52 protein-coding genes (1 of these 52 running past the window's edge) are annotated in these 57,671 nt (G+C 39.6%); 35 read left to right on the forward strand and 17 right to left on the reverse strand.

What is annotated here, in order from left to right; translation table 11 throughout:
• Window positions 1-156 precede the first annotated feature (156 nt).
• On the reverse strand, window positions 157-762 hold the full coding sequence (locus I6F44_RS15280; protein ID WP_007584830.1) for a TIGR04211 family SH3 domain-containing protein: 606 nt from the start codon (window positions 760-762) through the stop codon (window positions 157-159).
• Between the two features lie 294 nt (window positions 763-1,056).
• Here I6F44_RS15280 and I6F44_RS15285 point away from each other — a divergent pair, with 294 nt between their 5' ends.
• From I6F44_RS15285 to I6F44_RS15300, 4 genes are all read left to right on the forward strand, one after another.
• Window positions 1,057-2,580 carry a CYTH and CHAD domain-containing protein gene (locus tag I6F44_RS15285; RefSeq protein WP_007584831.1) on the forward strand — a complete coding sequence of 508 codons (1,524 nt, stop codon included), beginning with the start codon at window positions 1,057-1,059 and terminating at the stop codon, window positions 2,578-2,580.
• Complete coding sequence (locus tag I6F44_RS15290) at window positions 2,581-2,811, forward strand: hypothetical protein (RefSeq protein ID WP_024593463.1); 231 nt, start codon at window positions 2,581-2,583, stop codon at window positions 2,809-2,811.
• Between the two features lie 192 nt (window positions 2,812-3,003).
• On the forward strand, window positions 3,004-3,813 hold the full coding sequence (locus I6F44_RS15295) for a phosphate/phosphite/phosphonate ABC transporter substrate-binding protein (RefSeq protein ID WP_197101429.1): 810 nt from the start codon (window positions 3,004-3,006) through the stop codon (window positions 3,811-3,813).
• Window positions 3,800-6,031, forward strand: coding sequence for an ATP-binding protein (locus I6F44_RS15300; protein ID WP_197174113.1), 2,232 nt, complete (start codon window positions 3,800-3,802; stop codon window positions 6,029-6,031). The genes I6F44_RS15295 and I6F44_RS15300 overlap by 14 nt, the downstream gene beginning before the upstream one ends.
• 39 nt (window positions 6,032-6,070) lie before the next feature.
• On the opposite strand, the gene I6F44_RS15305 is transcribed toward I6F44_RS15300, so the two are convergent.
• On the reverse strand, window positions 6,071-7,588 hold the full coding sequence (locus I6F44_RS15305; RefSeq protein ID WP_197174114.1) for a S10 family peptidase: 1,518 nt from the start codon (window positions 7,586-7,588) through the stop codon (window positions 6,071-6,073).
• A gap of 365 nt (window positions 7,589-7,953) precedes the next feature.
• Between I6F44_RS15305 and I6F44_RS15310 the strand changes: the two genes are divergently transcribed.
• The 4 genes from I6F44_RS15310 to mrcB all read left to right on the forward strand — a co-directional run bounded on the left by I6F44_RS15310 (window position 7,954) and on the right by mrcB (window position 13,468).
• Window positions 7,954-9,177: a diguanylate cyclase domain-containing protein gene (locus I6F44_RS15310; RefSeq protein WP_007584842.1), complete on the forward strand. Its 1,224-nt coding sequence runs from the start codon at window positions 7,954-7,956 to the stop codon at window positions 9,175-9,177.
• Between the two features lie 220 nt (window positions 9,178-9,397).
• On the forward strand, window positions 9,398-9,736 hold the full coding sequence (locus I6F44_RS15315; RefSeq protein WP_004587162.1) for a P-II family nitrogen regulator: 339 nt from the start codon (window positions 9,398-9,400) through the stop codon (window positions 9,734-9,736).
• Between the two features lie 9 nt (window positions 9,737-9,745).
• On the forward strand, window positions 9,746-10,975 hold the full coding sequence (locus tag I6F44_RS15320; RefSeq protein WP_010555509.1) for an ammonium transporter: 1,230 nt from the start codon (window positions 9,746-9,748) through the stop codon (window positions 10,973-10,975).
• Between the two features lie 150 nt (window positions 10,976-11,125).
• Window positions 11,126-13,468 (forward strand): penicillin-binding protein 1B, encoded by a 2,343-nt coding sequence (mrcB, locus tag I6F44_RS15325; RefSeq protein ID WP_197174115.1) that lies wholly within the window; start codon window positions 11,126-11,128, stop codon window positions 13,466-13,468.
• 65 nt (window positions 13,469-13,533) lie between these two features.
• Here mrcB and I6F44_RS15330 read toward each other — a convergent pair whose 3' ends face one another.
• The 5 genes from I6F44_RS15330 to I6F44_RS15350 all read right to left on the reverse strand — a co-directional run bounded on the left by I6F44_RS15330 (window position 13,534) and on the right by I6F44_RS15350 (window position 20,131).
• Window positions 13,534-15,375 carry a methyl-accepting chemotaxis protein gene (locus tag I6F44_RS15330; RefSeq protein ID WP_197174116.1) on the reverse strand — a complete coding sequence of 614 codons (1,842 nt, stop codon included), beginning with the start codon at window positions 15,373-15,375 and terminating at the stop codon, window positions 13,534-13,536.
• Window positions 15,376-15,553: 178 nt separating this feature from the next.
• On the reverse strand, window positions 15,554-16,834 hold the full coding sequence (gene hemL, locus I6F44_RS15335) for a glutamate-1-semialdehyde 2,1-aminomutase (protein ID WP_165744316.1): 1,281 nt from the start codon (window positions 16,832-16,834) through the stop codon (window positions 15,554-15,556).
• Window positions 16,835-16,867: 33 nt separating this feature from the next.
• Window positions 16,868-17,884, reverse strand: coding sequence for an aspartate carbamoyltransferase (locus tag I6F44_RS15340; RefSeq protein WP_007584862.1), 1,017 nt, complete (start codon window positions 17,882-17,884; stop codon window positions 16,868-16,870).
• 114 nt (window positions 17,885-17,998) lie between these two features.
• The gene (locus I6F44_RS15345) at window positions 17,999-18,433 is read right to left on the reverse strand and encodes a CopD family protein (protein ID WP_197174117.1); all 435 of its coding nucleotides are present in this window, start codon (window positions 18,431-18,433) and stop codon (window positions 17,999-18,001) included.
• A gap of 15 nt (window positions 18,434-18,448) precedes the next feature.
• On the reverse strand, window positions 18,449-20,131 hold the full coding sequence (locus tag I6F44_RS15350) for a chloride channel protein (protein ID WP_007584866.1): 1,683 nt from the start codon (window positions 20,129-20,131) through the stop codon (window positions 18,449-18,451).
• A gap of 322 nt (window positions 20,132-20,453) precedes the next feature.
• Between I6F44_RS15350 and erpA the strand changes: the two genes are divergently transcribed.
• Window positions 20,454-20,792, forward strand: a complete 339-nt coding sequence (gene erpA / locus I6F44_RS15355; protein WP_002958911.1) for an iron-sulfur cluster insertion protein ErpA — start codon at window positions 20,454-20,456, stop codon at window positions 20,790-20,792.
• Between the two features lie 49 nt (window positions 20,793-20,841).
• Here erpA and I6F44_RS15360 read toward each other — a convergent pair whose 3' ends face one another.
• Window positions 20,842-21,030, reverse strand: coding sequence for a hypothetical protein (locus I6F44_RS15360; RefSeq protein ID WP_010555198.1), 189 nt, complete (start codon window positions 21,028-21,030; stop codon window positions 20,842-20,844).
• 452 nt (window positions 21,031-21,482) lie between these two features.
• Between I6F44_RS15360 and I6F44_RS15365 the strand changes: the two genes are divergently transcribed.
• Window positions 21,483-21,722 (forward strand): helix-turn-helix domain-containing protein, encoded by a 240-nt coding sequence (locus I6F44_RS15365; RefSeq protein ID WP_007584874.1) that lies wholly within the window; start codon window positions 21,483-21,485, stop codon window positions 21,720-21,722.
• A gap of 70 nt (window positions 21,723-21,792) precedes the next feature.
• On the opposite strand, the gene I6F44_RS15370 is transcribed toward I6F44_RS15365, so the two are convergent.
• The 4 genes from I6F44_RS15370 to I6F44_RS15385 are packed head-to-tail and all read right to left on the reverse strand — an operon-like array spanning window position 21,793 to window position 25,549.
• The gene (locus I6F44_RS15370; protein WP_197101435.1) at window positions 21,793-23,172 is read right to left on the reverse strand and encodes an AmpG family muropeptide MFS transporter; all 1,380 of its coding nucleotides are present in this window, start codon (window positions 23,170-23,172) and stop codon (window positions 21,793-21,795) included.
• A gap of 50 nt (window positions 23,173-23,222) precedes the next feature.
• Entirely contained in the window at window positions 23,223-23,843 is a 621-nt protein-coding gene (locus I6F44_RS15375) for a peptidylprolyl isomerase (RefSeq protein ID WP_010555196.1), read from the reverse strand.
• Between the two features lie 2 nt (window positions 23,844-23,845).
• Complete coding sequence (locus tag I6F44_RS15380; RefSeq protein ID WP_197101437.1) at window positions 23,846-24,406, reverse strand: YajG family lipoprotein; 561 nt, start codon at window positions 24,404-24,406, stop codon at window positions 23,846-23,848.
• Window positions 24,407-25,549, reverse strand: a complete 1,143-nt coding sequence (locus tag I6F44_RS15385; RefSeq protein WP_007584883.1) for a methyltransferase — start codon at window positions 25,547-25,549, stop codon at window positions 24,407-24,409.
• Between the two features lie 42 nt (window positions 25,550-25,591).
• On the opposite strand from I6F44_RS15385, the gene I6F44_RS15390 reads away from it, so the two are divergent.
• The 17 genes from I6F44_RS15390 (at window position 25,592) to cyoE (ending at window position 42,498) form a co-directional block, all read left to right on the forward strand.
• Entirely contained in the window at window positions 25,592-26,203 is a 612-nt protein-coding gene (locus I6F44_RS15390; protein WP_197174118.1) for an alpha-ketoglutarate-dependent dioxygenase AlkB family protein, read from the forward strand.
• Window positions 26,204-26,265: 62 nt separating this feature from the next.
• On the forward strand, window positions 26,266-26,577 hold the full coding sequence (locus tag I6F44_RS15395; protein WP_165721276.1) for a BolA family protein: 312 nt from the start codon (window positions 26,266-26,268) through the stop codon (window positions 26,575-26,577).
• Window positions 26,578-26,684: 107 nt separating this feature from the next.
• Window positions 26,685-27,878 (forward strand): enoyl-ACP reductase FabV, encoded by a 1,194-nt coding sequence (fabV, locus tag I6F44_RS15400; RefSeq protein ID WP_197174119.1) that lies wholly within the window; start codon window positions 26,685-26,687, stop codon window positions 27,876-27,878.
• 629 nt (window positions 27,879-28,507) lie between these two features.
• Entirely contained in the window at window positions 28,508-29,851 is a 1,344-nt protein-coding gene (locus tag I6F44_RS15405) for a Na(+)-translocating NADH-quinone reductase subunit A (protein ID WP_197174120.1), read from the forward strand.
• Window positions 29,852-29,855: 4 nt separating this feature from the next.
• Window positions 29,856-31,058, forward strand: coding sequence for an NADH:ubiquinone reductase (Na(+)-transporting) subunit B (locus I6F44_RS15410; RefSeq protein WP_007584889.1), 1,203 nt, complete (start codon window positions 29,856-29,858; stop codon window positions 31,056-31,058).
• Window positions 31,051-31,803 carry a Na(+)-translocating NADH-quinone reductase subunit C gene (locus I6F44_RS15415; protein ID WP_007584890.1) on the forward strand — a complete coding sequence of 251 codons (753 nt, stop codon included), beginning with the start codon at window positions 31,051-31,053 and terminating at the stop codon, window positions 31,801-31,803. The genes I6F44_RS15410 and I6F44_RS15415 overlap by 8 nt, the downstream gene beginning before the upstream one ends.
• Window positions 31,803-32,435: an NADH:ubiquinone reductase (Na(+)-transporting) subunit D gene (locus tag I6F44_RS15420; RefSeq protein ID WP_007584891.1), complete on the forward strand. Its 633-nt coding sequence runs from the start codon at window positions 31,803-31,805 to the stop codon at window positions 32,433-32,435. Before I6F44_RS15415 ends, I6F44_RS15420 begins: the two co-directional genes overlap by 1 nt.
• A 10-nt stretch (window positions 32,436-32,445) precedes the next feature.
• A complete protein-coding gene (gene nqrE / locus I6F44_RS15425; RefSeq protein WP_007584892.1) occupies window positions 32,446-33,054 on the forward strand; it encodes an NADH:ubiquinone reductase (Na(+)-transporting) subunit E in 609 nt (202 codons plus the stop codon).
• Between the two features lie 19 nt (window positions 33,055-33,073).
• Complete coding sequence (nqrF, locus tag I6F44_RS15430; RefSeq protein ID WP_007584893.1) at window positions 33,074-34,303, forward strand: NADH:ubiquinone reductase (Na(+)-transporting) subunit F; 1,230 nt, start codon at window positions 33,074-33,076, stop codon at window positions 34,301-34,303.
• Window positions 34,304-34,412: 109 nt separating this feature from the next.
• Complete coding sequence (locus I6F44_RS15435; RefSeq protein WP_121955179.1) at window positions 34,413-35,444, forward strand: FAD:protein FMN transferase; 1,032 nt, start codon at window positions 34,413-34,415, stop codon at window positions 35,442-35,444.
• Window positions 35,445-35,545: 101 nt separating this feature from the next.
• Entirely contained in the window at window positions 35,546-35,758 is a 213-nt protein-coding gene (nqrM, locus tag I6F44_RS15440) for a (Na+)-NQR maturation NqrM (protein WP_007376137.1), read from the forward strand.
• Between the two features lie 1,177 nt (window positions 35,759-36,935).
• Window positions 36,936-37,355: a hypothetical protein gene (locus tag I6F44_RS15445; protein WP_007581161.1), complete on the forward strand. Its 420-nt coding sequence runs from the start codon at window positions 36,936-36,938 to the stop codon at window positions 37,353-37,355.
• 319 nt (window positions 37,356-37,674) lie between these two features.
• The gene (gene cyoA / locus I6F44_RS15450) at window positions 37,675-38,634 is read left to right on the forward strand and encodes a ubiquinol oxidase subunit II (RefSeq protein ID WP_121954119.1); all 960 of its coding nucleotides are present in this window, start codon (window positions 37,675-37,677) and stop codon (window positions 38,632-38,634) included.
• 2 nt (window positions 38,635-38,636) lie between these two features.
• A complete protein-coding gene (gene cyoB / locus I6F44_RS15455) occupies window positions 38,637-40,625 on the forward strand; it encodes a cytochrome o ubiquinol oxidase subunit I (protein ID WP_007581166.1) in 1,989 nt (662 codons plus the stop codon).
• On the forward strand, window positions 40,622-41,248 hold the full coding sequence (gene cyoC, locus I6F44_RS15460; RefSeq protein ID WP_197174121.1) for a cytochrome o ubiquinol oxidase subunit III: 627 nt from the start codon (window positions 40,622-40,624) through the stop codon (window positions 41,246-41,248). Before cyoB ends, cyoC begins: the two co-directional genes overlap by 4 nt.
• Entirely contained in the window at window positions 41,248-41,604 is a 357-nt protein-coding gene (cyoD, locus tag I6F44_RS15465; RefSeq protein ID WP_010555185.1) for a cytochrome o ubiquinol oxidase subunit IV, read from the forward strand. Before cyoC ends, cyoD begins: the two co-directional genes overlap by 1 nt.
• A 9-nt stretch (window positions 41,605-41,613) precedes the next feature.
• Window positions 41,614-42,498, forward strand: coding sequence for a heme o synthase (gene cyoE, locus I6F44_RS15470; RefSeq protein ID WP_197111107.1), 885 nt, complete (start codon window positions 41,614-41,616; stop codon window positions 42,496-42,498).
• Window positions 42,499-42,598: 100 nt separating this feature from the next.
• Here cyoE and I6F44_RS15475 read toward each other — a convergent pair whose 3' ends face one another.
• From I6F44_RS15475 to ettA, 5 genes are all read right to left on the reverse strand, one after another.
• Entirely contained in the window at window positions 42,599-43,264 is a 666-nt protein-coding gene (locus I6F44_RS15475; protein WP_165721280.1) for a hypothetical protein, read from the reverse strand.
• An 82-nt stretch (window positions 43,265-43,346) separates the two neighbouring features.
• The gene (locus tag I6F44_RS15480; protein ID WP_165721281.1) at window positions 43,347-43,844 is read right to left on the reverse strand and encodes a TlpA family protein disulfide reductase; all 498 of its coding nucleotides are present in this window, start codon (window positions 43,842-43,844) and stop codon (window positions 43,347-43,349) included.
• A gap of 62 nt (window positions 43,845-43,906) precedes the next feature.
• Entirely contained in the window at window positions 43,907-44,815 is a 909-nt protein-coding gene (locus I6F44_RS15485) for a histone deacetylase family protein (RefSeq protein WP_197101442.1), read from the reverse strand.
• A 53-nt stretch (window positions 44,816-44,868) separates the two neighbouring features.
• Window positions 44,869-45,237 (reverse strand): PilZ domain-containing protein, encoded by a 369-nt coding sequence (locus tag I6F44_RS15490; protein ID WP_007581201.1) that lies wholly within the window; start codon window positions 45,235-45,237, stop codon window positions 44,869-44,871.
• Window positions 45,238-45,393: 156 nt separating this feature from the next.
• Window positions 45,394-47,067 carry an energy-dependent translational throttle protein EttA gene (ettA, locus tag I6F44_RS15495; protein ID WP_007581203.1) on the reverse strand — a complete coding sequence of 558 codons (1,674 nt, stop codon included), beginning with the start codon at window positions 47,065-47,067 and terminating at the stop codon, window positions 45,394-45,396.
• Between the two features lie 175 nt (window positions 47,068-47,242).
• Between ettA and I6F44_RS15500 the strand changes: the two genes are divergently transcribed.
• From I6F44_RS15500 to I6F44_RS15535, 8 genes are all read left to right on the forward strand, one after another.
• Complete coding sequence (locus tag I6F44_RS15500; protein WP_197174122.1) at window positions 47,243-48,544, forward strand: M24 family metallopeptidase; 1,302 nt, start codon at window positions 47,243-47,245, stop codon at window positions 48,542-48,544.
• A gap of 189 nt (window positions 48,545-48,733) precedes the next feature.
• The gene (locus I6F44_RS15505; RefSeq protein ID WP_007376156.1) at window positions 48,734-49,681 is read left to right on the forward strand and encodes a homoserine O-succinyltransferase; all 948 of its coding nucleotides are present in this window, start codon (window positions 48,734-48,736) and stop codon (window positions 49,679-49,681) included.
• On the forward strand, window positions 49,671-50,744 hold the full coding sequence (locus tag I6F44_RS15510; RefSeq protein WP_197174123.1) for a homocysteine S-methyltransferase family protein: 1,074 nt from the start codon (window positions 49,671-49,673) through the stop codon (window positions 50,742-50,744). Before I6F44_RS15505 ends, I6F44_RS15510 begins: the two co-directional genes overlap by 11 nt.
• Before the next feature lie 9 nt (window positions 50,745-50,753).
• The gene (metH, locus tag I6F44_RS15515; RefSeq protein ID WP_165726566.1) at window positions 50,754-53,384 is read left to right on the forward strand and encodes a methionine synthase; all 2,631 of its coding nucleotides are present in this window, start codon (window positions 50,754-50,756) and stop codon (window positions 53,382-53,384) included.
• Between the two features lie 136 nt (window positions 53,385-53,520).
• Entirely contained in the window at window positions 53,521-54,279 is a 759-nt protein-coding gene (locus I6F44_RS15520) for a HEPN domain-containing protein (protein ID WP_101163018.1), read from the forward strand.
• A 2-nt stretch (window positions 54,280-54,281) separates the two neighbouring features.
• Complete coding sequence (locus I6F44_RS15525) at window positions 54,282-55,037, forward strand: hypothetical protein (protein ID WP_197174124.1); 756 nt, start codon at window positions 54,282-54,284, stop codon at window positions 55,035-55,037.
• A 187-nt stretch (window positions 55,038-55,224) separates the two neighbouring features.
• Window positions 55,225-55,722 carry a (2Fe-2S)-binding protein gene (locus I6F44_RS15530; protein WP_166113205.1) on the forward strand — a complete coding sequence of 166 codons (498 nt, stop codon included), beginning with the start codon at window positions 55,225-55,227 and terminating at the stop codon, window positions 55,720-55,722.
• On the forward strand, window positions 55,719-57,671 hold the 5' portion of the coding sequence (locus tag I6F44_RS15535) for a xanthine dehydrogenase family protein molybdopterin-binding subunit (RefSeq protein ID WP_197174125.1). It continues 309 nt past the right edge of the window; the window shows 1,953 of its 2,262 coding nt (coding positions 1-1,953); its start codon is at window positions 55,719-55,721; its stop codon lies beyond the right edge, outside the window. The genes I6F44_RS15530 and I6F44_RS15535 overlap by 4 nt, the downstream gene beginning before the upstream one ends.

A 57,671-nucleotide genomic window follows, 5' to 3' on the forward strand; every position in this document is an offset into this window, starting at 1 on the left:
TATGTTCGTTAATCATAATGTGCCCTCAAACAAGATTTGAAGATCTGATCATGACATTGAGATTTAGTTCAAAAAAATCCCCGCTAATTTCTTAGCAGGGATTTGTGTATAAGAGACAGCTATAAAGCGGCTTTTTGTATTCTATAGAAAGGAAGGTTATGCCCAACCTTCATAGCGCTTACGACGCGACAACACTATCGTTAATATAATACCTAAAAACAGGCCTAAAAACGCAATAGCACCACCGTAAGTAAGTAGCTGACGTTTCTCTTTTGAGCTAGCAGCTTCTTTTTGGGTGCGCTCTTGTTCTAGCGTCGTTTTAAGCTTAGTAATTTGGGCCGATAACTGCAGGTTTTGATCAGTTAAAGTTTGGTTTTGCTCTTGTAGCTGCGGAAGTTCTATTTGAGCTTGGCGCAGGTTTTCTTGCATAGTGCTCATTTCGCTACTTAGTGTTTTGTACTGTTGGTGTAAACCTGCCGTTTTGGTAACAAACTTAGTTTCTATCCAACCTTCGCGGTCTTTATCATCTTTAATTTTTATAAAGCCGTTTTCTTCAGCAGATAACAAGGTTAACTTTGTTCCAGCATCTACAGAGCCGAGTAGTCGATAATTCTTACTCGCACCAGAGCGCATAAAAGTATATAAATTATCGATAATATAAGCGGTGTTTGCATTAGTTGAATTTGCAGGTTTTGCTTCTTCTGCATAACTCATAAATGTGGTGGCTGTTAAAAGTAGCCCTAATAAACAATGTTTTAGCATTTATCTACCTTGTTGATCTAACTGCGTCCGTTATGAACGTGATTTTTATTTCACATAAGTAGTTAGATAGTATGGATTAAATAGCTCAATAGCAAGACTGATATTGTAACCCAGTAGCAGTTACCTAGCCCACTAGGTTACAAACCTCGCCCCGCGATTAAATTGCCTCTAGATAGAACGAATTTTAATCCACAAAGGTCAACAGGCACTAAAATAAGGCTAAAAAATTTGCATTGTTAGTGTGCTTTGTTTATTTTGAGCACTTATTTATTTTAAAGGTAATCCGCAAACCGAATGGATACTGAGATAGAACTGAAATTTTTGGTATCAGATGCCGTTATTCCACTGATCCCCTCGTTAATTACTCAATTTGCAAAAACGGTGAAGAATAAACCGTCACGCAGCTTACAAAATGCATACTACGACACGCCAAGCCGAGAGCTTAGAGCGCTTGACATAGGCTTTAGAACTCGCTGTTCTGACAGCGAATGCGAGCAAACTATAAAGCTTGCAGGTGAAGTTGTAGGTGGTTTACACCAACGTCCAGAGTACAATTTACCAATTGAATCAAGTCGCCCTAATTTAATGGCGTTTGATGCTGATATTTGGCCTCATGGCATGCAAATAAGCGCAATCTCAAAAAACTTGTATCCAATATTTAGTACTAACTTTATTCGTCGTACTTGGTTAATTGAAACCGAAAGTGGCGCTAAAATTGAAGTTGTACTCGATAAAGGTGAAATTGCGGCTTCGGGTAAAATTGAAATTATTAGCGAGCTTGAAATTGAGCTTGTTGAGGGCAGTCGTAATGAGTTGTTTGCGTTTGCAGATGTACTGGTTAGCCAGAACTGTATCCGTTTAGGATTATACTCTAAGGCCGCGCGTGGTTATCGCCTTGCAGATGAAAAACCTTTAACACCAAGCAAATCTATTGGTTTTGTTCAATTACCAAAGTCGACTACCCAAGAGCGTGCTTTAGTTGAAGCCATGAACTTTGGCATTCGCTTTGTGCAAAAGCATGAGCAATGCTATTTCGATAAGCCAAGTTTAAAAACGCTTAAACGCGTAACTGACGGCATTAGCCTAATACGCCATACTTTTTGGCTGTACGACGATATAGTATCCAAAGAAAGTACAGAACATTTACGTACAGAGCTTAAATGGTTATTAAGCGAATTAGCGTGGGTAGAAAACGCGATTCAATTAAAAACGTACACGTCTAAACGCCATGCTTTTTATAAAAAAATTAATGCTGCTCCAGCACTTACTCAAGTCATTGGTGATTTAAAAGAGTTACAGCCAAGCATTGACGATATAAATGCACTGTTTCATAGCGCGCGTTATAATCGTTTATTACTGTCGTTAACTACGTGGTTAATTGATAAACAGTGGCGTAAAGATTGGGGGCAAATAGAGCTTCAAGCGGCTGAGCAAAACGTGTCGTCCATTGCGAGTAGGCTTTTTAATAAAGACTGGAAAAATCTGCACGAATTACTCCCTAAAGAACAAACACTCGATGTCGCTTCGTATTTAAACCTGCGCACTCAACTTGAAAATAGTTTACTGAGCGGTAACTGCTTAGGATCGTTATTTGATAAAGAAGAACGCCTAGAGTTTAGATTGCCTTGGCTTGATATTTCTCATGGTATTTATGAGTTAAGTACGCTTGAGTATTTAAAGCAGTTATGTGCTGGGCAAGAAGACGAACAGCTTGCTAAAATCCAGTCATGGCTTGAACAAAAGTCTGAATATTTGGTTAGTGCGATGGAGCAAAGTCGCCTTGCTTCATTTGACATAGAACCTTACTGGCAAAAATAAATGATGCGCTTTTGTAATGAAATTCAGTTACAAAAGTGCTTATTCGTTATTCTTTTATTAGTTAGTTTTAACACTTACGCTGAGCCAACATGGCATTTGTATAAAAACAAAAATGGCGTAAGTGTGTATTATCAAAGCCACAGTGATAATATTTTTGAAGTAAAAGCGCAGATGAGCGAAATACCAACCAGCTTTGCCTCATGGATCAATCCCTACTTGGCTAATCAATAAAGCCGGCCTAAAAAGTACTTACGACATCTTTATTAATTTACATCATATGCTCACACATAAAAATACACTCCAAAACTACCTGTAATCAAAGTAGGTCAGTGCTAAATATCGAATATATAATAATTTTATGGTGTGTTGAGTAGTCTTTAACTACGCTTAAACAATAATGACACGCTATTATTTGGAGAATTGATGAAGTATTTAGTGGCTATATTATGTTTGATGCACAGCTCACTCTTATTGGCTCAAGAATATACCTTTGGTGTAGTGCCGCAATATGAGCCGCAAAAGCTAAATGCTATTTGGCAACCTTTGTTAAAGCAAGTAAGTAAGCAAACAGGGGTATCAATAAAGCTAATTACAGTTGAGTCTATTCCGGTATTTGAAAAAGCCTTTGCTAATGGCGAGTACGACTTTGCATACATGAATCCATGGCACAGTGTTGTAGCATATGAAAAGCAGGGATATTTGCCACTAATAAAAGATGCAGGGCGAAAGCTGCAAGGTATTTTGCTCGTAAACAAAGACAGTGGTATTGATAATTTAAGCCAACTAGAGGGCGCCGAAATAGCATTCCCTGCACCTAATGCATTAGGTGCGTCATTATTAATGAGAGCCGACTTAGCGTTGTTGTATGGGCTAACAATAAAGCCTGTATATGTTCAAACCCACCCTTCGGTATATTTAAATGTAGCACTGCATTCAACAATGGCGGGCGGTGGTGTAATGGGCACATTTAAACAACAACCAGAAAGCTTGCAAAATAAGCTTAAAATTATTTATAAAACGCGTGAAATTAGTCGCCATCCAATTGTAGTCCACCCAAGGGTTGACCCTGCAATACAGTTAAAAGTGCAACAAGCTATTTTAGATATTGGGCAAAGCCCAGAGCATAAACATTTACTTGCAGGTATCCCAATTATTAAACCTAGTATTGCAACTTTAGCAGAGTATCAGCAGTTAACTCAGTGGGGCTTGCGCTCATTTTATGTTGAAAATTAGAGGGTTTCGTAGTCTGAGGGCACAAAGCTTTATTGTTGTATTGCTTTGTGGCTTGCTTATGGCCTGTCTTTTTATGTTTTACGCCTTACCTGAGCAAGCGCGTTGGGTAAACGATGGGCTTTCAAAGGCTGCTCAGCGTTCTTTAGCGCAGTTATCGACTTCTATAACGACTCCGTTGTTAACTAGGCAGTATGCAGAGCTGTATGAAGAAATAGACAGCCAACTCCAAACTCGCCCTAATTGGAAAAGTATTAAAATTGTTGATGTGGATTCAAATAACCAATTATACCCGCTTGAAAACTGGATTGGAGCAAATGAAAACGGTGACATGTTGTTATCTCAGCAGGTGGTGTTTTTAGATAAACCGCTGGCTAATATTAGCTTGGTTGTTAATTTTACGAATGAAATAAACGAATCTTCAAAACTTCATTACACCTTAATATATATACAATTTATTATTTTAGTTATCGTTTTTATAGGTTTAGCTTGGCTGGTGGATTACAGGGTTACGTCGCCTTTAAGGACTTTAAAACAGGGGTTTTCACGTTTAGCCAAAGGTGACTTTGACTGCCACATAGATAAACAACAACAAAACGAAGTGGGCAGTGTAATAAGTGCATTTAATAACATGGTTGATGAGGTTGCTAATAACCATCAAAAATTAAATGTATTACGAATTCAAGCTGAGTCAGCAAGTAAAGCAAAGTCAGATTTTATGGCCAGTATGAGCCACGAATTAAGAACCCCATTAAATGCAATTTTAGGCTTAGCCCAACTGTATGGATATGATGAAAGTGCTAATAAAATACAAAAAGAAAACGCGAAGAGCATTTATCAAGCTGGAGAACATTTACTATTACTTATAGACGATGTACTTGATTTGACCGCTATTGAGTCGGGTAATATGCAGTTTAGTTTTTCTTATGTGCCTATTAAAAGCATATTAGAGGAGTCAGTAAAGCTTGTCACTGAGCTTGTTAAAGGGCAATCAATAACACTGCATACCCAAGGTTTCGAGTCCTTAGAAGGGTTGAGTATTTATATTGATCAGCGCCGCTTTAAACAAGTGATGCTTAACTTGCTTTCAAATGCGATTAAATACAACAAACCAAATGGCAGCATTAATATAAATTGCCGGGTGTTAAGTAATAAACAATGCGAAATAGATGTAACAGACACCGGATGTGGATTTGCTCCTGATGACATTTCTCGCTTATTTAAACCTTTTGACCGTTTAGGAGCTGAAACCAGTAAAGTAAACGGTACGGGTATTGGTTTAGTGATAACTAAGCAGCTGGTAGAGCGTATGCAGGGTTCTTTAAGCGCGCAAAGTGAGCAGCACAAAGGTTCTTGTTTTACACTAAACTTTAACAGCTTTGAGCAAACTGACTTGCCAGCACAAGTGCAATCTCCTCAAATAACACTTCAAAGTTTAGATACAGTAACTCTTCCTACGCTTGAGGTTTTAGTAGCAGAGGATCAGGTTACAAATCAGCAAGTATTAAGGCAGCAATTAACCATGCTTGGAGTGTGTTCTACTTTTGTAAGTAATGGGGAACAAGCCTGGGAAACTCTGCAAAATAAACACTTCGATATTTTACTAACCGACATTCAAATGCCTTTACTCGATGGGTTAGGGTTAGCCAAAAAAATACGCGAAAACACTCATTTTGATAAACTTATTATAATTGCAATTACGGCCAACATTACCAAAAACAATATAGATAATTGTTATGATTGTGGAATGAACGGCTTTTTAACCAAGCCCATTGAGCTTGTTAAATTAAAGTCGTTATTGATGGAGCACTCTCAAACAGTGGTCAACACGCGATCAGAAAAATCTGATGGTGAAAATATAGCTTCAGATAGTTTTGATCAACTAGATATCACGTTATTAAAAGCAATGCTTGGTGATGATCTTACTGTGCACTGCATGGTGTTTAATGCGTTTTTACAAACGGCAGGGGAGCAAATTAAATTAGCTAATGCGTATGCTAAGAGTAAAAATTATGTTGATTTGGCTTTTCAGGCCCATGCATTAAAATCGTCTTCAAAGTCTGTGGGGGCTATTGAATTGGCAAATATATGCCAGCAGATAGAAACACAGGCAGAAAACGAAACAGTTAAAAATGAATATATACAGCAGCTTGAAGTATGCTTTAACGATGTAGTAACGCAACTTAAAAGCTATTGTTTACGATATGAAAAACGCATATAAAAAATGGCTCATAAAGAGCCATTTTATGTTTTAAATATTTTAGTATTTAGCCGCTTCCCCTTTCTTAGGTAAAGCGTCCTGTATAAAGTCACGTAAATCGTTATTAGAGCTTTCTAAGTCAGCGTGGCGAAGGTACATCATATGCCCACTACTGTAGCCTTTAAAGCTCAAACGGTCTTTCATTTTACCGCTTGGGTCTAATTGCCATAACGTATATTTAGCGTCAAAGTAATTGGTTGCACCATCAAAGTATCCTGATTGAATCATCACGTTTAAGTAAGGGTTTTGCGCCATTGCTAAACGTAGATTTTCGCCCGTATTATTACCGGTTCTATCCCATGGGTGAACATTACCAAATAAATTATATTTTACATCTGTTTTATAGTTTAGCTCTTCACGTAAGTAGTGATTAATTGCAGGAGTAAAAGAGTGTAACCAAGAGGTAAGTTCAGCCCAGTAGTCTGGGGATTCACCCGCGCCTCGTTTATCTATTCCTAAATAACGAGAATCTAAGCGACCCACAGTTTGACCACGTTCACGTAGTAGCTCTTTCCAGAAAAATTGAGTTGGAATATCCAAGTTATTTTGTTCAACAAACTTTTCTGATAAGCCAGCGTAGTGTGCCATTTTTGTAATAATTCGACGTTTTTCTTCAGCATTAATAAAGCCACCCTTAGCAAGCGCTGGGATTAACTCGTTTACAGTAAACTCTTCAACTTCAGGTAATAACTCATCTAGATCTTTAGCTTGTAAATCGGCTTTAAGTGCTTTGTGATACCAAGCAGTCGCTGCAAAGTAAGGTAGGCGGTTAGCGGCTTTAATCGGGCCGTCGCGCTTAATACCAATATCAGTAGGTGATACGAGAACAACACCGTTTATGTACATCCATTGACTATTTTGAAGCTCATGAGCTAGGCCCGATACACGTGTTGTACCGTAGCTTTCACCAATTAAAAATTTAGGCGATCGCCAGCGCTGTGCTCTATTTACAAAAGTATTTAACCACTCAGCAAGGTATTTAATATCGGCATTAACACCAAAAAATAGCTCTTTTTGTTTTGCTTTAGAAGGAAGTTCGCCTTTTTCGTTTTCAAGTACGCGAGAGTAGCCTGTATTTACAGGGTTTACGTAAACAATATCGGCAATATCAAGTACAGAATATGGGTTGTCTTTTACGCCATAAGGTTGAATTGGATAGCCTTCGTCATCAATCTTTAATACGCGAGGACCAGTATAAGCAAGGTGCATCCATACAGAAGCCGAACCTGGCCCGCCATTAAACGAAATAAGTAATGGACGAGTTGTCCTGTCGTCAACTTTGTCGCGTGTATAGTAGGTGTATTGCAATGTCGCAACCGCGTCGCCTTTATCATCCCATACAGGTTGTGTGCCTGTGGCAACGGTGTAATTAAAGCGTTGACCGTTGATTTTAGCTTTATGTTGAGTAACAACTTTGCTGTCTACATCAATACGACGTTGGTTATCGGCAAGCGTGCTTGTACTGATTATTAATGCAATAACGGTTATCGGTAAACTGATAATACGACTAAGCTTCATTAGGTGTCCTTATTATTGTTGATACACCATTAAAGACATTAATGAGTTAAATAACAAAAGTATTGAGACTAGTGGCCGATAATACTAGTTAAGTAAGGTATTAATGCGCTTAGAGACGCGTGCTAACCACTTTTATAGTTATTTGGGATTTGGTTTCTTTATTTAGTTAATCACAGAATTCAGGTATATTGCGGGCCTACTTGTATTGATTTTATATACAAGCTATCACCAAAAAAATCTAATGGATTACGCTTTCAAGCACATAAGTGCACTCTACACCGGATGTTTATGACTAATGCTATTGCAGTAATAGCGTTGTATTTGTCGTTTTGTTACAAAATTAATTAAAGGTAAAGAGAAGCTTTATGCAAAGAGTATTAGTGGTTGAAGACAGTAAAGTAGTGCAGCAGGTGCTTCGCCACTTAACTGCACAATACCTTGATGTAGCAATTGATTTTGCTTGGTCTTTAGCAGAATGCGCTACGTTCGTAGAAAAATACGACTATACGCTTGCGTTAGTTGATTTAACTTTGCCAGATGCTCCGCACGGTGAAGTTGCAAAATATACTTTATCTAAAAAAATTCCTACGGTTGTTTTAACCTCAAAAATAGATGAGTACAAGCGCCAACAAATGCTTGAATTGGGCGTAGTTGATTATGTTATTAAAGATAATCGCGATTCTTACCATTATGCCGTTAAGCTCGTTGCGCAATTACTCAGAAATCAAGGCTGTAAAGCACTAATAGCAGATGACTCATTACTAAGTCGCTCGTTAATGAAGCAAATGCTAGAAAAGCAATTGTTTGATGTAACAGATGCCCACGATGGACAACAAGCACTCGAAATATTAAAAGCTAACCCTGATATAAAGCTACTTATGACCGACTACGCTATGCCCTCTATGGATGGCTTTGAACTTGTCAAAGCGGTACGTAATTTTAGAGGCCGAGACGACTTAGCAATTATTGGCTTGTCGGGCGCGGGGAAGCATGGCCTATCAGCACGATTTATTAAATATGGCGCCAATGACTTTTTAACAAAGCCATTTATGAATGAAGAGTTTCATTGTCGAGTACTTCAAACAATGGAGCAACTGTCGTTAATTTCAGATATTAAAGAAAGCGCACATAGGGATCACTTAACAGGGCTTCATAACCGACGCTACTTTTATCAATATGCAGAAAAGCTCCTTAAAAGTAAAAACCAGAAAAATACTTTGGCATTGCTTGATATCGATTTTTTCAAAAACATTAACGATACATTAGGCCATGAAGGCGGCGATCAGGCTTTAAAGCAGGTTGGTTCATTAATACGATCTACGTTTTCAAAGTTTACGGTTGCACGGGTTGGCGGAGAAGAGTTTGCCATAATATTACCTGAAATAGAGCTAGAACGCGGTCGTGAATACTTTGAAGCATTTAGGAAAAAGATGGCTAGTTACGATTTTTCTATTAGCGATAAATCAATTAAAATTACCACCAGTATAGGCTTGGCTGACTTTCAAGACACTAGCTTAACGCAGGCAATGCGTGTTGCTGACAAAGCATTATACGAAGCTAAAAACCAAGGCAGAAACTGCGTGGTATAACCCTTCTTAAACAAAACTAGGTACGTGATAAATATATAGAGATATAGCACGCACCAATGTAGCTGACTTGTTAAATTAACGCACCTAATTGGTGCGTTTTTTTTGATCTTGAGTTTGTATTTTTTACTAAGTAGCTGTTTTTAATTGATATAAAATAGTGGCACAAAGGTTGGATTGTTTAACCCAATAGGATAACAATAAAGAGTCCGAGGGGGCCGCTATGAAAATGATTAGTGCAATCATAAAACCATTTAAATTAGACGACGTGCGTGAAGCACTCGCTGATTTAGGAATTGAGGGGATGACAGTAGTTGATGTTAAAGGTTTTGGACGTCAACGAGGTCATACTGAGTTATATCGTGGTGCAGAATACCAAGTAGATTTTATTCCTAAGATCAAACTTGAAATTGCAACTCGTACTGAAAATTGTCAACGCGTTGTTGAAGCAATCACTAAAATTGCATCAACAGGTAAAATTGGTGACGGTAAAATTTTCGTGTACGACTTGGATCAAATTGTTCGTATCCGTACTGGCGAACTTGACGAAGAAGCAATTTAAGGGGGTCTCATGGAAAATACAATAATAGAACTAAAGTTTTCACTCGATACCTTTTATTTTTTAATATCAGGTATATTAGTAATGTGGATGGCAGCAGGTTTTGCCATGCTAGAGGCTGGCTTAGTTCGCTCTAAAAACACAGCTGAAATTTTAACTAAAAATGTCGCGCTATATTCAATTGCATGTACGATGTTTTTATTAGTTGGCTACAACATTATGTATGTAGACAATGCCGAAGGTGGTTTTATTCCTTCAATAGGCGCTTTAATTGGTACACAAGCTGCCGATGCTGACCATTCTTTAGAATCTGACTTTTTCTTCCAAGTAGTATTTGTTGCAACCGCTATGTCGATTGTATCGGGTGCTGTTGCTGAGCGTATGAAACTGTGGGCTTTCCTAGGTTTTGCTGTAGTACTAACTGGTTTTATTTACCCTATTGAAGGTTACTGGACATGGGGTGGTGGTTTCTTATCTGAAATGGGCTTTGTTGATTTTGCAGGTTCTGCAATTGTGCATGGCGCAGGTGCAGCAGCTGCACTAGCTGGTGTATTAATCCTAGGTGCTCGTAAAGGTAAATATGGTAAGAACGGTGAAATATACCCAATTCCAGGTTCAAACTTACCACTTGCTACACTAGGTACATTTATTTTATGGATGGGTTGGTTTGGCTTTAACGGTGGTTCTCAATTACTACTTTCTGATAAAGAAAACGCAACTGCAGTAGGCCAAATATTACTTAACACCAATGCAGCAGCTGCAATGGGTGCTATTGCAGCACTGTTTGTATGTAAAGTACTTTGGGGTAAATCAGATTTAACAATGGTCTTAAATGGTGCATTAGCTGGCTTAGTTGTTATAACAGCAGACCCTCTATCTCCATCACCATTAATGGCATGTCTACTTGGTCTACTTGGTGGTGCACTTGTTATATTTAGTATCATAGCACTTGATAAAGTTAAGATTGACGATCCAGTGGGTGCTATCTCTGTTCATGGTACGTGTGGCGCATTAGGTATTATGTTAGTACCGCTAACCAATGGTGACGCAAGCTTTGTTAATCAGTTAACGGGTCTAGTATGTATTCTTGCCTTTGTATTTGTAGCATCATTTATTGTTTGGACTGTGCTTAACAAAACAATGGGTATACGAGTAACCGAAGAAGAAGAACTAAACGGTATGGATCAACACGATTGTGGTATTGAAGCCTACCCAGAGTTTGTTTCTGTTCGAAATAGCTAATAGTTTATTTAAATAATAGTGTGTTTACACAAAGCCCTACTTCGGTAGGGCTTTTTTTGTTTCAGGGGGGGTTAACTTTTCGGATGTTAGGATATATCCAATATGCTAAGCTCACACTCGTGAATAACCCTTGGAATAAATTACACTTAAATGGCCGACAATAAAAAAACACCTACCAGTAAACCTGCAGTTAAACGTGCAAGTAAATCGTCAAGCAAGACAAAAAAAAGCACCTCAAAGGGCAGTAAAAAAACAGTGGAAACCACTGTTAAACGCTCTTTTATGAGAAAAACATGGTCAGTGTTTTGGAAACTAAGCTTGGCTGTTTTTATTGCAATGGCAATGTATTTCATTTATTTAGATTCAAAAACAACGCGTATATTTGAAGGTAATAAATGGCAACTTCCAGCGCAAGTGTATGCTCGTTCTATGGAGTTTTATCCGGGGCAATTTTTATCAAGTCAGGAAGTAGTGTTTGAGCTAGAGCGTTTAAATTATTCATCGGTTAATAGATTAAGCCGCACAGGGCAGTTTGTTAAAACAGCAGATAGCATCAAGATTTATCGTCGTGATTTTGAATTTTATGATGGCCTTGAAGAATCACATATTATTGAACTTCGCTTTGCAGGGCAAAAAGTTGCGACCATTAAAGATAAATTTGGCAGGCGTTTAAATTCTGCTCGTCTAGAGCCTGTGCAAATAGCGCGTATTGGTAATGACTCTAAACAAGATAGAGAATTTGTACCACTAGATAAGTTTCCAGCAATGCTAAAAGATACGCTATTGGTGGTTGAAGACCGTGATTTTTACGAACATCATGGTGTATCAGTGTTTTCTATTTTACGCGCGCTTTATTCTAATATTAAAGCGGGGCGCACCGTTCAAGGTGGTAGTACGCTTACTCAGCAGTTAGCTAAAAATATTTACCTAACACGCGAGCGCTCTTTAGTACGAAAAATAAATGAGGCCTTTATTGCCCTTATTTTAGATTATCGTTATTCAAAAGATCAGATATTAGAAGCTTACTTAAATGAAGTATACCTAGGGCAGTCATACAACCAAGGTGTGCACGGTATGGGGCTTGCTGCTGACTTTTACTTTTCAAAGCCGGTAGATGAGCTTGAGTACGATCAAATTGCTTTGCTGGTGGCAATGGTTAAAGGCCCATCTTATTACAACCCACGTCGCTATAAAGAGCGTACAATGGAGCGCCGAGACTTAGTGCTTCGCCTTATGGTTGAAAACAAGCTACTTAGTACAAAAGAGTACCGTGCATCGCTTAACCGCCCAATTGATATTGCGCCAATGAAAGCGAGTTTACAAAAATCATATCCAGGCTATTTAGAGTTAGTAAACAGAGAACTAAATGAATTATTGCCAGATCAGCAAACACTTGATGCTGGCGTAAGAGTGTTTACTTATTTTGATTTGCAAAAGCAAACAGCAATGGAAGAGTCTATTGAAAAGAGCTTACCGTACCTGGAGAATCGTCCTAGAACCGAAAAACTAGAAGCAGCCATGATCTCTGTTAATGTAGAAAAGGGCGGTGTATCTGCACTTGTTGCAGGGCGCGATGTTCGTTATTCAGGGTTTAACCGTGTTTTAGATACAAAACGTAATATTGGCTCGCTGGTAAAACCTGCTGTGTATTTAACCGCATTGCAATTACCACATTATAATTTAGCTACTTTGCTTGATGACTCGCCAGTACAGGTTACAAATGAGCAGGGAAAAGTGTGGCAACCAGAAAATTTTGATCATCAATACCGTGGTGCAATCCCTCTTTATAAAGCATTTAGTAACAGTATTAATATTCCAGCGGTTAATTTAGGCCTCGATGTAGGTGTTGATAAAGTCGCGAATACACTAAAAGGATTAGGCGCTAAAGGGGCGATAAACGAATACCCATCGTTGCTTTTAGGGGCTGTTGAAATGTCGAGCTTTGAAGTTGCTCAGCTTTATACAACAATTGCTGCAGATGGCGAATATAAAAAGCTCACTGCAATTTCGGCATTAACTGACTCGGTTGGTAAAGTACTTTATAAGCATAAAGTAAATGTAGAGCCTCGTTTTGATAAATCTGCAATGTATATGACTAAATACGCAATGAAACGCGTAACGAAAGACGGCACTGCTAAACGCTTAAATTTACACTTCCCATCAATCCAACTAGCAGGTAAAACAGGAACTAGTAACGATTTACGTGATAGTTGGTTTGCAGGCTTTGATCAAAATACAGTGACTGTTGCGTGGCTTGGTCGAGACGACAACAAAAGCACGGGGTTAACAGGCAGCGTAGGCGCATTAGAAGCGTATATTCGTTACTTAAAGCCACTTAATCCACAAGCAATAGCTGATACGCGTCCACCATCAATACGCTGGGCATTTGTAAATGAGCAAACGGGTAAGCAGGCACCACCAGGATGTGGCAAGGTGATTCAGCTACCGCTTAGAGCGAGTGAGTTCGAGCCAAGACCACAATGTATTCGTTAATTTAAGATTACTTTAAACAACAAAGCCGCTTATTTAGCGGCTTTGTTGTGAGTTGTAGTTAACGCTTAAGATTTAAAAAACTGCATTGATTTGGTTAAATCATTAGATAAGCGACTGAGCTGCTGTGCATCTTGCAGCGTTGATTGAGCTGATGTTAGCGTTTGTTCTGCTAAATTACTCACCTCTTGCGAATCATTCAATGCTTGTGTTGTCGCATTTGACTGCTGTTTAACACGCTCTGCAATAACTTCACCTTGATGTTTAATGTCACCCATACTTTGCTCTGCACTTTGCAATACTTCATTGGTTTGATTGGCTGCTTTTACCGATTGCTCCATTTTTTCAACACTTGAACGCATTTTTTGCTGAGTGTCGTCAGATGCTTGTTGTAAGGAGCTAATAATTTGGTGAATTTCTTGGGTTTGTGTTTGTGTACGCTGAGCAAGTGTTCTTACCTCATCAGCTACAACGGCAAATCCACGGCCATGCTCGCCGGCTCGCGCGGCTTCAATAGCGGCATTAAGTGCAAGCAAGTTTGTCTGATCGGCTATCTCACTAATACCTTTACTTACTTTGCTAATTTCTTGGCTATCTTGTGCTAGCTTATCGAGCGCTTGTTGGCTCTCTGCAAATTCAATTTGTAGATCTTGCATATATTTAGCAAGCTCCATTGTATTGTCTGAACCTTGTTTTACATGCGCAGCAGCATCTTGCGCGGTAAGCGTTGCTTGATGGGCTGACTCTTCAACTGCAAGTGCGTTTTGAGCCATTTCGCTGAGTGCATTATAAATGGCATTTACTCGAATTTGCTGTTTTGAAACATCATTGCTTGTTTGGCTACTCGCATGTGATAGCGATTTAGTTGCGCCGCATAGCTCTTCTGTACTTGCTTTAACATCAAATAATAAATGTGAAAATGCATTAAGTAATGCGTTGTAGCGCGATGCAATAATTCCCATTTCATCATTAGTGCTCGAATCGATAGTTGCATTTAAGTCGCCATTCGCGGCTCTATTCGCTGCATCAGCAAAGCGATTAATGGTATCAACAACTGCAAAATAAAAACCAATCATCAAATAAAATGCAAATAACAAACTAATTAATGAAGCAGCTAAAACAAGATTTCGAGTCCACTGTTGAGTTTGTAGTTTTGCTTCAATAAGGCTCTCAAGAGTTGGAATACTCTTACTAACAAGTTGATTAATACTGCTGTGAACATTTTTTGTTAGTTTAGTAAACTCTGATTGAGTTAATAAAATATCGTCTGGCTCAAGTAGTTTTTCATCTATCGCTTTTTTAAATGCACCAACAGCACTGTGTAAATTATCTAACGAGGGCATGAGCGCTTTATTTACTGATTTATCTGCATTGGTGGCTACATTGAGTATTTTATCGAGTTGTTTTTCATATAAAGGCAGTGACTTACTAAAATTTGAAAGTGCTATAAACGTATCTGGCGTAAAACGATTACTTGCCAAAACAGTGTTTGCGCTTTGCGCTGTCGAGTTTATTTGCATTATAAGTGCAGGAATTGGCGTGACTAAAGAGCGGTTTACGTAAGCACTGGCTAACTGGCTATCTAATGCTAAGTTAGACTGGATAGAAACAAGTTCAAGTACATCATTTGCTTGATCGTCTTTTATATCAAAACCGAGTGAGCGAGCTATTTTTATATTTTGATTTGCTTCCCCCTGCATTTGATTTGAGAGTATTGACCTGTAGCCTTTTAAACCTTGTTGCTGCATTTTTGAAACAGCGATACTTTCACTTAATAATGAGACTAAAAAAAACAAACTAAGTGCAAGAGGAACGAGTAAAATTCCAAACATTAAGCTGATTTTAGTTTTGTATTTTAAATTTGCCATTAGCTGGATAGCGGGAAAAGAAAATTGGCGTAATCCTGACATAAGGCTCTCTTGTATTTTTGTAATTAGGGTAAAGGTGAATAGACCTTGTTATGCTTAATTATCATTCATTTATATTACTTTACAAATAAAAAAAGCCCTTTCGGGCTTTTTTCAATCTTTAGTCTTAATTACATACTGTAAAAACAAGCGTTTATAAAATATAAAAAGTAATTTTAACTTAAAGTTTAGCAAACGAGCGTTCTGCTGCCGCTATTGTGTCTTTTACTTCTTGTTCAGTATGCGCAGCACATACAAAACCAGCCTCAAATGCTGATGGAGCAAGGTACACGCCTTCTTCAAGCATAAGGTGGAAAAAACGTTTGAAGCGCTCTAGGTCGCATTCAGTCGCTTGTTTGTATGTCGTTACTTTTTCAGCATCGGTAAAAAAGAATCCATACATGCCGCCAGCATAATTAGTTGTTAATGCAATGCCTGCTTTTTTAGCGCCAGCTTCAAAGCCTTCACAAATTGCTTTAGACGTTGCTTCTAACTTATCGTGTAGACCTGGCTCACATAATAGCTCAAGTGATTTTAAACCTGCAGCCATCGCAATAGGGTTACCAGAAAGAGTACCCGCTTGGTAAACAGGGCCCACAGGCGCAATGTAATCCATTATTTCGGTTTTACCACCAAACGCGCCAACGGGCATGCCGCCGCCAATGACTTTACCTAAACACGTAAGGTCTGGTTTAATGTTGTAATACGCTTGTGCGCCGCCAAGTGCAACACGAAAACCCGTCATTACTTCATCAAAAATAAGTACTGATTTATATTCGTCACACACATCACGCAAACCTTCTAAAAAGCCTGGCACTGGTGGAATGCAGTTCATGTTACCGGCTACTGGCTCTACAATAATACAGGCAATTTCGTCAGCATATTTTGCAAAAATAGCTTTTACTTCATCTAGGTTATTAAACGATACAGTAAGTGTATGCTTAGCAAAGTCCTCAGGAATACCAGGAGAATTAGGTACGCCCATTGTTAGTGCACCAGAGCCTGCCTTAACTAATAACGAGTCAGCATGGCCGTGGTAACAACCTTCAAATTTTAATATTTTATCGCGGCCGGTAAAGCCACGTGCTAAACGAATTGCACTCATTGTTGCTTCAGTGCCTGAGCTAACCATGCGTACTTTTTCGATTGATGGAACCAGCTCTTTTACTTTTTCAGCCATTAGTATTTCGGCTTCAGTTGGCGCGCCATAGCTAAGGCCATTTTCTACTGCTTCGTGCACGGCTTGTTTAATTGCAGGGTGGTTATGGCCCATGATCATAGGCCCCCAAGAGCCAACATAATCGATGTAACGATTACCGTCGGCATCAAATGTAAACGCGCCTTCTGCTTTTGTAATAAATAGCGGCGTACCGCCTACACCGTTAAAAGCACGAACTGGCGAGTTTACGCCACCTGGAATAGAGGCTTGAGCGCGTTCAAATAAGTCTTGGCTAATTGTCATGAAAAATCCTATAAATTGTCACTTAAAGAGGGTTTAGCTGTCGCGTTTGCGGCTAAACCAAGGTACGTCCACTTCATACTTATCGACTTTATTTTCTACGCCGAGTGTTAAAGCAAACAGTGCCATACGAATTAATACGCCATTTTGTACTTGGCGGAATATTGCTAAATTGTCGTTACTGTTCAAGTCGTTATCAAGCTCATTGGCTTCTAAGCGACTATCGCGTGGTAACGGATGCATTAATACAGAGTTAGGTTTGCAATGAGCGCTGTAAATAGATTGGCTAATTCTAAAACCGCCACGGTATTTATTTGCTTCTTCTTGTGAAGGAAAACGCTCTTCTTGAATACGTGTTTGGTAGACAATATCGGCTGCTAAATTACCTTCCATCTTGTTTACTAGCTCAATTTTGTGTCCTGCATTTTCTACGGCATCTAAAATGCTCGTTGGCATTTGTAGGCCATCAGGCGCGACCATCGAAAACTTTACGTTTTTATAATGGCACAATAGCTTTGATAGAGAATGCACTGTGCGACCATATTTTAAATCACCCACAAGCGCTATATGCATGCCATCAATATTTTGATCAAAACGGTGTAATTCACGCTCAATGGTTAATAAATCAAGTAATGCTTGAGTCGGGTGCTCATTTGGGCCGTCGCCGCCATTAATAACTGGCACAGTACAGCCATCAGCAAATTCACTTACTGAGCCTGCATCAGGGTGGCGCATAGCAACAGCATCGGCGTAAGCTGAAATAACGCGCGCGGTATCGTAAAGTGATTCACCTTTTGCAAGCGCTGAGCTTTGCATACCTGTAGTTTCACGTACACCACCGCCTAGTAAGTTAAAGGCTGTACCAAAGCTAACTCGCGTGCGAGTACTTGGTTCAAAAAACAAATTAGCTAAAATAGCGCCTTTAAGCACCGTTGTTTGCTTTTGTTTTTTAGCATAAGGCTCCATTTTTTTAGCTACTGCAAAAATACGTTCAATGCAGTCTCTGTCTAGCTGATTTACAGACAGTATATGTTCGCCTTGGAAACTTAACATGGGGTAATTCCTAATCAATCAAATGGGCGCGATAATCCATAAATGGAGCACGCAATCGCGCGTGTTATAGCAAGTATTGTAAATTGCAGCGCAGTTTAACATGCACCGAAACGCTTATAAATTAGGTTTTATTACCGCAAGTGCCACTATGATGAGCAGCGCAATAACAGGGAGCTCATTAAAAATACGGTAAAAGCGGTCTGTTTTAGTGTTTCGGTCATGTTTAAAGTCACTTAATAACTTAAAACAGTAGCCGTGGTATAGGTATAAAATAATTACCAGTACAAGTTTGTAATGTAGCCACATACTGTATTTAAACCAATCACGACCATATTCAACAATGGTTAACAGACCAAATACAGCCGTTAAAACAGCAAATGGGGTTACGAAATAAAGTAACCTGCGCTCCATAACTTTAAGCATAGAGTTACATGATCTTTCTTCGCTCATTGCGTGATATACAAATAATCGAGGCAAGTAAAAAATACCGGCAAACCACGCAATCATAAAAAATATGTGGAGTGTTTTATAAATCAATAATGCGCTCATAATAGTCCTTATTGCTTAAAGTAAGCTGTTACGAATGGTTAAAATATGATGAATTTGATCCCAGCGTAATAGCCCCATAATTTGTTGATTATCTAAAAGGTTATAAACGTAAAGCGCGCCACTTCTTTTATCTTTTAGTATATCGAATGCATCGGCTAGGGTGGCTTGGCTGCTGATGCCCTGCAAGCTAATGTAATTTATATTTATTGCTTCATCAGACATTAGCGTTAAATCGTATTCAGCGAGGCGATAGCCATTTTCTTCGTCAAAAACAATCAAGGGTGTTTGGCTATCCATGGCATCAAGCGTATTTTTTATTTGCTCTTTATCGTCTGAGTAAAGCAATTTAAAGTCTTCATCCATATCATCCATTATTCCCACTTTTTGTAATGCTTCGGTAGCGGGAGATACATGGTACGGCAATCCCTGAAAATCTAATTGCTGCAAAAATATGGAGCGATTTCCAAAAAATTGTAATGCAGTTACATATGCAGTGGTTATAACTATCATCGCAGGAACGATTATTTCAGGTGATGATGTAAGCTCCATTACTGTTGTTAATGCAGCAAGTGGTGCATGCAGTGTAGCCGCTAATAATCCAGCCATACCTAAAACCCCATACGTACCCGCAATATCAGTACCCGGGCTAATATATTGAGCAAAAAAGGCCATTAATGTCCCAATTAATACACCAAGCCCAATTACAGGACCAATTAAACCGCCCGGAATACCCAAACCAATAGCAAACAATGTGGCAAGTAGTTTAGCGATTAAAATGGTAGTAAGCAGCTTTACGTTATCAGGAGATTCAACCGCGATAGTAATCGCACTCATACCAGAACCCATAGCATGAGGCACTGCGTAAGCTATTAAACTGGCAATACAGCCTGCGATTAGTAAACGAGGAAACATACTTAAAGGTTTAAATGTTTTAATAATTAGCATTAAGTTTTGATTAAAGCTAAATGCTATAGCGCCCAGCGCCATACCGCATAATATTAAATAAGGGTAATGCCAACCACTTAATGGCGCTATTGTAATGAGTGCAAGTTCAGAGCCTTCACCAAAAACAAACTGCGTAGCGAGTGCACCAGTAACAGCAGCAAGCATGATTGGCACAAATATGTGTACTTTATATTCTCGAAGTACCACTTCCATTACAAAAATAACGGCTGCAAGTGGGGTATTAAACGAAGCGGCTATACCTGCTGCAACGCCGCAACCACTTAAAGTACGCATGGCGTTATGCGGTAAATGTAGTTTATCCGCTAAAATACTCGCACCTGTTGCGCCCATATGTACGGAAGGCCCTTCTCGGCCAACCGAAAAACCGCTAATGAGTGCAAGTGCGCCACCAACAAATTGATTAACCGTATTGTATAAAGGCATTTGCCCGTAATGGCGTTTAATACGATGAATAACAAAAGGAATGCCTAAACGGTAATGTTTAAAGCCAGTAAATGCAGCAAAGCACGCAATTAAAAATGCGGCTATTAATGGCATTAAAACGCGTTCAAGAGTGGGTAGGGTAGTAAAGTCGTCAGGTGTTTCCAAAAATAAGCTTTGAAAAAACAAAATAGTTAAGCGAAATAAAATAATAAAAAATGCAGCAATTAATCCGGCAACTACGCCTAATAAGCATAATTGTACAGATGTTTTAGGTTTTGCCAGTCGACGCCTGAGTTGCTCAAGCCACATGCATTATTTCCTCGCCGCATTTTTCAGCAGCATTTTAGCAAAAGAGTTTAGTTAAGTCCTTGTGATTTTGAATTTTTCGTAACTTATATTAACAATTTGCAGTAAAGATTAAGACCTATTTTTTATAACTAAAATTTTTAATGAATTTATAGTTTACAAGGGTCGCTTTTAGTTTGCTTAAGTATTATTTTAGTGAGCTAATGTTTAACCACTTTTTTACTAATTTATAGGTATAACTTAGAGTAAAGAGTTGTTTTACTATACTTGATTAAAACACTCGGGTATTAGATAATCACGCCATTGCGATATTGAGGGTTTTAAAATGTCTGAAGAATTACCAATTAAGTTCAGCGATGCAGCTGCTGTTCGCGTTAAACAGTTAATCGACGAAGAAGAAAATCCAGATTTAAAACTGCGTGTTTATGTAACAGGTGGTGGTTGTTCTGGTTTTCAATATGGTTTTACTTTTGATGAAAAAGCGAATCCTGGCGATTTAGAAATTGTAAAAAATGGTGTAACACTCGTTATCGATCCAATGAGCATTCAATATTTGGTTGACGGTGAAGTTGATTACACTGAAGGATTAGAAGGCGCACGCTTTTTTGTATCTAATCCTAATGCAACAACAACCTGTGGTTGTGGTGCAAGCTTTAGCGTTTAACAGCCAAACGCTAAATAGAATGAAGCCGCTTTTGCGGCTTTTTTAATGCCTACAAATCGGTTGGGGCATATTCGGTTATTTGCATTATCAATACAAAAAAGCCAAGTACAAAAGCAGAAAACGCTAAAATGTATATGAAGCCTTTTTTGCCTTGCTTAATTGGTACGCCGTTGTGGCGCAAAAAAAAGTACCAACCCAAGCACAACACAATCGGTAATAAAAAAAGAAGTCTGAACATTATTCGGCCTTTTTGGTGCTAATTATTGCTTAATCATAAACATGTGACGATAAATTGGAACAACATTGTTATAAAAATTCATTTAAATATTTTATAACTAGAAATTAATTTATTAATACTTTTTGAGTACTTAGGTCAATATTCAGCGTTTATAAATATTCACTCGTGTTCATATTTGTACCGAGTATGTAATTAGTTATTTAACCAAAGTGTTAATAGTATATAATGTATCCAAGAATGAGACGGGCAAAATTTCATTCTCAATAAAAACAAATCTTTACCACATTATTAGCGTAGTTTTTTAGCTATATTGGTGGAGTGAGTAGCAACACATGCTTTGTTAAGCAATAGCTTGCTATTGAAAATATGGTATGACTGCTTACTTGCCTACAGCTATTGATAGAGACTACTGCTTTAATAGGTACGTCAAATCATCTAGTAGGAGATGTAAAATGATGGGCAAAACAGTTTCTTCTGAAGAAAATGCAAAGCTAACAAAGTGGCTTAAAAGTAAGCGCCACGAAAAGGGTCATACAATGCGAAGCCTAGCACAAGTGCTGGGAACGCCTCATTCGTTTATCGGCAAGATTGAAAATCAAGAACGCCGTTTAGATGTGATTGAGTTTGTTCGTTATTGTACAGCTCTAGAAGTTGATCCACATGAAGCACTTAGCTTGCTAAAAGTAGATTAACTCAAACATTGCTTAGTACACTTTAAGGGGCACTTGATAGTGCTAAGCAATATGTTAATGCAGGGATGCATTAAATATTTTTATGATAATTTTTCTCAAGCTCATATAATTTATGCCTAATCAGGTATAAAAATATCAGCGAAGGTATAACCATCAAGGCTGTTAAAACAAAGAACAGCGACCAATTTCCCATTAACCAATCATCAATTACTACACCACTGTAGCTCGAAAGTAATGTTCGTCCTAAATTCCCTAATGACGCCAGTAATGCATAGTGTGTTGCACTAAATGCTCTATCGCATAACATCGATATAAAGGCCACCATAGCGACCAGCGACCATGCTTGCGTAAACCCATCAATAACAATAGCAAAGGCATACAGTCTTAAATCAGGGCCAACTAAAGCAATCCACGAAAAGGCTAAGTTTGAGGCCGCCATCGCAATGCCACTGACAAATAAACCCTTAACAATGCCATATTTTTGATTAAATAAACTGCCAACAAAGGTAAATATGATTGTAAGTACGGCAGTACCTACCTTTGAAAATGTAGCTATATCGCTATTGCTAAAACCAATTTCTTTATAAAAAACAATCGACATTCGCCCTAAAAACGCTTCGCCTATTTTAAATAAGAAAATAAACGCAAGTAATGCCAGTGCCGTTTTAACGCCATTTTTAGTAAAAAAAGCTCTAAAGGGATCAATAACGGTTACCGCGAGCCACGCAACAGTTTTTGTAAGAGGAGTTTGTTTTGTAGAGGACAGTTTTTCAAGGTACACACGTTCAAGCTCGGCATGTACCGCTTCTCTATTTGATTCCGGCTCTTTTGCAAACAATGCTCCACTCATTAGCAGCAGCATTACAGCAGCTAAAAAGTAATAAATTTGTGGCCAGTCGAGCGAGGGGATATCAGCCATATAAAATGGAATTGCACCTAAAAGCGCATAACCTGTCCACCAACCAGATGTTGCCATAGCGGCTGCCGCTGTTGTTTTGTGAGATTCGTTTGCTTTAAGTGTGTCTATTCTGAATGCATCAATAGCAATGTCTTGCGTTGCAGAAGCAATGGCAATTAACAAACAAATTGCAGCAACAATTGCTAAATTAGCTTTTAAATCAAGCCCAGCTAATAATAAGGTGCCAATAAAAATAAAGCTCTGGCAAAATAGTATCCAACTACGACGTTGGCCTAGCCATTTATATAAAATAGGGAGTTTTGTACGATCGATTAAAGGCGACCATAAAAAATTTATACTGTAAGCGCCAAATACAATGCCGAATAGGCCAATCATGCTGCGGCTTAGCCCTTCATCCTTTAGCCAAGCCGACATAACAGAGCCAATTAATACCCACGGAAAGCCGCTACTCATACCAAATATAAAAATATGGATTAAGCGTTTGTCTTTAAAGTAAGAAAAATATTCGCTAATAGAGAGAGATTTGCTCATAGGGCCTTCATTGGCTTTGATGCAGAGCAGCTAAGCTGCTCTTAAATAAATTACAGTGGAACTTGTTCAAGCATTTTAATATTTAAGATGATCACCGGTTTTTTAGGAACAAAATCGTAACCAATCTTTTCATTAAACCCTGTTTCAACAGCCATGATCTTATCAAGGGTATCGTAGCCATCCATTACATTACCAAATACTGCAAAACCCCAATCTTTCCCTGGATTTAAGTGATCGTTGTTATCCATATTAAAAAAGAATTGGCGTGTTCCCGAGTGAGGTTCACGGTCTTGATACGCCATAGCAATGCTATACATATCATTTTTTAAACCATTGCCACTTTCATTAAAAATAGGATCGTTTTCGTGTAAGCCGTCGTAATCTTTATCGTAACCACCACCTTGAATAACAAAGTCGCGGTCGTTTTCTACATCGCGCTCAATACGATGAAAAACACTGCCTTGATAGCTCTTATCTGACACGTAAGTTAAAAAGTTATTGACCGTAATAGGCGCTTTTGAACGGTCCAGTTCAACAACAATACTGCCCATTGTCGTTACGATTTCGACGCGTGGAAAAATATTATCTTTTTGAACAAAGCGGCCTTCTTGGGCTGCCAAGCTACTTACACTAAAAAATAGGCCTAAGCAGATTAAAAAAAGTCGTTTCATAGTTAACCTTCTAAAAATTCTATTAATTCAGGGTCAGATACAATGCGGGTAATAATTTGCTCAGTCAACTTATTGAGCTGACCTTCTATTTTTGCTCGCTCGTGACTAAACGGGCCTTCTAAATTCGCACTGCCTCTATACACTTTACTAAAATTACTTGAGGCGCGAATAACGCGCACGCCAAGCTCTATATGGGCTTCGCTGGTATGGCTCACAAGTTTTTCGGTCACAACAGCCTGCAGTGCATGAATATCTACTTCAAAGCGAACAGTTGCCAAGTTAGAAATGCTGGCACCATTGCGGCTAAGGGCGCTGTCTAAAACACTTTTAACTGATTCAGTAAGACCTTGGCTTGCAAAGGTTTTAGTTTTGTCTGATTCAATAAGTTTAAGTGTTGATGAGTCGCCACGTAAATCAATTACACTGGTGCTTAAGCTACTATTTATAGTGCTTATTTGACCACTTTTATAAACAGGATTGAGTATTACTTGGCTAGGCTGATTCGCACAGCCACCAAGTATTAGTAATACACAACACCCAATTATAATGTTTGTTAATTTCATTTATAGCATTCCACTATTTTTAGTTGCACTTAGAACGACAAACTTTTTGTTTGAGCCTAACAACTTACAGTTTCCGAACATACGGTTTAATTTATCGTGATAATCTAAATGACGATTACCAATAATACGCAGCTCGCCGCCTTCTTTTAAAGTATCTTTTGCTTGTTTAAACATTTGCCAAGCAATGTGATCGGTAACAGCTTGAGCTTGGTGAAATGGAGGATTACAAAGCACCATATCCACACTGTCTCTTTCAAAGCCTGTTAAACAATCGTTTTCGATGAACTCACAGTTATCAAACTTATCGCCTAGGTTAATTTCTACATTTAACCGGGCTGACTCTACTGCCATGTAAGACTCATCAACAAAGGTAATTGATGCATTAGGGCAACGAGCAAGCGTCATTAATCCAACAACGCCGTTACCACAGCCTAAATCAATAATGCTTTTAGCTTTAGGTGTTTCTGGTAAGTAGTTAAAAAAGAAGCGCGCACCAATATCTAACGAATCACGCGAAAACACATTTGCATGATTTGTTATATTAAACTCAGTACCTTCAAGCTCCCATGTTATAGGGAAGTCTGCTGCTTTATATCCGCCTTTAGCTGTGCTTAATATAAGGCGAGACTTTTTAACTGCTAGGCTTGTTGTTGTTTCACCAATAAATTGCTCAAATGATTTTATTGTTGAATTATGAATTTCTTTTGTTTTACCTGCGGCAATTACTGGTGTACCAGGTGCAAGTACTTCACTAAGTTCACTTAATTGGAACTGTAAAAAACCTACATTACGAGGGATTTTAATAAGTACTAAATCTACATCCTCTGGTAATGCCGACAAACTATCTACTTGCGTAAACTCTGCTGTAGGCAGCTTGTTTTCATGTAAGTTATAAGCCGCAGCTTGGTGGCTAATATAAGAATCATTAACTGAACAAACCGTTAACTTATTAAAATAACAAGCAAGTGCACCAAAGCTATCGTTTAAAATAAGCAATGAGCGACAATCTGGGTGATGTTCGTTAACATAATTGATAAGGTACTCATCTGCCGAATCCCACGCTTGTAAGCTGCGGTTTTTTTGATCCAATGGAAAGCGTTCAAGAGTAAAGGTTTTATCGCCTAGCTGGGCTTGCGTCGTCATAATGGTTCGTTGATCAGTAATCTAATGTAGGTAAATTCTAACATGCAACGGCAAAACGCCAACCCCCAACAGTTACCAAATGGCTTTTCTTATCAAAGTAGGGCACTTAGTGCACAAAAAAGCCTCGATCTATTTTATTATTTGCAAAAAAACCTACGTTGGCAGCAACCCGATGTAACCGTTTATGGCAAAACGGGGCCTATTCCACGACTGCAATGTTTCATGAGTGATTTAAATATTGAATACGGCTATTCAAGTAGTAAGCAAATAGTAGAACCATGGGATGAATTGTTACTTAATATGCGAAAGCGTTTAGAAGCACATTTAAACCAGCCTCTAAACTCATTGCTCGTTAATTATTACCGAGATGGTAATGATACGATGGGATGGCACAGTGATGATGAAATAGAGCTTGGTGATAAACCAACAATTGTGTGTCTCTCTCTAGGAGCTGATCGGGTTTTAAAGTTAAAGCACAAGGCGAGCAATAAAGTAACCGACTTAAAATTACAAAGTGGCAGCTGTTTAATAATGAATGGACATAGCCAACGAGATTATCAACATGCAATACCTAAGCAAACCACGCTTGCGCATCCGCGAATAAGTTTAACTTACCGATTTATAAAGCACATTAAGCAAAAGCAATTTAGTTAGCCAATCGCTGCGTTAAATTGTTATAGTAAGTGTATAAATTAGCTAATTAAAACGGTCTTTTTATGTCAATGCAGCAACAGATCCAAGAAAAAATAAGCAACGCCATTGCGTGTAAACATTTAAACGTGATTAACGAAAGCCATATGCACAGTGCGGGCACTGAATCACACTTTAAAGTAGTAGTGGTTAGCGAAGATTTTGCGGGTAAGCGTTTATTACAACGTCATCGCGAAATTAATGAAATTTTGAAAGATGAGTTAGCAAATCATATTCATGCACTCGCTATTCATACATATACACCCGATGAGTATGCAGAGCAGGGCGGCGAAGCGCCTGATTCACCCAATTGTATGGGTGGCTCTAAAGTTAGCTAAGTAATGTTTTAGAGTATTTGATGAGTGTTTAACTGATCAGATCAGTGTTTTTAGTATTAGCCTTTAAACTAGCGCTAATTTTTATTGTAAAAGATATAGGATGATCAATGGTCATTAAGCCTAAAATTCGTGGATTTATCTGCACAAACGCACACCCAGCTGGTTGTGCAGAGCATGTTCAAGAACAAATTAACTATGTAAAACAACAAGGCGCATTAAAAAGTGCACCAAAAAATGTATTAGTTATTGGCGCATCAACAGGCTACGGCTTGGCATCGCGCATTACTGCTGCGTTTGGTGGTTGTGCTAAAACATTAGGTATTTTCTTTGAAAAAGAAGGTACAGATCGTAAAACAGGCTCTGCTGGTTGGTACAATACCGCTGCTTTTCAAGAAGCTGCAGACGAAGCGGGTCTTTGGTCTAAAAATATTAATGGCGATGCGTTTTCTAACGAAATCAAGCAAAAAGCAATCGACACTATTAAAGCAGATTTGGGTAAAGTAGATTGTATTATTTACAGCCTAGCGTCTCCTCGTCGTACTGATCCAAATACAGGTGAAGTGTTCTCATCTACACTTAAGCCAATAGGTAATGCAGTAACCACTAAAAACTTAAATACATCAAAGCGTGAAATTGATGAAATTACGGTTGAAGCTGCAAATCAAGACGATATCGACAACACTATTAAAGTAATGGGTGGTGAAGATTGGGAAATGTGGATTGATGCATTAAAAGAAGCCGGTGTACTTGCCGATAACTTTAAAACTACAGCGTATACTTATATTGGTAAAGAGCTAACATGGCCAATATACGGACACGCTACTATTGGTAAAGCTAAAGAAGATTTAGACCGTGCAACGGCTGCTATTAAAGAATCGACAAAAGATTTAAATGGTGAGGCGTATGTTTCATCACTTAATGCAGTAGTGACACAAGCAAGTTCTGCTATTCCTATTATGCCGTTATATATTTCTGCTTTATTTAAAGTTATGAAAGCAGATGGCACGTATGAAGGCACCATTGAGCAAATTCACGCATTATTTAGTGAAAACCTATATGGTGAATCGCCTCGCTTTGACGACGGTGGGCATTTATTCCAAAACTATAAAGAGCTAGAAGATGATGTGCAAGCACGCGTTCAAGCTGTATGGGATAGTGTTGATACAAGCAGCATTGATGAGCTAACAGACTATGTTGGTTACCATAATGAGTTTTTACGCTTATTTGGTTTTGGTATAGACGGTGTTGACTACGATCAAGACATAGATTCAGTTAAGCCAATTGCTAATATGATTGACTAATAGAACTTAGGGCCTGTTTATCTTTCGAGGTTAAATTTGCAGCAGTCTGTTTGGTATTTAGGCAAGACAGAGCCTACGTAGTGTGGTTATTCCCCATAAATGGGCGATAACGTGGAATAAATGCCAAACATGCGCTGCCCAAAGGGTTCTGCCTAGGGGCTATTTACTCTTTGTTGCTCGGTTTTTACTTAGCCCACTAGGTTACAAACCTCACGCCGCGATTAAATAGCCCCTAGATTGAACAAATTTTAATCCTGAAAGGTCAACAGGCCCTAGTTATTAAAAGCCGCAATAGCGGCTTTTTTTGTATTATGCGATTTGTTTAATTTGCGATGAAATCAGGAACGATAATTGCTTAGGCTACCACTTTGGTCTACCTTGATTTTTATTTAAATCACTTAACAAAACTAAATAAGTGTTTCTGTCGTATAATTTTCATAAATACACTCGCATAGTCATCTAAAATGATGTTAAAATCTCGACAATATGTGATGAGTTTTACTACGTTGCTTGTTTGATATTTCTAGCAAGCTGCTCTTTTGTACCTTGATATAACTTGGAATAACTCAAATGGCGACGTGGTTGATACGATTTTTCAGTTTCTTTCCTTTAATGTAATGCAAGTGCGTATGATCAATATAAAAAAAGGTCTGGATTTACCCTTAGAGGGCGCGCCACAGCAAGTTATACATGACGGTTCTGCTGTCAAACGTGTAGCTGTGCTTGGCGAAGAGTTTATCGGTATGCGTCCAACCATGCATGTTCGTGTGGATGACCAAGTCAAAAAAGGCCAGGTACTTTTTGAAGATAAAAAGAACCCAGGCGTCCTATTTACTGCTCCAGCTTCTGGCACAGTAAAAGAAATAAATCGTGGTGCTAAACGTGTGCTGCAATCTGTTGTTATTGAAGTAACAGGCAGTGAGCAAATCACCTTTGACTCTTTCAAAGCAGACGAGCTTGCAAGCTTAGAGCGTGAAAAAGCCAAAGAAGTACTTATCCAGTCTGGTCAATGGACAGCACTTCGTGTTCGCCCATTCAGTAAAGTAGCGGCTGTGGATGCAAATCCTAGTTCTATTTTCGTGACCGCAACTGACACAAACCCATTAGCTGCAGATCCTGCAGTGATAATTGCCGAAAATGCGCAAGCATTTGAAGCGGGTCTTGCTGTTATTTCGCGTTTGACCGATGGCAAAGTATTTGTGTGTAAAAAAGCAGGTAGCCAAGTTCCTAGCTCATCTATAGCTCAAGTAGAAGTACATGAGTTTGGTGGTGTGCATCCGGCTGGCCTCGTTGGCACTCATATCCATCATCTTGATGCAGTTTCTGTTAGCAAACAAGTTTGGCATATTGGTTACCAAGACGTTATTGCGTATGGTCACCTATTCCTTACTGGTGAAATTTACACAAATCGTGTTATTTCGCTTGCAGGTCCTCGCGTTAAAAACCCACGTTTAGTGAAAACACAATTAGGTGCTTCATTGGATGATTTAGTGGCTGGTGAGCTAGAAGACGGAGATAACCGCGTTATTTCTGGTTCTGTTCTATCAGGTTCTATTTCAAACGGTGTTCATGCATTCTTAGGTCGTTACCACCTTCAAGTATCTGTTTTACTTGAAGGTCGCGAAAAAGAATTGTTTGGCTGGATTGCACCAGGTAGTGATAAATTCTCTGTAACGCGTACATTCCTTTCTCACCTTGCGCCGAGTCGTTTATTTAAAATGACAACGTCAACAGGTGGTTCAAAACGTGCCATGGTACCAATTGGTAGCTACGAGCGCGTAATGCCGCTAGATATTTTGCCTACTCTATTATTACGTGACTTAATTGCACGCGATTTAGACAGTGCAATTTCATTGGGCGCGCTTGAACTTGATGAAGAAGATTTAGCGTTATGTACCTTCGTTTGTCCAGGCAAATACGAGTATGGTTCTATCCTACGCGATTGCTTAACTACGATCGAGAAGGAAGGCTAGAGAGATGGGTTTAAAAAAATATCTAGAAGATATCGAGCCGAATTTTGAAGCCGGTGGTAAATATGAGAAGTTTTATGCACTGTATGAAGCAGCTGCAACTATTTTTTATACACCAGGCTACGTAAATAAAGGCGCGACACACGTACGCGATAATATCGACCTAAAACGCATGATGATTTTAGTGTGGATGGCGACGTTCCCAGCTATGTTTTTTGGTATGTTCAATATCGGTCATCAGGCCGCAGGTGCTTTAGCACAAGGTTTTGAACTAGCAAACACGTGGCAAGTTGGTTTGTTCCAGTTATTCGGTGGTGAATTAACCGCTGATGCAGGCTGGGGCGCTAAGATGTTCTATGGAGCATGTTTCTTCCTACCTATCTACGCGGTAACATTTGCAGTAGGTGGTTTTTGGGAAGTAATATTTGCTTCTGTGCGTAAGCATGAAATTAACGAAGGTTTCTTCGTTACTTCAGTATTATTCGCACTTATTTTGCCTGCAACGATCCCTTTATGGCAAGTTGCATTAGGTATTACGTTTGGTGTAGTAATCGCTAAAGAAATCTTTGGTGGTACTGGCCGTAACTTCTTAAACCCTGCTTTAGCCGGTCGTGCGTTCTTATTCTTCGCATACCCAGCTCAAATCTCGGGTGACACAGTATGGACAGCAGTAGATTCGTTCTCTGGTGCAACTATGCTAGGCCAAGCTTTCATCGGGCAACTAGACTTTGCAAACATGGAATTATGGTGGAATGCGTTTTACGGTTTCATTCAAGGTTCTGTAGGTGAAACATCTACACTTGCATTGTTAGTAGGTGGTTTGTTCTTAATTTACGTTCGTATCGCTTCTTGGCGCATCGTACTAGGTGTATTCCTAGGTATGGTAGCAACTGCGTTTTTACTAAATGCTGTTGGCTCAGAAACTAACCCTGTATTTGCAATGCCTTGGTATTGGCATTTAGTACTAGGTGGCTTTGCGTTTGGTATGTTCTTTATGGCTACTGACCCTGTATCAGCTGCATTTACTGACAAAGGTAAATTGGCATATGGTCTATTAATTGGCTTTATGGTGGTTATGATACGTGTTGTGAATCCTGCTTTCCCAGAAGGTATGATGCTAGCAATCTTATTTGCTAACTTATTCGCTCCACTGTTCGATCACTTTGTAGTGCAGGCTAATATTAAGCGGAGGTTGGCACGTAATGTCTAGTAATAACGAATCAATCGGTAAAACGTTATCAGTTGTTGTAGCACTATGTTTAGTGTGTGCAATCATTGTATCGTTTGCTTCTGTACAGCTTCGTCCTTTACAGCAAGCTAATAAAAACAAAGATATTCAAAGCAATATCTTGGCTGCTGCGGGTATCGATAAAGTTGAAAATGTTTTAGAAACATTTGATGCAAAAATCGAAGCGCGCGTTGTAAACATGACTACAGGTGAGTTTGTAGATACAGACCCAACAATTTTTGATTTTGAAAAAAGTAAATATGATGCAGCGCTAAGTGTTTCTCTTCAAGAGAAAGGCGTTAAAGATATTGCTGGTATTCAACGTGTGACTAAAGAGTCGCCGGTGTATATCTCTAAAAAAGAAGATGGCTCAGTTGATGCAATTATTCTTCCCATCCAAGGCTACGGCTTATGGGGCTTAATGTACGGTTTTATCTCGCTTGAAAGCGACGCTGAAACAGTTAAGAGCATTATCTTTTACAAGCATAATGAAACCCCAGGTCTAGGTGGCGAAATCCAAAATCCACAGTGGACTGCTACATGGGAAGGTAAAGAACTTCCAATTCAAATTGTTAAAGGTACTGCGGGCAATGATGAGCATAAGATCGATGGTCTTTCAGGTGCTACATTAACGTCTAACGGTGTTGATCATGCAGTTGACTTTTGGACTGGCGAAAATGGCTTTGGCCCTTTCCTTGCGAAAGTACGTAAAGGAGCATTGAAATAATGGCTGATACTAAAGAAATGAAGGCGGTCCTATTTGGTCCGGTTTTAGCTAACAACCCAATCGCACTACAAGTACTTGGTATTTGTTCTGCGCTAGCGGTAACGTCTAGCTTAAAAAATGCGTTAATCATGTCAATCGCATTGACATTAGTAACTGCATTTTCGAGCTTCTTTATCTCGCTTATTCGTAACCAGATCCCATCATCTGTTCGTATCATCGTACAAATGACAATTATTGCATCGTTGGTAATCGTTGTTGACCAAGTATTACAGGCATTCTCTTACGCTACGGCAAAAGAGCTTTCTGTATTCGTTGGTCTAATTATTACTAACTGTATTGTAATGGGTCGTGCTGAAGCATATGCGATGAAGTCGCCACCAATTATGTCTTTCCTTGACGGTATTGGTAATGGCTTAGGTTACTCTGTAGTACTACTTACTGTTGGTTTCATTCGTGAGCTATTCGGTAAGGGTTCACTATTCGGTGTTGATATTATCCCATTAGTACAAGATGGCGGTTGGTATCAGCCTATGGGTCTATTGATCTTACCACCGAGTGCATTCTTCATCATTGGTTTATTCATATGGGTACTTCGTACTTATAAGAAAGACCAAGTAGAAGCTAAAGCGTAAGGGGCAAATAGTGGAACATTATATTAGTTTATTTGTAAAAGCCGTTTTTATTGAGAACTTAGCGTTGTCATTCTTCTTAGGCATGTGTACTTTTTTAGCAGTATCTAAAAAAGTAACTACATCAATTGGCCTAGGTATAGCGGTTATAGTTGTATTGGGTATTTCTGTACCTGTTAACAACTTGGTTTACCATGCGGTACTTGCACCAGGTTCACTTACTTGGTTAGGTTATCCAGATGCGGATCTTAGCTTTTTACGTTTCTTAACTTTCATTGGTGTTATTGCAGCACTTGTGCAAATTCTTGAAATGGCATTAGATAAGTTTTTCCCTGCACTATACAACGCATTAGGTATCTTCTTGCCACTTATCACAGTTAACTGTGCAATATTTGGTGCGGTATCTTTCATGGTTGAGCGTAACTATGACTTCGGCGAGTCTGTTGTCTATGGTATTGGCGCTGGTGTTGGTTGGGCGCTTGCAATTACATTACTTGCAGGTATCCGTGAGAAACTGAAATATTCAGACGTACCAGATGGCTTACGTGGTTTAGGTATTACCTTCATCACTGTTGGTTTAATGGGACTTGGCTTTATGTCATTCTCTGGTATTTCACTGTAAAGGGTAGCGAGGATAAATCATGGATTATCAGATTTTCTTAGGCGTTGGTGTTTTTATCGCTATCGTTGTACTACTAGTTTTAGTGATCATTGGTGCTAAATCTCAGTTAGTTGCAAGCGGTGACATCATCATCGGTATTAATGGCGATAAAGACAAAGCCATTACTACATCAGCAGGTAATAAGCTTTTAAGTGCATTATCTGAGTCAGGTATATTTGTATCATCTGCTTGTGGTGGCGGTGGCTCTTGTGGTCAATGTCGTGTACACATTAAAGAAGGTGGTGGTGATATCCTGCCAACTGAGCTTGATCACATTTCTAAAGGTGAAGCCCGTGAAGGCTGTCGTTTAGCGTGTCAGGTAAATGTTAAAAACGACATGGAAATTGAGCTTGAAGAGTCAATTTTCGGTGTTAAAAAATGGGACTGTGAAGTTATCTCTAACGATAACAAAGCAACCTTCATTAAAGAACTTAAACTGCAAATCCCTGGTGATGAGTCAGTGCCTTTCCGTGCGGGTGGTTACATCCAAATCGAAGCGCCACCTCACCATGTTAAATATGCAGATTTCGATGTTCCTGAAGAATATCGTGGCGACTGGAATCATTTTGGTTTCTTCGACCTGGAGTCAAAAGTAGACGAAGAAACAATTCGTGCATACTCAATGGCTAACTACCCAGAAGAAGAAGGCATCATTATGCTTAACGTGCGTATTGCTGCTCCGCCTCCAAGAAACCTAAGCTTGCCATGTGGTAAAATGTCTTCGTACATTTGGTCACTTACAAAAGGCGATAAGGTAACTATTTCAGGTCCATTTGGTGAGTTCTTTGCTAAAGACACAGATGCAGAAATGATCTTTGTTGGTGGTGGTGCTGGTATGGCGCCAATGCGTTCACATATCTTTGACCAACTTAAACGTTTGAACTCTAAACGTAAGATGAGCTTTTGGTATGGTGCACGTTCTGAACGTGAAATGTTCTACGTAGAAGATTTTGACGGCTTAGCCGCTGAAAATCCTAATTTCGTATGGCATACAGCACTTTCAGATCCACAACCTGAAGATAACTGGGAAGGCTACACTGGCTTTATCCATAACGTGTTATTTGAGAACTATCTTAAAGATCACGAAGCGCCGGAAGATTGTGAGTACTACATGTGTGGTCCTCCAATGATGAACGCGGCAGTTATTACTATGCTTAAAGATTTAGGTGTTGAAGACGAAAATATCTTACTAGATGACTTCGGTGGCTAACACTAATACCAAAACAGTTTAGTTTTGGTTAAAATACCAGCCTCGTAGCACTTGTGTTACGAGGCTTTTTTTATTCTTTAATTTTATCAATCTATTAAGTAGAGCTGTTATGAATCGAGTAAGTACTTCACAAGGCATAATGGCCTTTTTACTAATCACACTGACCTTATTACTGTCTGGGTGTGGCGAAAAACCAGAGTCGAGGGAAACCTTTTTAGAAGGTAAGACTATGGGCACCACTTATCATATTAAATATTACGATGAGCAGGGCCAGCTATCAGCTTCACAATTACAGCTGCAAATAGACGCTGTTTTAAAAGATGTGAATCAGTCTATGTCTACTTACATAGAAGACTCTGAAATAAATACATTTAACAGATTACCAGCAAATCAAGTTATGCCAATTAGCGAAGATTTTAGGGCTGTTATCAGCGAGTCTATTCGCTTAGGCGAATCAACTAAAACACTCGATGTCACTATGGGGCCTTTAATTGATTTATGGGGCTTTGGTCCTGATAAAAAACCAACCAATCGCCCAAGTGATGAAGAGCTTGCAAGTATGGTTGAAAAAATAGGTATTGATAAACTTATTTTAGATGAGCAAGGACTGTCTAAAACAGTTAATGGGTTAGAGCTTTCGTTTTCGGCAACGGCTAAAGGCTATGGTATTGATAAAGTAGCGCAGTTATTAGAAAGCCACAGTATTACCAATTACATGGTTGAGATTGGTGGAGAGCTGCGTATAGCAGGTGAAAAGCCAAATAATCAGGATTGGAAAATTGCGATTGAGCAACCAGATGCGCAACCTGGAGAGCGAAAGGTACACCGTGTTTTATCGCCAGGTACAAACGGTATTGCTACGTCAGGTGATTACCGTATTTTTTATAAAATGGATGGCGAGATCTATACTCATTTAATTGATCCCGTGACCGGCATGCCTATTAAGCACGACTTAGTGTCGGTAACTGTGCTTCATCCAAGCGCTATGACGGCAGATGGTTTAGCGACTGCACTTACTGTGATGGGTATGGAAAAAGCGCAAGCATACGCTCAGCAGCACGATTTACCGGTATACTTAATAGGTAAATCAAATGAGGGTTTAGTTACTTATTCAAGCCCTGCATTTAAACCTTATTTGTAGTATGGTGCTGGCTTGTTTATTTTCGCGTTATTTGGGTATATAATAGCAGTCGCTCAAAAATGTTTGAGTTTAATTAATTGCTGATCAATAGGGGCTAAGCAATGTCACTTTTTCTTCTTACTTTTGGCTTACTAATTTTGATAGTTTCGGCTATGGCCGTTGGTATGATCGTGCAAAAAAAATCTATGGCAAGCAGCTGTGGTGGTTTAGGTTCGGTTGGTATTGATAAAGCCTGTGATTGCGATGATCCATGTGATAAACGCAAAAACCGTTTAGCAAAAGAGCAAGCCTGGAAAGAAAACCAAATTATTTAAGCCCGCCTTAAATATTAAAAAGCGCTTTATAGCGCTTTTTTTGTGTCTGTAAAACTGCTTAACTCGATAGCTTCTAAAGTAATCCAATCTTAATGTATTAGACAAACGTCTATAGTTTAGTTTTTTTCACCTATTAGGTTTATTTTTCTCGTTTGTCAAATTGGAGCTAACACTCTAAAGTTTAACCATAGACACAGAGCAAGGCTCTCGTCATAAGCTTGAGGCAAGTTAGCCTCGCTTAAAAGAATCTTTATATTGTGTGTGAAGATGTTGTCAGTGTGAAAGACAACTCAAGTTCGGTGGATTCACTTCCATAAAGAACGAGTTTGAGTTGTTTTTATTCCCTTTCAATACCACGTAATGTAAACCAAGAATCTTTATATTGTGTGTGAAGATGTTGTCAGTGTGAAAGGCAACTCAAATTCGGTGGTGACTGCATTTGAGTTGTTTTTATTTCCCTACAATGCCACGCAGTGTAAACCAAGAATCTTTATATTGTGTGTGAAGATGTTGTCAGTGTGAAAGGCAACTCAAATTCGGTGGTGACTGCATTTGAGTTGTTTTTATTTCCCTACAATGCCACGTAATGTAAACCAAGAATCTTTATATTGTGTGTGAAGATGTTGTCAGTGTGAAAGGCAACTCAAATTCGGTGGTGACTGCATTTGAGTTGTTTTTATTTCCTTACAATGCCACGCAGTGTAAACAAAAAATCTTTATATTGTGTGTGAAGATGTTGTCAGTGTGAAAAGCGGCTCAATTTCGGTGGTGACTGAATTTGAGCTGTTTTTATTTGTGCCACACAATTATTATTCCTTCCAAAAAAACCTATAATTTTATTAAATATTCTGCTTTAAATCATTTTCAATTCAAGATAACTTACTGTTTTTTATGTCGTTATTTTTTATTAACAAAATAGCTTCGAAAGCTTAACCCAAATTAATTGATTTTTAGTTGAACAGAAAATTCTCTTTGTTATACTCACGTTCGAACTTTCAGTAAGTTTTGAAAGTTTGATTGATACGGATCAATTTTCACAAGGTAAATATGTGCTAGCTGGATTTGATTGTATTTAGCACCTGGTTTTAGGGCTTACAACAGCAATGTTTTTTAAATTTTTCCATTGCAAACTGTATTCCTCTGATTTTGTTATAGTCATTTTAGTAGGTTAATGTTTTTGAACACACTTTCTTTGCATCATACAAATACGGATCTTGCCTCTGGCGAGCCGCAGACGTGTGAGCGCTTGAATAAAGCAGGCAAGGGCGTGTGTGTAGCTATAACTTTATTAGTGTTTAATACTGTAATGTTGCTAAGTGGTGCACTAGAGGATGCCTTCAAGCTTGAAGCGCTATTAAGTGATGGGTTTATTGTAGAGCCGCTGTTACTTACTATTGTGCAATTTTTAGCTCATCCGATCATATCAAGTCAGTTACTTATTGGCCTTTGCTGGCTATTGTTCCATATTTTCCCAGCGCGTCGTGCTGGAATTATCCTCCGTAAAGCAGCCTTTGCTTTTAGCGAGGCTAAAGTTCTTCAGCCAGTGCAAGTTGCACACGGTTGTCGTGCTCCACCTAGCTTTACAGGTTGTCTGTAAGACTGCATTTTGTTGCTGGTTTTAATTATTTGTTCTTGCTGTAAATAATTAAGGTTAGCTAAAACAAAGTAGCTCAGTGTTTTTTAAACACATTTCAGCCAACCACCACTCACCCAAGTTAACTTTTATTACGTTATATAAATGCGTTTAGAAAGCTGGGTTTGTTGCTAGGTCATTATTGGCATGAGCTTTAGGTTTTGAATAGCCCCCTTATTTTTTATAATTTAATTCTAGTTAACTTGGGTTTTACCGAAAAATCGTTGCTTTGTTTTTTATTTAAAGCAGCAAATTAGAACTTTTAGGTTTGTAGGATACTCCCTTGTTAATTCGTAACCTTTGTAATATTGCTTTAGCTAGTACAGTGCTGGCGTTGTCAGGCTGTAAAGGCGGGATACTCGATCCAAAAGGGCAGATAGGCATAGATGAGAAAAATTTAATCATCATCGCAACCGTGCTTATGTTGCTTGTAGTCGTTCCCGTTATTGTGATGACTTTGTATTTCGCATGGAAATATAGAGACACGCAAACTCATGAAATTTACGCTCCAAAATGGGCTCATTCAAATAAAATTGAAGCTGCAGTTTGGGCTGTCCCTATTGTTATTGTGATTATTTTAGGTGTTATTACCTGGGTGTCTACCCAAGAGCTAGACCCTTACAAACCAATTGAAGGTAAAGGTAAGCATCTTACTGTTGAAGTGGTTTCATTAAACTGGAAGTGGCTATTTATTTATCCTGAGCAAGGTATTGCTACGGTTAATGAATTAGTGTTTCCGGCTAATGTACCTGTTGAATACAAAATCACTTCAGAGAGCACAATGAATTCATTTTTCATTCCGCAATTGGGTAGTCAAATATACTCAATGGCCGGTATGGAAACCAAGCTTCACTTAATTGCTAATGAGCCAGGTACATTTAAAGGCTTTTCGGCAAATTACAGTGGTGCAGGCTTTACTGGTATGAAGTTTAATGCCATTGCTACACCTACTCAAGCTGGTTTTGATAAGTGGGTGAGTGATGTAAAAGCGAATTCAAGCGCTAATAATCTTACTCATGCAAATTATGTTGAGCTTGCAAAAGCAAGCGAAAATAACCCAGTTGCTTATTACGGTAAAGTTGATGACGGCTTATTTCATACCATCGTTATGAAATACATGCAGGCACATGGCGATATGAACAAAAAGCAACATGCAATGGGCGAACATGGGCAAATGAGTAAGAAGCATCAAGTAATGGATGAACACTCAATGCCATCATCTCACAGCCAGGGCGAGGAATAATAATGTCGTTATTAGGTAAACTAACAATAGACGCAATTCCGTTTCATGAGCCAATTCTTGTGTTCACGATGTCGGTTATTGCTATAGCTGGGCTTATTATTGCCGGGCTTATTACAAAGTATAAAAAATGGGGCGTGCTTTGGCGCGACTGGATCACGTCTGTTGATCATAAACGCTTAGGCGTAATGTATATTCTTTTAGCACTAATAATGCTGTTCCGTGGTTTTTCTGATGCCATTATGATGCGTGCTCAGTTAGCGCTTGCTACCAGTGGTGCGCCCGGTTATTTACCACCTGAACACTACGACCAAATATTTACTGCCCACGGCGTAATTATGATCATATTTATGGCTATGCCATTTATGATTGGTTTAATGAACATTGTTTTACCACTGCAAATTGGTGCTCGCGATGTTGCATTCCCATTTTTAAATAACTTAAGCTTTTGGTTTACAGCCAGCGGTGCCATTTTAATTAATATGTCGCTAGTGTTTGGTGAGTTTGCTAAAACAGGTTGGGTGGCCTATCCACCGCTTTCGGAGTTGACCTTTAGCCCTGGGGTGGGGGTAGATTATTATATTTGGGCCTTGCAAATATCCGGGCTCGGTACACTTCTAACAGCAGTAAACTTTTTAGCAACCGTGTTTAAAATGCGTGCACCAGGTATGACCCTAATGAAAATGCCAATTTTCACATGGACATGTACGTGGGCAAACATCTTAATTGCAGCATCATTCCCAATTTTAACTGCTGTACTTGCAATGCTAACGCTTGACCGTTATCTCGATTTCCACTTCTTTACCAATGAATTGGGCGGTAACGCCATGATGTACATCAACCTATTTTGGGCATGGGGTCATCCTGAGGTATACATATTAGTATTACCAGCATTTGGTATTTTCTCTGAAATTATTTCGACCTTTGCCGGTAAACGTTTATTTGGTTACAAATCGATGGTTTACGCCAGCGGTGCAATCTCAATTTTAGGCTTTATTGTTTGGTTACATCACTTCTTTACGATGGGGTCGAGCGCTAACGTTAACGCGTTCTTTGGGGTAATGACCATGGTTATTGCCGTACCAACTGGGGTTAAGTTGTTTAACTGGTTATTTACTATTTACCGAGGTCGTTTACGTATTAGCGTACCGGTACTTTGGACTCTTGGCTTTATGGTTACCTTTACCGTAGGCGGTATGACCGGTGTATTACTTGCTATTCCTGGTGCCGATTACGTACTGCATAACAGCTTATTCTTAATTGCACATTTTCATAACACCATTATTGGTGGTGCTGTATTTGGCTACCTTGCTGGTTTTGTATTTTGGTTCCCTAAAGCAATGGGCTTTAAACTTAACGAAAAATGGGGCAAAGCATCATTCTGGTGTTGGATTATCGGTTTCTTCGTTGCATTTATGCCGTTGTACGTACTTGGTTTCTTAGGTATGACACGTCGTTTAAACCACACTAACAACCCAGATTGGAACATTTGGTTATACATTGCCGCAGGCGGTGCTGTAATAATTATGTTTGGTATTGTTAGCCAAGTAATTCAATTATATGTGAGCTTTAGAGACCGTGAAGCGCTTGACGATACAACAGGCGATCCGTGGAACGGCCATACACTTGAGTGGGCTACAAGTTCACCTCCGCAAATTTATAACTTTGCAACAATTCCACACATCGATGATATTGATGCATGGACCGACATGAAAGAAAAAGGCCAAGCATACCAAGATAAAGCAAACTATAGCCCTATTCATATGCCTAAAAACACATCAGCTGGCGTGTTAATGGCAGCAAGCTTAACAGTATTCTGTTTTGCAATGATTTGGCATATTTGGTGGTTAGCTGTTGTTGGGCTAGTAGGCGCAATTGCCATCTTTATCAAACGTTGTTACACCAGCGATGTTGATTACTATATTCAACCTGATGAAATTGCACGCACTGAAGCTGCGTATAATTCAAGTGGCATTAAGGAGCTAAAAGCGTGAGTACACTTTCTGCAAATTTAGAATCAGTATCGCACGATGATCATGCCCACGCGCATGATCATCACGATACATCGGGTGACACCATATTCGGTTTTTGGTTATACCTAATGACCGATTGCCTATTATTTGCCTCGTTTTTTGCCACTTACGCTGTGTTATTTATGAACACAGCCGGTGGTGTATCGGGTAAAGATATTTTTGAACTCGACTTTGTAGCAGTAGAAACTGCTGCACTACTTATTAGTAGTATTACCTTTGGCTTTGCCATGATTGCCGCTCAAGGGCAAAAAAAGGCACTAACACTTACTTGGTTATTTGTTACGTTTTGTTTAGGTGCTTTGTTTATTGGTATGGAAGTATACGAATTTCATCACCTAATTGTGCACGGTAATGGCCCACAACAAAGTGCCTTTTTAACATCGTTTTTCTCATTAGTTGGCTTACATGGATTACATGTAACGGCTGGACTAATTTGGATGACCATAATGATGATTGAAGTTGCTAAACGTGGTCTAGGCAAAGCAACCGTAACGCGTTTAAGCTGCTTAAGCCTATTTTGGCACTTCTTAGACATTGTTTGGATTTGTGTATTTACCGTTGTTTATTTGATGGGAGCAATGTAATGAGCCACAGCGAAACGCATGCGTTAAAACAAACGCAAAGTGATCATCATGATGAATCTCATGGCAGTGTTAAAACTTACTTAATTGGCTTTGTGCTATCGGTAATTTTAACTGCTATACCGTTTTATATGGTTATGGAAGGTGACTTCTCAAAAGCAACAACGCTTTGGAGCATTGTTACTTTTGCAATCGTACAAATTTGGGTGCATTTAAAGTACTTTTTACACCTTAATTTTACCACCGAAAATGGCCGTGCAAGTACTTTTTCATTCCTATTCAGTGCTCTGATCATCGTAATGGTTGTTGGGTTATCTGTTTGGATCATTTATGAATCTAACGCAATGATGATGTACTAGGAGTTGAAGATGTTTCGTCGTTATTTATCAGTGACAAAGCCGGGTATTATTATGGGCAATTTGATCAGCGTAGCGGGCGGGTTTTTACTTGCCTCGCGCGGTGATATAGATCCATGGTTAATGATTGCCACATTAATTGGCTTGTCGCTAGTGGTTGCATCAGGTTGTGCTATCAATAATGTAATTGATAGAGACATAGATGTAGCCATGGCACGAACTCGTACGCGGGTAACAGTAACAGGCGAAATGTCGGCCTTTGCTGCACTTAGCCACGGTGTTTTATTGGGCGTTATTGGCTTTGCTTTACTTATCGCCTATACCACTCAAGCCGCGGTATTTTTTGCAGCCTTTGGCTACGTAATTTATGTAGGGGTTTATAGCCTCTACATGAAACGCAACTCAGTATATGGCACTTTTGTAGGCAGCCTTTCTGGCGCTGTACCGCCAGTAGTAGGTTACTGCGCCGTAACAGGGCAGTTCGATATGGGCGCATTAATACTGCTAGTTATGTTTAGCTTGTGGCAAATGCCGCACTCTTACGCCATCGCTATTTTTCGCTTTAAAGATTACCAAGCTGCAGGTATTCCTGTATTACCCGTGGCGCAAGGTATTGATAAAGCAAAGCGCCATATCGTACTTTACATCGCTGTATACGCATTAGTTGTGATGTTACTGCCAATTACTGGCTACACAGGTGCTGCTTTTATGGCTGTTGCTTGTATTACCAGCTTTTGGTGGTTGCTAATGGCACTAAGAGGGTATCGTCGTAATATTGATATGAGCAGTTGGGCACGTAAAGTGTTCGCATTTTCAATTATTAATATTACAGCGTTAAGCATTGCTATGGCTGTTGATTATCATAGTGTTGCTCCACAGCTATTAACGCTTACCTAATTTAAAATTTTTAACTATTCCAAAGTTAATCCAAAGGCTCGAAAGAGCCTTTTTTTATGCCTAAATATTAAAATAATTGAACATTTTTATTCTCGCTATTTTACTTTTTAAAATCATCAGCATTGTAATAAAGTGGTTTAAGCGTGCCGCAATTAATAAACTTATAGGTAAGCTCATTTTCAGCAGGGACACGTTTTGAGGTACGAAGCTTTTGCATACACGCATTAACTAAATCGACAAAAATAAGATGGTTATAGCTCGGCGCTTTTTGAATTTTATGAATATAAATACGCTCAGTGCCGCTTAGTGTAATCATGTCGTAGTCTTGCCATTGCGATGATTCACTTAAATCTTTTAGTTCTCTGGCATACAGCTGCTTACTCAAGACCAACTCTTTTTTTGAATAAATTAAACTACCACCTTGTTGATAATCACCCTCGTAAATATCGGCAATAATCGTAATTTCTTCACCACGCATTAAATGCTGAATATTAAACGCTTGTGGCTTTACGGTGATTAACTCGGCATTTCTAACAAAGCCTAAAAATGGAACATCGGGGTTTCCTATTTTATAAACAACTTGCACATCATTGGGTAAATTATAGGTGGGTAAATTCATTGCAATAATAGACGAGCCTTGATTAACCAAAGCTATAGGGTGCTCAGCATTGTAAGCGGGGTCTACCGGTGGAAGTTCTGCTTTTTCTTCTTCAGCTGCGGCAAAGCCACTTAAAGTGATTAGTAATAAAGTAAGTAGTAAGCGCATTATAATCTCAATTAATTTATGAGCTTAAATTGTAGTATAAAGTTTATATTACTTATATTTTTAAACTAAATTTAGACCTATATTATTGTTCAGATATGGAGTGCAACAATGTTCGTGCCTTTAAATGTAGATTTGCGTCCTCTGGGTTTGACGTATTAGTCAGCCAAATTACATTGCCTTCTTTATTTACAAACAATGTAGTAGGTGTGCCTCGTATACCTAATTGCTGTGCTATTGCATCGGCTTTTACGGCTGTTTTAAAAGTATAACCTCTATCGCTAAGCGCTTTAGCGGGAGTAGCATCGTCATCTTCTTTAAAGCTCACGGCAATAACTTTTAAGCCCATATCATCAATTTTTTGAAGTGCTGGCTGCAGCTTTTTACAGTACGGACACCACGTTGCCCAAAAGTGTAAAACGTAAGGTTGACCTAATAAATCTTGAGTATTGAGCGGCGACCCATCAGCCATTTGTAAATTTAATGTAGGTAACTTAGGGTATGTTTCTTGCGTGCTTTCTTCTTGCGAATAGCTTGTAAAGCTTATAAAAATTAGTGCGATGGCAATAAATAGTTGCTTCATAATATGTTCGTTCTTATTTTACATATTAAATAAGAACGAGAATTTAACATTTTTATTTCAAACTAAAAGCGAGCGGCTTGCTCAACAACAATAGCGTGGCGTTTAGCGAGCCGAAGATGGTCTTTATCATAGCCACCACCTATTACTGTGGCAACGGGTGTGTTGTGTTCAAGGCAGCGTTTTAGCACTAAATGGTCGCGCTTAACTATGCCATCCCAGCTGATATCTAATTTACCCAAGCCATCGCCTTGCCAAATATCAACGCCAGCATCGTAAAGTACCAAGCTTGGGTTTAGCTCTTTAAGTAAATAACTCAAGGTGTCGTCAACTAAGGCAAGGTATTCGTCGTCTTTCATATTATCGACTAAGCCAATATCTAAATCGCTAGCGGATTTTCTAAAAGGGAAGTTTTTTTCACAATGGATAGAACAAGTATAAGCGTATGCTTGATGCTCTAACATTGCGGCTGTGCCATCACCTTGGTGCACGTCTAAATCAAAAATAAGTACGTTAGTTACTTCACCCGATTCAATTAAAGTTTGCGTGGTAAAGGCTAAATCATTAACCATGCAGTAGCCTGAGCCAAAATCGGTATGCGCATGGTGTGTACCACCGGCTAAGTGGCACGCTATACCATGTTTAAGTGCTAAACGAGCTGTTTGCAAAGTACCTTGAGGAGCTGTAAAGGTACGTGCCATAAGCTCTTTTGACCAAGGTAGGCCAATGCGGCGCATTGCTTTTTCATCTAAGCGGTTATTCCACAAATCGTGTATGTAATTTTCGCAGTGTATTAGCTCAAGTGGCTCTGGCGTGCCTAATATTGGCTCAACCAGGTTATCGCCAATCAAACCAAGCTCTGCAACATGCTGATATAAATGTGCAAACTTACTCATTGCAAAACGATGCTTTGGATCGAAATTAAACGAGTAGTTAGGGTGATACACCAAAGGTAAATGTGGATTTAAAGTCATGTTTACACAAGTTGAAAAGTTTGCACCATGGTAATCAACTAATCCAAATGAGTCTATTCTTGCGTGTCGTGAATCAACATAGCGAGTTCGCGATGTAATAGTTCGTCATCAGCTAAGTTTAGCTCTATTAACCGCTTTAAATAAGTAATGCTGTCTATATCAATATGGTGGCATTTTAAACCAATATGATCCGCTTCTATATGGCACACCACAACCTCCATTTTTATTTCTATTTCGCTTTGAGGCAGCGAAAAACGCAGAACAGCTTGGCTATTTTGGTTGCCAATAAAAGCATCACATTTAGTGATTAATGCGCCATGCAAAGATACATCAAGTAATTTACATGGGTATTGGTGATCATTAAAAATTACTTGTGCATCGGTTGAAAATAAAACACGAGAAAACTGACGACGATTTTGCATAACCTAATTTAGCCTTACTGTTTTTATAATAAATTAAGCATAGCGGGTAATTCTCTACATGCTAGCAGGATATGCTCCTGTAATGCTGGTGGCATAAAAAAGCCCCGCATAAATGCAGGGCTTAGTATTACTGTAATAAATTAGCTACAGTAAATATTAACCAATTTTTTTGTACTTAATACGTTTAGGTTCAGTTGCTGCTGCACCTAGTGTCTTTTTAAGCCACTCTTCGTATTCAGTATAATTACCATCAAAGAAGTTAATTTGACCTTCGTCGCGGTAATCTAAAATGTGCGTAGCAATACGGTCAAGGAACCAACGGTCATGCGAGATACACATTACGCAACCAGGGAACTCTAAAATAGCGTTCTCTAGTGCACGTAGTGTTTCAACGTCCAAGTCATTGGTTGGCTCATCGAGTAGTAACACATTGCCGCCAGCTTTTAATAACTTAGCAAGGTGTAAACGGTTACGCTCACCACCTGATAGGTCTTTAACAAACTTTTGCTGATCGTTACCTTTAAAGTTAAAGCGACTTACATACGCACGGCTTTGGAACTCAAAGTTACCAATTTTTAGTACGTCTTGACCGTCTGATATTTCTTGGAAAACAGTTTTGCTTTCGTCCATACCGTCGCGGAACTGATCAACAGTAGCAAGGTGTACGCTTTCGCCAACGGTAATGCTACCGCTGTCTTGCTTTTGCTCACCACTGATCATTTTAAACAGCGTTGATTTACCCGCGCCATTCGCACCAATAATGCCTACAATGGCACCTTTTGGCATGCTAAAGCTTAAATCGTCAATTAAAACGCGATCGCCAAAACTCTTACGAAGATTAGTTACTTCAAGCACTTGATCCCCTAAACGCGGGCCAGGTGGAATAAACATCTCGTTAGTTTCGTTACGTTTTTGGTAATCAGACTGCTGCATTTCAGTAAACTGAGCCATACGTGCTTTTGACTTAGCTTGGCGACCTTTAGGGTTTGAACGAACCCATTCAAGTTCTTGCGCAATTGATTTTTGACGTGCTTTTTCAGATTTTTGTTCTTGCTGTAAGCGCGCATCTTTTTGTTCAAGCCAAGAAGAGTAGTTACCTTCCCATGGAATACCTTCACCACGGTCAAGCTCTAATATCCAACCCGCTACATTATCAAGGAAGTAACGGTCATGCGTTACCGCCACAACAGTGCCTTCGTAATCGTGTAAGAAGCGCTCTAACCATGCAACCGACTCAGCATCCAAGTGGTTAGTTGGTTCATCGAGAATAAGCATGTCTGGTTTTTCAAGCAGTAATCGACATATAGCAACACGACGACGCTCACCACCTGAAAGGTGCTCAATTTTAGCATCCCATTCTGGCAGACGAAGTGCATCAGCAGCACGCTCTAAAACGTTATCAATGTTGTGACCATCGTGCGCCTGGATAACAGCTTCAAGCTCGCCTTGCTCTTTTGCAAGTGCGTCAAAGTCAGCGTCTTCCATGGCGTATTCGTTATACACTTCGTCAAGACGTTTAAGTGCGTGTTTAACTTCGCCAACAGCTTCTTCAACAATTTCACGAACTGTTTTGCTTTCGTCTAAAACAGGCTCTTGCGGTAAATAACCAATTTTTGTACCAGGCTGAGGATGTGCATCACCTTCAAAATCTTGGTCAACACCGGCCATAATACGTAGTAACGTAGATTTACCAGAACCGTTTAAACCAAGCACACCAATTTTAGCGCCAGGAAAAAAGTGTAACGAAATATCTTTTAAGATAGTGCGCTTAGGTGGCACAACCTTAGATACTCGACTCATCGAGAATATAAATTTATCAGGTAAAACCATGGAGGAAAGCCTTCAAATAATAATAAAAATTTCAATGTTGTATTGTAGTGGCTGACAGGTGAAACAGTCAACGAATGGCGAGGAGGAATATATCTTAATCGTTTTTATCTTGTTAAATGTATAGTTTTATTTGAGTGTGCTAACGTATTTAAACCACAGCAAAATAAGAAAAAATATGACTATACAAAAATTTGCAACAACCATGGCTTTACTCACTCTATTTGCAAGTAATTCTGAGGTAAAAGCAGAAAGTTCGCCTTGGCCTGAAATAAGAAAACAAAGAATCAGTCAACTACTTCCACAAGCATTAAAAGCTGCAGATGTAGATGCTTGGTTGATAGTATGTAGAGAAAATAATAATGACCCATTAGCTGATCATATTGGCTGTGAAAACGCAGGGTCGCCAGCAGCTTATTTATTTTATTTTGACAGAGATAAGTTTCATTCTGTTGCTTACTCACCTTCAAGTGAAGCAAAAGCGTTAGATGAACTCGATATACATGAAAAAGTTATATCTGTTCCCCGTAGCGTGTCAGCATTAAAATACGCTGCTGATTTTATAAAAAAACAATTATTCCGTAACATTGCAATTAATGTATCTGACCTTAACGCGCAGGCTGATGGGTTGTCGCATTCGCAGTATAAACAGTTAGCCAGTTTATTAGGGCCTGAACAAACAGCTAAGCTAATATCCTCTGAAGAACTGGTTTATCAATGGCTTTCAATTAAATTACCGGCTGAAGTTGAAATAATGAAAGAAGCGGCAGCGCTCTCTGCAAAGTGGCAGCTAGAGGCATATGAAACTATTATTCCGGGCAAAACTACCGATGCAGACGTAGCCAAGCTTTTAAAAGCTAAAATGAAAGCGCGAGGCGTGACCGATGCATGGGCTGCAGAGCAAAACCCCAATGTAAACTCAGGCCCTGACCGAGGGCATTCACACTCTACAAATAAAGTGATTATGCCTGGTGATGTGATACAAATTGATTTTGGTGTAAAGCTCTACAACCGCTGGGTAAGTGACATTCAGCGTTTTGCTTATGTGCTTAAAGAAGGAGAAACCTCAGCACCGGCCAATATTCAGCAATATTGGATTAACGCAAGAGACAGCGGTTTTGCCGCATTTAATGCAATGAAGCCCGGCGCAAAAGGCATCGACGTGGATCAAGCTCAAACCGTATTAATGAATAAATACAACTCAGAGCCTGTGCCATGGAGCACCGGCCATCCAGTAGGGTATGTTGCACACGACACCGGCCCTAACTTGGGTGGCTCTCGTAGTGCGCAAGTAAGGCCTGCGTCACAACGTGAACTTAAAGAAGGGATGGTGTTTGCCTTTGATGGTTTTTTTAGTTGGCCTTTGAATAACACCGAGTTTAAAACCATTTCGGTTGAAGAAATGGCTGTAATAACAGCCAACGGGGCTGAGTACTTGATACCACCTCAACAAAACTTAATTTTAGTGGGTAAAAATTAACAGGTAGTGCTAGGTGTATTTATGTTCAGTACGATAAGTTAAGTGTTTATAGGTAGGCTTAACTTATCATTCATCAAACAGTTTATTCACAGTGAATAAATTTCATTTAGACATCTATACATCTAGAGGTTGATATTTTTTACTTTCAGTTCATAATTAAGCTTCGGTTTTTATGAGCAGGAGTAAAGTATGCCAATTACAGTAAAAGACGAGTTGCCGGCAATTGCACGTTTACGTCAAGAAAACGTATTTGTAATGCCAAAAACACGTGCAAAAACGCAAGAGATACGCCCAATGCGTTTGGCTATTTTAAACTTAATGCCTAATAAAGTAGAAACCGAAGTTCAGTTTATTCGCTTGCTTGCCAACTCGCCTTTGCAAGTAAACGTAGAACTACTGCGCCTCGACACTCACCGCAGTAGCAGCAATTCAGAAGAGCACCTTGATACCTTTTATCGTTATTTTTCTGAGGTTAAAGACAACAATTACGATGCATTAATAGTAACTGGCGCGCCACTTGCGCATTTAGAATACGACGATGTAGCGTATTGGGATGAGCTAAAGGTCATTATAGATTGGGCTGAGCAACACGTTACCTCTACGTTATTTTCGTGCTGGGCAGCACATGCAGCGTTATATCACCGTTACAATTTAAAGCGTGATTTAAAAGACGACAAACTGTGTGGTGTATTTACCCACCAATGTTACTTTGATCACGGCGCACTGACTCGCGGGTTCGACGACACCTTTTTGGTACCGCACTCACGTTATGGCCACATTGATATAAATAAAATAAACGCCTGTGATGAGCTAGTTGTACTGGCAGGTTCTGAGCGAGTAGGGGCTTACTTACTTAAAAATAAATCGGGTAGCCAAGTGTTTATAACCGGTCATCCTGAGTACGACGCCGACTCGCTAAAAGCAGAATACGAGCGCGATTGTAAAAAGAGCCCTAATGCACCAAAACCCGAAAATTACTTTCCGGATGACGATGCAACCAAACAACCTTCAAAAACGTGGCAAAGCCATGCTTTTTTACTTTTTTCGAACTGGTTAAATTACTACGTGTACCAAACCACACCGTATGATATTAATTTAGTTAGCCAAGACGTGAGGACTAACAACTATGCCGAATAACGCTCCTACAAATAACAAGCAAGCCGAAATAAGCGCCGCATTAAAAGAACGCATTTTAATTTTAGATGGCGCTATGGGCACCATGATCCAAGATCATAAGCTAGAAGAAGAAGACTATCGCGGAGAGCGTTTTAAAGACTGGCATGTATTAATTAAAGGCAATAACGATTTATTAAGCCTAACCAAGCCCAATTTAATCACTGACATTCATCGTGGTTTTTTATCAGCGGGCGCCGATATTATCGAAACCAACACGTTTAACTCGACCACTATTTCGATGGAAGATTACGACATGGCAAGCTTAAGTCGTGAAATAAACCTAGAGTCGGCTAAATTAGCACGCGCAATTTGCGATGAATTTACGGCTAAAACGCCAGAGAAACCACGCTATGTAGCCGGTGTTTTAGGGCCGACATCTAAAACGTGTTCAATTTCGCCAGACGTAAACGATCCGGGTTACCGAAATGTCACCTTTGATAAGCTGGTTACTGCGTATATTGAATCAACACTTGCATTAATGGAAGGCGGCGCCGATTTAATATTAATCGAAACTATATTCGACACCCTTAACGCAAAAGCGGCCTCGTTTGGTGTAGAAGAAGCCTTTGAGCAAGCAGGGCGCACATTACCAGTTATGATCTCGGGGACTATTACCGACGCCTCTGGTCGTACGCTTTCGGGGCAAACAACCGAAGCATTTTATAATTCTATTCGCCATATTAAGCCTATTTCGATTGGTTTAAACTGTGCGCTTGGTCCTGATTTACTGCGCCAGTATGTAGAAGAGTTATCGCGCGTGTGCGAAACCTTTACATCGGTACATCCTAATGCGGGCTTACCAAATGAGTTTGGTGAATACGACTTAGAAGCGGGCGATATGGCAACCGAAATTATCGATTGGGGTAAATCGGGCTTTATTAATATAGTAGGCGGATGCTGTGGCACCACGCCTGCGCATATTCGCGCTTTTGCAAAAGGTTTAGAGGGCGTTAAACCACGCCAACTACCAGAGCTTGAAGTACGCATGCGTTTATCAGGCCTTGAAGCCTGTAACTTAAATTAAGGAGCCAGCATGACCCAACAAATAGCAGTATTTACTAATGTCGGCGAACGTACCAATGTAACGGGTTCTGCCATGTTTAAACGTTTAATCATGGAAGAAGACTTTGAAGCCGCACTAACCGTGGCCCGCGAACAAGTAGAAAATGGCGCACAGGTTATTGATATAAACATGGACGAAGCCATGTTGGACTCAAAAGCCGCTATGGTTAAGTTTTTAAACTTAATAGCCTCAGAGCCTGATATTTCTCGCGTACCAATTATGGTCGACTCCTCAAAATGGGAAGTAATAGAAGCAGGCTTAAAGTGTATTCAAGGCAAGGCAATTGTTAACTCAATATCGTTAAAAGAGGGTGAAGAGCCGTTTATTCGCCAAGCTAAAATAATAAAACGCTTTGGTGCAGCCGCTGTTGTAATGGCGTTTGATACCGACGGGCAAGCCGACACGGCAGACCGTAAGTTCGCAATATGTGCGCGCAGTTATAAAATATTGGTAGAAGACATTGGCTTTGCGCCAGAAGATATTATATTCGACCCTAATATATTTGCCGTAGCCACCGGTATTGAAGAGCACGATAACTACGCCGTAGAATTTATTGAAGGCACTCGCCGTATTAAGCAAAATTTGCCGCACTGTAAAGTGTCGGGCGGTGTATCAAATGTATCGTTTTCGTTTAGGGGTAATAACCCCGTACGTGAAGCCATTCACTCGGTGTTTTTATATCACGCTATTCAAGCTGGTATGGACATGGGTATTGTAAATGCGGGGCAACTAGCCGTTTACGATGATATACCAGAAGAACTACGTAAAGCCGTTACCGACGTAATACTTAACACCGACTCAGGCGCAGGCGAGCGTTTAGTAGAGCTTGCACCAAAATACTCAGGTATGGCGCAAGCCGAGCGAGTAGAAGATTTAGAGTGGCGCACATGGCCTGTTGCAAAACGCCTTGAGCACGCGCTTGTTAAAGGTATTACTACCTTTATAGATGAAGATACCGAAGAATGCCGCGCCGCAGCAGCTAAACCTATTCACGTAATTGAAGGACCGTTAATGGACGGCATGAACGTAGTAGGCGACTTATTTGGCGCAGGTAAAATGTTTTTACCACAAGTTGTTAAATCGGCGCGCGTAATGAAGCGAGCCGTAGCCTACCTAGACCCATACATTGAGCTTGAAAAAGAAGAAGGCTCAACTAACGGTAAAATAGTAATGGCGACCGTAAAAGGTGACGTACACGACATAGGTAAAAATATTGTGGGTGTTGTACTGCAATGTAATAACTATGAAGTAATCGACTTAGGTGTAATGGTACCGGCTGATAAAATATTACAAACCGCAATCGACGAAAAAGCCGATATTATTGGGTTATCGGGCTTAATTACCCCATCGCTTGACGAAATGGTACACGTAGCAAAAGAAATGAAACGCCGTGGTTTTGAACTGCCGCTGTTAATTGGTGGCGCAACTACTTCTAAAGCGCACACCGCAGTAAAAATTGAGCCGCAATATGACAAAGGCGTAGTGTATGTAAGTAATGCCAGCCGTGCGGTAGGTGTAGTATCTAATTTATTATCAAAAGAGCATAAGCCTGGTTTTTTAGAAAAAACCCAAGCTGAATATGTAAAAGTACGTGAGCAACAAGCGCGTAAAAAACCACGTTCTAAGCCTGTTACAATCCAGCGTGCCCGTGATAACGCAGCAAAGCTTGATTGGGATAACTACACGCCACCAGTGCCTAAAAAGCTTGGCGTGATCGAGTTTAAAAACGTATCAATTGCCACTTTACGTAAATACATAGATTGGACGCCATACTTTATGACGTGGTCAATCGCTGGTAAATACCCGCGCATAATGACCGATGAAGTAGTAGGCGAGCAAGCGCAAAGCTTATTTAAAGACGCTAACGATATGTTAGACGACCTTGAAAAAGCATGCAGTTTGCAACCACTTGGCGTAATAGGTTTATTCCCTGCTAACCGCGTTGGGGACGACATAGAAATATACACCGACGAAACACGCAAAGAGCTGTTAACTACCTCATGTCATTTACGTCAGCAAACCGAAAAAACCGACTTTGCTAACTACTGCCTAGCCGACTATATAGCACCCAAAGGTACACCAGATTATTTTGGCGCATTTGCAGTAACGGGCGGTTTAGAAGAAGACGACTTAGCGAATGCGTTTGACGCACAACAAGACGACTACAATAAAATAATGATTAAAGCGGTTGCCGACAGGCTCGCAGAAGCGTTTGCAGAATACCTGCACGAAAAAGTACGTAAAGAGTATTGGGGTTTTGCACCAGACGAAAACCTAGCAAACGATGAGCTAATACGTGAAAACTACCAAGGTATTCGCCCAGCGCCAGGTTATCCCGCGTGCCCAGAGCACACCGAGAAAAAGAAAATTTGGCAGTTGCTCGATACCGAAAAACGCATTGGTATGCAGCTAACTAGCTCGTACGCCATGTGGCCAGGTGCTGCTGTTTCGGGTTGGTACTTTTCACACCCAGAGGCTAAGTACTACGCAGTAGCCGCAGTGCAAAAGGATCAGGTAGAAGATTACGCCAAGCGAACTAATATGACGCTTGAAGAAGCTGAACGTTGGCTATCGCCTAACTTGGGGTATGATCCGGAGTAAAAGCGCAGCGGTCAACTATCAGTTAAAACAAAAAACGAGCCTAATTTGGCTCGTTTTTTATTAAGAAAACTTATTTTTAAAGTATTAAAAATAGTTAATATATTCATTATTTAAACATAAATTATAAGGAAATATTTTGAGCTCTATAAAAGAAGTTTTATTTGGTGAACAAGAGAAACAGGCTGAAAAATGGGTTCGCGAAAGGCTTACTGATCAAAATTTAACAGTTGAATCTGAGGAGTGGCAAAGTTTACTCAATGACTATTCAGCTTATCAAGATTATTTAAATGATGAATATGAATGGATTTCAGAGATAAAATGGTTAAAAGAAAATGGCTCAGTTGATATCTATCAAAATTTTGTGACTGAGTTAACCAATATCAAAAAACTTGCTGAAAATTCACTTTCTGAACCTATACCTCTTAATGAAAATTTAATAATTAAGATGTGTTATTCATACTCAGTAACACTTCTAGAAGCTTTCTTAGGGGACTCAATAAAAGCTTTAATATCTGAAAATAAAGTTTATCTCAATAATGCGATAGAGCGTTTGGAACAAATAAGAAATACGAAATATTCATTGTTTGATTTATCTAAATCAGGAATGGATTTAAGTGGGTTGGCAATTAAGTGCGTTAGTGAAGTATTATTTCACAAAATTGATAAAACCATGGAAATGTACGAAAAAGTACTTGGTTGTAAAATAAATATAGACACTTCTAAAGTGAAATTAATCATCGACATAAGACATGATATTGTTCATAGAAATGGGTATACCAAAGAAAACGAGGTAATTGATATTCTTCCTCATGATTTATATCAGGCTATTACTGATATAAAACATCTGGTTAATAAGTTGCAGAAAATAATAGCGAATCAAAAACTAAAGGACTAAAAATGAAGTATCTAAATTTCATCTTACTTTGCTTATCTCTACTTTTCACATCTAGCACATTTGCGCTTGAGCAAAAGTATCACGAGTTCGTTTTACCTGTTATTGCTGCCTTTACAGATCACGATAAACCTGCAATTGCTGCACTTATTCGTTACCCATTAAAACGACGATACCCGATACCTGACATTAAAGATGAGGCTGAGTTTATTAACCGCTTTGATGAAGTGTTTGACGACGAGCTTATTGCTGTTATTGGCAGCTCTAATATTAATACCGATTGGGATAGCGTAGGTTGGCGCGGCATTATGCTAAATAAAGGCGTTATGTGGGTAGATACCGACGGTAAAATTATTGCTGTAAATGCACAAAATACTAAAGAGCAGGCACTTGCTAAAAGACTAATCGAAGACGATAAGCAATCTTTGCATTCAAGTATTAATAACTTTGAAAAGCCAGTACTCGATTGGAAAACGGCTAACTACCATATTCGTGTTGATGATTTAGGTGATGGAAATTACCGTTATGCAGTGTGGGGTATTAATAAAAAGCCAAGTGACAAGCCTGATATGGTTTTACTAAATGGCGATATCACATTTGAGGGCAGCGGCGGGAATCATCATTATACGTTTAAAAAGGGTCGCTATAGTTATGTGCTACAAGTAACCATTATTGGCTGCGATACATCACCACCAGGTTGGCTTGAAGTTTATAAAGACGATGAGCGATTGTTGTCTGAAGATGTTATAAGCACCCATTAATGTATGTTTTAGTATGCTTGATAATGTAGATCTGTTTTTAACAGTAAAACGTTCTAATAATTAGTATTTTTATAAAACAGATCTAAGTGGTAGGCTAAAAGTAGTAAGTATAAAATAGTAAGTAATTAAAAATAGTTCTCGCGCAACAAGGAACCCTCCTGTAAAGCGCTTTGCCAAGGAGTTTAGTATGATCACGCTTACCATTAATGGTAATAAACATGAGTTTTCTGGCGATCCGTCAACGCCAGTATTATGGTATCTCCGAGACGAATTGAATTTAACCGGACCTAAATTTGGCTGTGGCATGGCACAGTGTGGTGCGTGTACCGTGCATATTGATGGGGTAGCTCAACGCTCGTGTATATTACCTGTAGCGGCAGTAGCGGGTCTTTCAATTACTACAATTGAAGGGTTAAGCGAAGATGGCGACCACCCAGTGCAACAAGCATGGGTTGAGCATAAAGTGCCGCAATGTGGTTTTTGTCAGTGTGGTCAAATGATGCAAGCTGCGAGTTTATTAGCAGCAAACCCAACCCCAACCGACGATGAAATAGTAAGTAATATGTCGGGTAATATTTGCCGTTGTGGTACATACCCGCGTATTCATAAAGCAATTAAGTCGGCTGCTAAAACAATGGCGAGTGTTCAGTATTTTGACCCAAATGAACAAGGGGAAGAAGTATGAGCCAAGATAACAAATATTTTGATTTAAACCGCCGTAAGTTTTTAAAAACCAGTGCAATAGGTGCGTTGGTACTCGGCACTTATTTTGTAGGCAGTGCGCCAAGAGCGATTGCTGGTGTGTTAGAGCAGCCATCAGAGCTGGCAAAACGCGCAAACTTATTTATTGCACTGCGCCCAGACGGCATGGTTGAAATAACGTGCCATCGCTCTGAAATGGGTCAGCAAATTCGCACCGCGATTGCACAAATAGTTGCCGATGAAATGGAAGCCGCGTGGGATAAGGTTATTGTTATTCAGGGTAAGGGCGACCCTAAATACGGCGATCAAAATACCGATGGCTCGCGCAGTATTCGCTACAACATGCAGCGCCTGCGTGAAATGGGCGCAAGTGTGCGTTACATGATGCAGCATGCTGCCGCTAAGTTTTGGAACGTTGACCCGCAAACTTGTACTGCTAATCAACACGTTGTTACACACAGCTCAGGTAAATCACTTACTTATAAAGATTTAATCGACTTAGCGCTTACAATAACGCCACCAGAAGCTGACAAACTAACACTTAAAACACGCAAAGAATGGCGCTACATTAATACTGGCATGGCGCACATAGATTTAGCCGATTTAGTAACAGGTAAAGCAATATTTGCAGCCGATGTACGCGAACCACAAGCGCTGGTGGCTATAATTGAACGCCCGCCTGTAGTAGGCGGTGTTGTTAAGTCATTTGATGCCAGTGCTACAAAAGCGATAAACGGCGTTATAGATGTTATTGAAATACCTGCACCAAAAGGCGCGCCGCAGTTTCAGCCAAAAGGCGGCATTGCGATTATAGCTAAAAACACATGGGCTGCATGGCAAGGGCGTAAAGCATTAAAAGTAGTGTGGGAAGATGGCAAAAATGGCGATTACAATTCAAAAGAATTTAAAAAGTCATTACTAAAAACAGTACAAACTCCACAGGCAAATATACGTGATAAAGGCGATGCCATGGGCGTGTTGGCTAAATCGAGCAATAAACTGGTAGCTGATTATTACGCGCCGCATCTTGCTCAAGCCCCAATGGAGCCACCTTGTGCAACTGCTATGTACAACAAAGACAGTGTTGATATATGGGCTGCTACGCAAAATCCACAAGCCGATATGAAAACAGTGGCGGCAATGCTTGGTATGGATGAGAGCAAAATTAACGTTAACGTTACCATGTTAGGGGGCGGTTTTGGGCGTAAATCAAAACCTGACTTTTCAGCTGAAGCAGCTTACCTTTCAATGAAAGTAGGCAAGCCTATTCGTGTTCAATGGACGCGTGAAGACGACATACAACATGGTTTTTACCATGCAGTTTCGGCTCAGCACATTGAAGCATCGCTAGATAAAAATGGCGCAATAGAATCGTATTTACACCGCACCGCGTTTTCACCAATTACCTCTACCTTTTCAGAAGGGGCGACTACGCCAGGGAGCTTTGAACTGCGTTTAGGATTTACCGATAACCCCATTAACACACCTAACATGAAGTTAGAAAACGGTGATGCGCCTGCCAAAGCACGAATTGGTTGGATGCGTTCTGTATCAAATATTTTTCATGCCTTTGCTATTCAGTCATTTATTGGCGAAGCAGCGCACAAAGCCGGTCGTGACCAAAAAGACTATTTACTAGACACGATAGGTCCGAGTCGTATTGTTGATGTAACTGAGCAAAATGCTACATACGATAATTACGGTGGCGATAAAGCGGTTTATCCTCTAGATATTGGCAGACTGCGCCATGTGATTGAAAAAGTAGCTGACATGAGTAAATGGGGGCGAGAGCTTCCTAAAGGTCGAGGTTTAGGAATAGCAGCACACAGAAGCTTTTTAACTTACGTAGCTACGGTAGTTGAGGTAGAAGTGTCGGATGCTGGCGATTTAAAAGTAATTAAATCTTGGGTTGCCATTGATGCGGGTACGGTT

Origin of the sequence: Pseudoalteromonas sp. NZS11_1, assembly GCF_015864275.1 — a bacterium.
GTDB classification, from domain to species: domain Bacteria; phylum Pseudomonadota; class Gammaproteobacteria; order Enterobacterales; family Alteromonadaceae; genus Pseudoalteromonas; species Pseudoalteromonas arctica.

What these genes read in the sequence shown, in the direction of transcription:
- I6F44_RS15295 (WP_197101429.1), top strand. Translation starts at nt 3,004, where the DNA reads ATGAAGTATTTAGTGGCTATATTATGTTTGATGCACAGCTCACTCTTA.
- I6F44_RS15375 (WP_010555196.1), bottom strand. Translation starts at nt 23,843, where the DNA reads ATGAAACGACTTTTTTTAATCTGCTTAGGCCTATTTTTTAGTGTAAGT.
- cyoD (WP_010555185.1), top strand. Translation starts at nt 41,248, where the DNA reads ATGAGCCACAGCGAAACGCATGCGTTAAAACAAACGCAAAGTGATCAT.
- metH (WP_165726566.1), top strand. Translation starts at nt 50,754, where the DNA reads ATGACCCAACAAATAGCAGTATTTACTAATGTCGGCGAACGTACCAAT.
- I6F44_RS15345 (WP_197174117.1), bottom strand. Translation starts at nt 18,433, where the DNA reads ATGAGCGCATTATTGATTTATAAAACACTCCACATATTTTTTATGATT.
- cyoE (WP_197111107.1), top strand. Translation starts at nt 41,614, where the DNA reads ATGTTTCGTCGTTATTTATCAGTGACAAAGCCGGGTATTATTATGGGC.
- ettA (WP_007581203.1), bottom strand. Translation starts at nt 47,067, where the DNA reads ATGGTTTTACCTGATAAATTTATATTCTCGATGAGTCGAGTATCTAAG.
- I6F44_RS15415 (WP_007584890.1), top strand. Translation starts at nt 31,051, where the DNA reads ATGTCTAGTAATAACGAATCAATCGGTAAAACGTTATCAGTTGTTGTA.
- I6F44_RS15310 (WP_007584842.1), top strand. Translation starts at nt 7,954, where the DNA reads ATGCAAAGAGTATTAGTGGTTGAAGACAGTAAAGTAGTGCAGCAGGTG.
- I6F44_RS15285 (WP_007584831.1), top strand. Translation starts at nt 1,057, where the DNA reads ATGGATACTGAGATAGAACTGAAATTTTTGGTATCAGATGCCGTTATT.
- I6F44_RS15370 (WP_197101435.1), bottom strand. Translation starts at nt 23,172, where the DNA reads ATGAGCAAATCTCTCTCTATTAGCGAATATTTTTCTTACTTTAAAGAC.
- I6F44_RS15395 (WP_165721276.1), top strand. Translation starts at nt 26,266, where the DNA reads ATGTCAATGCAGCAACAGATCCAAGAAAAAATAAGCAACGCCATTGCG.
- I6F44_RS15305 (WP_197174114.1), bottom strand. Translation starts at nt 7,588, where the DNA reads ATGAAGCTTAGTCGTATTATCAGTTTACCGATAACCGTTATTGCATTA.
- I6F44_RS15485 (WP_197101442.1), bottom strand. Translation starts at nt 44,815, where the DNA reads ATGACTTTAAATCCACATTTACCTTTGGTGTATCACCCTAACTACTCG.
- I6F44_RS15510 (WP_197174123.1), top strand. Translation starts at nt 49,671, where the DNA reads ATGCCGAATAACGCTCCTACAAATAACAAGCAAGCCGAAATAAGCGCC.
- I6F44_RS15385 (WP_007584883.1), bottom strand. Translation starts at nt 25,549, where the DNA reads ATGACGACGCAAGCCCAGCTAGGCGATAAAACCTTTACTCTTGAACGC.
- I6F44_RS15525 (WP_197174124.1), top strand. Translation starts at nt 54,282, where the DNA reads ATGAAGTATCTAAATTTCATCTTACTTTGCTTATCTCTACTTTTCACA.
- nqrF (WP_007584893.1), top strand. Translation starts at nt 33,074, where the DNA reads ATGGATTATCAGATTTTCTTAGGCGTTGGTGTTTTTATCGCTATCGTT.
- I6F44_RS15490 (WP_007581201.1), bottom strand. Translation starts at nt 45,237, where the DNA reads ATGCAAAATCGTCGTCAGTTTTCTCGTGTTTTATTTTCAACCGATGCA.
- I6F44_RS15320 (WP_010555509.1), top strand. Translation starts at nt 9,746, where the DNA reads ATGGAAAATACAATAATAGAACTAAAGTTTTCACTCGATACCTTTTAT.
- I6F44_RS15505 (WP_007376156.1), top strand. Translation starts at nt 48,734, where the DNA reads ATGCCAATTACAGTAAAAGACGAGTTGCCGGCAATTGCACGTTTACGT.
- I6F44_RS15475 (WP_165721280.1), bottom strand. Translation starts at nt 43,264, where the DNA reads ATGCGCTTACTACTTACTTTATTACTAATCACTTTAAGTGGCTTTGCC.
- I6F44_RS15500 (WP_197174122.1), top strand. Translation starts at nt 47,243, where the DNA reads ATGACTATACAAAAATTTGCAACAACCATGGCTTTACTCACTCTATTT.
- I6F44_RS15340 (WP_007584862.1), bottom strand. Translation starts at nt 17,884, where the DNA reads ATGTTAAGTTTCCAAGGCGAACATATACTGTCTGTAAATCAGCTAGAC.
- I6F44_RS15480 (WP_165721281.1), bottom strand. Translation starts at nt 43,844, where the DNA reads ATGAAGCAACTATTTATTGCCATCGCACTAATTTTTATAAGCTTTACA.
- I6F44_RS15360 (WP_010555198.1), bottom strand. Translation starts at nt 21,030, where the DNA reads ATGTTCAGACTTCTTTTTTTATTACCGATTGTGTTGTGCTTGGGTTGG.
- I6F44_RS15420 (WP_007584891.1), top strand. Translation starts at nt 31,803, where the DNA reads ATGGCTGATACTAAAGAAATGAAGGCGGTCCTATTTGGTCCGGTTTTA.
- I6F44_RS15410 (WP_007584889.1), top strand. Translation starts at nt 29,856, where the DNA reads ATGGGTTTAAAAAAATATCTAGAAGATATCGAGCCGAATTTTGAAGCC.
- I6F44_RS15435 (WP_121955179.1), top strand. Translation starts at nt 34,413, where the DNA reads ATGAATCGAGTAAGTACTTCACAAGGCATAATGGCCTTTTTACTAATC.
- hemL (WP_165744316.1), bottom strand. Translation starts at nt 16,834, where the DNA reads ATGACAATTAGCCAAGACTTATTTGAACGCGCTCAAGCCTCTATTCCA.
- I6F44_RS15280 (WP_007584830.1), bottom strand. Translation starts at nt 762, where the DNA reads ATGCTAAAACATTGTTTATTAGGGCTACTTTTAACAGCCACCACATTT.
- I6F44_RS15365 (WP_007584874.1), top strand. Translation starts at nt 21,483, where the DNA reads ATGATGGGCAAAACAGTTTCTTCTGAAGAAAATGCAAAGCTAACAAAG.
- I6F44_RS15350 (WP_007584866.1), bottom strand. Translation starts at nt 20,131, where the DNA reads ATGTGGCTTGAGCAACTCAGGCGTCGACTGGCAAAACCTAAAACATCT.
- I6F44_RS15330 (WP_197174116.1), bottom strand. Translation starts at nt 15,375, where the DNA reads ATGTCAGGATTACGCCAATTTTCTTTTCCCGCTATCCAGCTAATGGCA.
- I6F44_RS15380 (WP_197101437.1), bottom strand. Translation starts at nt 24,406, where the DNA reads ATGAAATTAACAAACATTATAATTGGGTGTTGTGTATTACTAATACTT.
- erpA (WP_002958911.1), top strand. Translation starts at nt 20,454, where the DNA reads ATGTCTGAAGAATTACCAATTAAGTTCAGCGATGCAGCTGCTGTTCGC.
- I6F44_RS15530 (WP_166113205.1), top strand. Translation starts at nt 55,225, where the DNA reads ATGATCACGCTTACCATTAATGGTAATAAACATGAGTTTTCTGGCGAT.
- cyoB (WP_007581166.1), top strand. Translation starts at nt 38,637, where the DNA reads ATGTCGTTATTAGGTAAACTAACAATAGACGCAATTCCGTTTCATGAG.
- I6F44_RS15390 (WP_197174118.1), top strand. Translation starts at nt 25,592, where the DNA reads ATGCAACGGCAAAACGCCAACCCCCAACAGTTACCAAATGGCTTTTCT.
- I6F44_RS15405 (WP_197174120.1), top strand. Translation starts at nt 28,508, where the DNA reads ATGATCAATATAAAAAAAGGTCTGGATTTACCCTTAGAGGGCGCGCCA.
- nqrM (WP_007376137.1), top strand. Translation starts at nt 35,546, where the DNA reads ATGTCACTTTTTCTTCTTACTTTTGGCTTACTAATTTTGATAGTTTCG.
- I6F44_RS15300 (WP_197174113.1), top strand. Translation starts at nt 3,800, where the DNA reads ATGTTGAAAATTAGAGGGTTTCGTAGTCTGAGGGCACAAAGCTTTATT.
- I6F44_RS15315 (WP_004587162.1), top strand. Translation starts at nt 9,398, where the DNA reads ATGAAAATGATTAGTGCAATCATAAAACCATTTAAATTAGACGACGTG.
- I6F44_RS15290 (WP_024593463.1), top strand. Translation starts at nt 2,581, where the DNA reads ATGATGCGCTTTTGTAATGAAATTCAGTTACAAAAGTGCTTATTCGTT.
- mrcB (WP_197174115.1), top strand. Translation starts at nt 11,126, where the DNA reads ATGGCCGACAATAAAAAAACACCTACCAGTAAACCTGCAGTTAAACGT.
- fabV (WP_197174119.1), top strand. Translation starts at nt 26,685, where the DNA reads ATGGTCATTAAGCCTAAAATTCGTGGATTTATCTGCACAAACGCACAC.